The sequence below is a fragment of the Atlanticothrix silvestris CENA357 genome (genome assembly GCF_016056295.1).
GTDB classification, from domain to species: Bacteria; Cyanobacteriota; Cyanobacteriia; order Cyanobacteriales; family Nostocaceae; genus Atlanticothrix; species Atlanticothrix silvestris.
Genome location: NZ_JAECZB010000001.1, coordinates 175092 through 232762, shown reverse-complemented (window position 1 = coordinate 232762; position 57671 = coordinate 175092). Strand labels below are relative to the sequence as shown.

General features: G+C 42.2%; 52 protein-coding genes, 1 tRNA gene and 1 pseudogene (2 of these 54 cut by a window edge). 30 read left to right on the top strand and 24 right to left on the bottom strand.

Annotation, left to right across the window (positions count from 1 at the left end; genetic code table 11):
- From I8751_RS01085 to ftsH, 3 genes are all read right to left on the bottom strand, one after another.
- Nucleotides 1-528: the 5' portion of a hypothetical protein gene (locus I8751_RS01085; protein WP_214437315.1), read on the bottom strand. The gene continues 60 nt to the left of window position 1, outside the view; the window shows 528 of its 588 coding nt (coding positions 1-528); its start codon is at nt 526-528; its stop codon lies off the left edge, out of view.
- A 143-nt stretch (nt 529-671) separates the two neighbouring features.
- A complete protein-coding gene (locus I8751_RS01080) occupies nt 672-1058 on the bottom strand; it encodes a hypothetical protein (RefSeq protein ID WP_214437314.1) in 387 nt (128 codons plus the stop codon).
- A gap of 364 nt (nt 1059-1422) precedes the next feature.
- On the bottom strand, nt 1423-3327 hold the full coding sequence (gene ftsH / locus I8751_RS01075; RefSeq protein ID WP_214437313.1) for an ATP-dependent zinc metalloprotease FtsH: 1905 nt from the start codon (nt 3325-3327) through the stop codon (nt 1423-1425).
- Nucleotides 3328-3720: 393 nt separating this feature from the next.
- Between ftsH and I8751_RS01070 the strand changes: the two genes are divergently transcribed.
- On the top strand, nt 3721-4266 hold the full coding sequence (locus I8751_RS01070) for an NADPH-dependent FMN reductase (RefSeq protein ID WP_214437312.1): 546 nt from the start codon (nt 3721-3723) through the stop codon (nt 4264-4266).
- Nucleotides 4267-4478: 212 nt separating this feature from the next.
- Here I8751_RS01070 and I8751_RS01065 read toward each other — a convergent pair whose 3' ends face one another.
- Nucleotides 4479-5597 (bottom strand): ferrochelatase, encoded by a 1119-nt coding sequence (locus I8751_RS01065; protein ID WP_214437359.1) that lies wholly within the window; start codon nt 5595-5597, stop codon nt 4479-4481.
- A 347-nt stretch (nt 5598-5944) separates the two neighbouring features.
- On the opposite strand from I8751_RS01065, the gene I8751_RS01060 reads away from it, so the two are divergent.
- The 4 genes from I8751_RS01060 (at nt 5945) to I8751_RS01045 (ending at nt 10959) form a co-directional block, all read left to right on the top strand.
- On the top strand, nt 5945-6544 hold the full coding sequence (locus tag I8751_RS01060) for a hypothetical protein (protein WP_214437311.1): 600 nt from the start codon (nt 5945-5947) through the stop codon (nt 6542-6544).
- A gap of 167 nt (nt 6545-6711) precedes the next feature.
- Nucleotides 6712-7971: an MFS transporter gene (locus I8751_RS01055; RefSeq protein WP_214437310.1), complete on the top strand. Its 1260-nt coding sequence runs from the start codon at nt 6712-6714 to the stop codon at nt 7969-7971.
- 139 nt (nt 7972-8110) lie between these two features.
- The gene (gene ilvB, locus I8751_RS01050) at nt 8111-10012 is read left to right on the top strand and encodes a biosynthetic-type acetolactate synthase large subunit (RefSeq protein ID WP_214437309.1); all 1902 of its coding nucleotides are present in this window, start codon (nt 8111-8113) and stop codon (nt 10010-10012) included.
- A 434-nt stretch (nt 10013-10446) separates the two neighbouring features.
- Nucleotides 10447-10959, top strand: coding sequence for a fatty acid hydroxylase (locus I8751_RS01045; RefSeq protein ID WP_214437308.1), 513 nt, complete (start codon nt 10447-10449; stop codon nt 10957-10959).
- Here I8751_RS01045 and I8751_RS01040 read toward each other — a convergent pair.
- From I8751_RS01040 to I8751_RS01030, 3 genes are all read right to left on the bottom strand, one after another.
- Nucleotides 10956-11978 carry a zinc-dependent alcohol dehydrogenase gene (locus tag I8751_RS01040; protein ID WP_214437307.1) on the bottom strand — a complete coding sequence of 341 codons (1023 nt, stop codon included), beginning with the start codon at nt 11976-11978 and terminating at the stop codon, nt 10956-10958. The genes I8751_RS01045 and I8751_RS01040 overlap by 4 nt on opposite strands.
- Nucleotides 11979-12086: 108 nt before the next feature.
- On the bottom strand, nt 12087-12275 hold the full coding sequence (locus I8751_RS01035; protein WP_214437306.1) for a hypothetical protein: 189 nt from the start codon (nt 12273-12275) through the stop codon (nt 12087-12089).
- 54 nt (nt 12276-12329) lie between these two features.
- A complete protein-coding gene (locus I8751_RS01030; protein WP_214437305.1) occupies nt 12330-13397 on the bottom strand; it encodes a glycosyltransferase family 4 protein in 1068 nt (355 codons plus the stop codon).
- 454 nt (nt 13398-13851) lie between these two features.
- Between I8751_RS01030 and xth the strand changes: the two genes are divergently transcribed.
- From xth to I8751_RS01010, 4 genes are all read left to right on the top strand, one after another.
- Nucleotides 13852-14640, top strand: a complete 789-nt coding sequence (gene xth / locus I8751_RS01025; RefSeq protein WP_214437304.1) for an exodeoxyribonuclease III — start codon at nt 13852-13854, stop codon at nt 14638-14640.
- A gap of 314 nt (nt 14641-14954) precedes the next feature.
- Nucleotides 14955-15719 (top strand): SDR family NAD(P)-dependent oxidoreductase, encoded by a 765-nt coding sequence (locus I8751_RS01020; protein ID WP_214437303.1) that lies wholly within the window; start codon nt 14955-14957, stop codon nt 15717-15719.
- Between the two features lie 117 nt (nt 15720-15836).
- Nucleotides 15837-16862, top strand: a complete 1026-nt coding sequence (locus I8751_RS01015) for an alpha/beta hydrolase (RefSeq protein ID WP_214437302.1) — start codon at nt 15837-15839, stop codon at nt 16860-16862.
- Nucleotides 16829-18025, top strand: a complete 1197-nt coding sequence (locus I8751_RS01010; protein ID WP_214437301.1) for a DUF4336 domain-containing protein — start codon at nt 16829-16831, stop codon at nt 18023-18025. The genes I8751_RS01015 and I8751_RS01010 overlap by 34 nt, the downstream gene beginning before the upstream one ends.
- Before the next feature lie 283 nt (nt 18026-18308).
- Here the strand turns inward: I8751_RS01010 and I8751_RS01005 are convergent, their stop codons facing one another.
- From I8751_RS01005 to I8751_RS00985, 5 genes are all read right to left on the bottom strand, one after another.
- Nucleotides 18309-18737: an ASCH domain-containing protein gene (locus tag I8751_RS01005; RefSeq protein ID WP_214437300.1), complete on the bottom strand. Its 429-nt coding sequence runs from the start codon at nt 18735-18737 to the stop codon at nt 18309-18311.
- A 117-nt stretch (nt 18738-18854) separates the two neighbouring features.
- The gene (gene ccsB / locus I8751_RS01000; RefSeq protein ID WP_214437299.1) at nt 18855-19940 is read right to left on the bottom strand and encodes a c-type cytochrome biogenesis protein CcsB; all 1086 of its coding nucleotides are present in this window, start codon (nt 19938-19940) and stop codon (nt 18855-18857) included.
- Nucleotides 19941-20165: 225 nt separating this feature from the next.
- Entirely contained in the window at nt 20166-21899 is a 1734-nt protein-coding gene (locus I8751_RS00995) for a DUF3352 domain-containing protein (protein ID WP_214437298.1), read from the bottom strand.
- A 335-nt stretch (nt 21900-22234) separates the two neighbouring features.
- Nucleotides 22235-22864: a chorismate lyase gene (locus I8751_RS00990; RefSeq protein ID WP_214437297.1), complete on the bottom strand. Its 630-nt coding sequence runs from the start codon at nt 22862-22864 to the stop codon at nt 22235-22237.
- Nucleotides 22865-22990: 126 nt separating this feature from the next.
- A tRNA-Leu gene (locus I8751_RS00985) sits at nt 22991-23071 on the bottom strand.
- Between the two features lie 493 nt (nt 23072-23564).
- Here I8751_RS00985 and accC point away from each other — a divergent pair.
- Nucleotides 23565-24908, top strand: coding sequence for an acetyl-CoA carboxylase biotin carboxylase subunit (gene accC, locus I8751_RS00980; RefSeq protein WP_214437296.1), 1344 nt, complete (start codon nt 23565-23567; stop codon nt 24906-24908).
- Nucleotides 24909-25057: 149 nt separating this feature from the next.
- Here accC and I8751_RS00975 read toward each other — a convergent pair whose 3' ends face one another.
- On the bottom strand, nt 25058-25351 hold the full coding sequence (locus tag I8751_RS00975; RefSeq protein ID WP_214437295.1) for a YggT family protein: 294 nt from the start codon (nt 25349-25351) through the stop codon (nt 25058-25060).
- Between the two features lie 370 nt (nt 25352-25721).
- Between I8751_RS00975 and psbX the strand changes: the two genes are divergently transcribed.
- The 4 genes from psbX (at nt 25722) to I8751_RS00955 (ending at nt 28248) form a co-directional block, all read left to right on the top strand.
- Nucleotides 25722-25841, top strand: a complete 120-nt coding sequence (gene psbX, locus I8751_RS00970) for a photosystem II reaction center X protein (RefSeq protein ID WP_214437294.1) — start codon at nt 25722-25724, stop codon at nt 25839-25841.
- 235 nt (nt 25842-26076) lie between these two features.
- Nucleotides 26077-26982, top strand: a complete 906-nt coding sequence (locus tag I8751_RS00965) for a Ycf66 family protein (protein WP_214437293.1) — start codon at nt 26077-26079, stop codon at nt 26980-26982.
- Between the two features lie 54 nt (nt 26983-27036).
- Nucleotides 27037-27606 (top strand): PD40 domain-containing protein, encoded by a 570-nt coding sequence (locus I8751_RS00960; protein ID WP_214437292.1) that lies wholly within the window; start codon nt 27037-27039, stop codon nt 27604-27606.
- A gap of 114 nt (nt 27607-27720) precedes the next feature.
- Nucleotides 27721-28248, top strand: coding sequence for a TolB family protein (locus tag I8751_RS00955; RefSeq protein WP_214437358.1), 528 nt, complete (start codon nt 27721-27723; stop codon nt 28246-28248).
- Between the two features lie 44 nt (nt 28249-28292).
- Here I8751_RS00955 and I8751_RS00950 read toward each other — a convergent pair whose 3' ends face one another.
- On the bottom strand, nt 28293-29306 hold the full coding sequence (locus tag I8751_RS00950; RefSeq protein WP_214437291.1) for a succinate dehydrogenase/fumarate reductase iron-sulfur subunit: 1014 nt from the start codon (nt 29304-29306) through the stop codon (nt 28293-28295).
- A 1532-nt stretch (nt 29307-30838) separates the two neighbouring features.
- On the opposite strand from I8751_RS00950, the gene I8751_RS00945 reads away from it, so the two are divergent.
- The 3 genes from I8751_RS00945 (at nt 30839) to I8751_RS00935 (ending at nt 32594) form a co-directional block, all read left to right on the top strand.
- A complete protein-coding gene (locus tag I8751_RS00945) occupies nt 30839-31276 on the top strand; it encodes an AbrB family transcriptional regulator (RefSeq protein WP_214437290.1) in 438 nt (145 codons plus the stop codon).
- Nucleotides 31277-31463: 187 nt separating this feature from the next.
- Nucleotides 31464-32333 (top strand): CPBP family intramembrane glutamic endopeptidase, encoded by an 870-nt coding sequence (locus tag I8751_RS00940; protein WP_404800411.1) that lies wholly within the window; start codon nt 31464-31466, stop codon nt 32331-32333.
- A gap of 51 nt (nt 32334-32384) precedes the next feature.
- Nucleotides 32385-32594 (top strand): hypothetical protein, encoded by a 210-nt coding sequence (locus tag I8751_RS00935; protein ID WP_214437289.1) that lies wholly within the window; start codon nt 32385-32387, stop codon nt 32592-32594.
- A 101-nt stretch (nt 32595-32695) separates the two neighbouring features.
- On the opposite strand, the gene I8751_RS00930 is transcribed toward I8751_RS00935, so the two are convergent.
- From I8751_RS00930 to I8751_RS00915, 4 genes are all read right to left on the bottom strand, one after another.
- The gene (locus I8751_RS00930) at nt 32696-32914 is read right to left on the bottom strand and encodes a type II toxin-antitoxin system HicA family toxin (protein WP_214437288.1); all 219 of its coding nucleotides are present in this window, start codon (nt 32912-32914) and stop codon (nt 32696-32698) included.
- Complete coding sequence (locus I8751_RS00925; RefSeq protein ID WP_214437287.1) at nt 32914-33156, bottom strand: type II toxin-antitoxin system HicB family antitoxin; 243 nt, start codon at nt 33154-33156, stop codon at nt 32914-32916. Before I8751_RS00925 ends, I8751_RS00930 begins: the two co-directional genes overlap by 1 nt.
- 169 nt (nt 33157-33325) lie before the next feature.
- Nucleotides 33326-34270: a heme o synthase gene (locus I8751_RS00920; protein WP_214437286.1), complete on the bottom strand. Its 945-nt coding sequence runs from the start codon at nt 34268-34270 to the stop codon at nt 33326-33328.
- Between the two features lie 361 nt (nt 34271-34631).
- Nucleotides 34632-35615: a COX15/CtaA family protein gene (locus I8751_RS00915; RefSeq protein WP_214437285.1), complete on the bottom strand. Its 984-nt coding sequence runs from the start codon at nt 35613-35615 to the stop codon at nt 34632-34634.
- 383 nt (nt 35616-35998) lie between these two features.
- Between I8751_RS00915 and I8751_RS00910 the strand changes: the two genes are divergently transcribed.
- The 3 genes from I8751_RS00910 (at nt 35999) to I8751_RS00900 (ending at nt 39762) form a co-directional block, all read left to right on the top strand.
- Nucleotides 35999-37093 carry a cytochrome c oxidase subunit II gene (locus tag I8751_RS00910; protein WP_214437284.1) on the top strand — a complete coding sequence of 365 codons (1095 nt, stop codon included), beginning with the start codon at nt 35999-36001 and terminating at the stop codon, nt 37091-37093.
- 96 nt (nt 37094-37189) lie between these two features.
- Nucleotides 37190-38926 carry a cytochrome c oxidase subunit I gene (gene ctaD / locus I8751_RS00905; protein ID WP_214437283.1) on the top strand — a complete coding sequence of 579 codons (1737 nt, stop codon included), beginning with the start codon at nt 37190-37192 and terminating at the stop codon, nt 38924-38926.
- A gap of 209 nt (nt 38927-39135) precedes the next feature.
- The gene (locus I8751_RS00900; protein WP_214437282.1) at nt 39136-39762 is read left to right on the top strand and encodes a cytochrome c oxidase subunit 3; all 627 of its coding nucleotides are present in this window, start codon (nt 39136-39138) and stop codon (nt 39760-39762) included.
- A 151-nt stretch (nt 39763-39913) separates the two neighbouring features.
- Here the strand turns inward: I8751_RS00900 and I8751_RS00895 are convergent, their stop codons facing one another.
- A complete protein-coding gene (locus tag I8751_RS00895) occupies nt 39914-41062 on the bottom strand; it encodes an AI-2E family transporter (protein ID WP_214437281.1) in 1149 nt (382 codons plus the stop codon).
- A 182-nt stretch (nt 41063-41244) separates the two neighbouring features.
- Between I8751_RS00895 and I8751_RS00890 the strand changes: the two genes are divergently transcribed.
- From I8751_RS00890 to I8751_RS00875, 4 genes are all read left to right on the top strand, one after another.
- Nucleotides 41245-41763 carry a tetratricopeptide repeat protein gene (locus tag I8751_RS00890; RefSeq protein WP_214437280.1) on the top strand — a complete coding sequence of 173 codons (519 nt, stop codon included), beginning with the start codon at nt 41245-41247 and terminating at the stop codon, nt 41761-41763.
- Nucleotides 41764-41888: 125 nt separating this feature from the next.
- Nucleotides 41889-42803 carry a DUF3153 domain-containing protein gene (locus I8751_RS00885; RefSeq protein ID WP_214437279.1) on the top strand — a complete coding sequence of 305 codons (915 nt, stop codon included), beginning with the start codon at nt 41889-41891 and terminating at the stop codon, nt 42801-42803.
- Between the two features lie 297 nt (nt 42804-43100).
- A complete protein-coding gene (locus tag I8751_RS00880) occupies nt 43101-43250 on the top strand; it encodes a hypothetical protein (RefSeq protein ID WP_225893878.1) in 150 nt (49 codons plus the stop codon).
- Nucleotides 43247-43576, top strand: coding sequence for a toxin-antitoxin system HicB family antitoxin (locus tag I8751_RS00875; RefSeq protein WP_214437278.1), 330 nt, complete (start codon nt 43247-43249; stop codon nt 43574-43576). Before I8751_RS00880 ends, I8751_RS00875 begins: the two co-directional genes overlap by 4 nt.
- 14 nt (nt 43577-43590) lie before the next feature.
- Here I8751_RS00875 and pdxH read toward each other — a convergent pair whose 3' ends face one another.
- Nucleotides 43591-44235, bottom strand: coding sequence for a pyridoxamine 5'-phosphate oxidase (gene pdxH / locus I8751_RS00870; RefSeq protein WP_214437277.1), 645 nt, complete (start codon nt 44233-44235; stop codon nt 43591-43593).
- A gap of 127 nt (nt 44236-44362) precedes the next feature.
- On the opposite strand from pdxH, the pseudogene I8751_RS30315 reads away from it, so the two are divergent.
- From I8751_RS30315 to I8751_RS00860, 3 genes and pseudogenes are all read left to right on the top strand, one after another.
- Nucleotides 44363-44515: pseudogene (locus I8751_RS30315) on the top strand (AI-2E family transporter); the annotation flags it as partial.
- Between the two features lie 341 nt (nt 44516-44856).
- Nucleotides 44857-45684: a segregation/condensation protein A gene (locus tag I8751_RS00865; RefSeq protein ID WP_214437276.1), complete on the top strand. Its 828-nt coding sequence runs from the start codon at nt 44857-44859 to the stop codon at nt 45682-45684.
- A gap of 236 nt (nt 45685-45920) precedes the next feature.
- Complete coding sequence (locus tag I8751_RS00860) at nt 45921-47090, top strand: sugar phosphate nucleotidyltransferase (RefSeq protein WP_214437275.1); 1170 nt, start codon at nt 45921-45923, stop codon at nt 47088-47090.
- Nucleotides 47091-47156: 66 nt separating this feature from the next.
- Here I8751_RS00860 and speA read toward each other — a convergent pair whose 3' ends face one another.
- Nucleotides 47157-49175 (bottom strand): biosynthetic arginine decarboxylase, encoded by a 2019-nt coding sequence (gene speA / locus I8751_RS00855; protein ID WP_214437274.1) that lies wholly within the window; start codon nt 49173-49175, stop codon nt 47157-47159.
- Nucleotides 49176-49613: 438 nt separating this feature from the next.
- Here speA and ndk point away from each other — a divergent pair, with 438 nt between their 5' ends.
- Entirely contained in the window at nt 49614-50063 is a 450-nt protein-coding gene (gene ndk / locus I8751_RS00850; protein WP_214437273.1) for a nucleoside-diphosphate kinase, read from the top strand.
- A 143-nt stretch (nt 50064-50206) separates the two neighbouring features.
- Here the strand turns inward: ndk and I8751_RS00845 are convergent, their stop codons facing one another.
- Nucleotides 50207-50935 carry a TerC family protein gene (locus I8751_RS00845; RefSeq protein ID WP_214437272.1) on the bottom strand — a complete coding sequence of 243 codons (729 nt, stop codon included), beginning with the start codon at nt 50933-50935 and terminating at the stop codon, nt 50207-50209.
- A gap of 279 nt (nt 50936-51214) precedes the next feature.
- Entirely contained in the window at nt 51215-51415 is a 201-nt protein-coding gene (locus I8751_RS00840; RefSeq protein ID WP_214437271.1) for a hypothetical protein, read from the bottom strand.
- 327 nt (nt 51416-51742) lie between these two features.
- Between I8751_RS00840 and I8751_RS00835 the strand changes: the two genes are divergently transcribed.
- A complete protein-coding gene (locus I8751_RS00835) occupies nt 51743-53449 on the top strand; it encodes an alpha/beta hydrolase (RefSeq protein WP_214437270.1) in 1707 nt (568 codons plus the stop codon).
- Nucleotides 53450-53503: 54 nt separating this feature from the next.
- On the opposite strand, the gene I8751_RS00830 is transcribed toward I8751_RS00835, so the two are convergent.
- Nucleotides 53504-55693, bottom strand: a complete 2190-nt coding sequence (locus I8751_RS00830; RefSeq protein ID WP_214437269.1) for a transglycosylase SLT domain-containing protein — start codon at nt 55691-55693, stop codon at nt 53504-53506.
- 452 nt (nt 55694-56145) lie between these two features.
- On the opposite strand from I8751_RS00830, the gene I8751_RS00825 reads away from it, so the two are divergent.
- On the top strand, nt 56146-57671 hold the 5' portion of the coding sequence (locus I8751_RS00825; RefSeq protein WP_214437268.1) for a bifunctional serine/threonine-protein kinase/formylglycine-generating enzyme family protein. The gene runs 286 nt beyond the window's last position; only the first 1526 of its 1812 coding nucleotides appear in the window; its start codon is at nt 56146-56148; the stop codon falls past the right edge of the window.

The window sequence follows — 57671 nt, the reverse complement described above, 5'->3', positions numbered from 1 at the left end:
GTATTTGCCTGTCAGTCCGGTTGCTGAAAAAATAGGGGTACCAGCCTGGAGGTCAAAAATATAAGCAGTGTATTTTGTTGAACGAGGAGGATTGGAAGTTTGAAAGCCAGGAAACCCAGAACCAGAACCGCTAATGTCAAAATTTCCTTTGACTACTACTAATATCATTGGCGGTTCTTTACCCCCAAAGTCAAATTCACCAAATCCAGTGGCAGGAATTTCAGCAACTTTGATTGGACGGGCAAATATTGCTTCAGGTATACCACTGAGAATCTTGAATTGGCAAGATTTTGCAAGGGTATAGTTTACGGCAGCTTGCCTAATTTCTTTTTCCGAAGCTGAAGTTAGTGGACGCTTTTGAAATATAGTCAATCGATTGTTTTCTTCAGGAAATATTTTTTTGAGTATTTCAGGGGGAATATTGCTAGAGTGATTCTGAATTAAACAACGATCTGATAAAGCAGCTACAGATGATATCGCCCAAATACCAGTTGAAACTAATCCCAAGCTGACTAAAGCTTTTTTCATAATTGTATTTTTAATAACTTGTATTGCTCCATATTTTAATAAAATAACTTATATAAATGTATTTTCCAGCTTTATGGGCGTTTTACTCAGTCACGGGAGAAATGAGGAGGTAAGGAGTTTTTCCCTCGTCCCCTTCATCTGTCTTAATCTGAAGATTGTCCATCCCGGCGACCGAGTTCATAAATACCGGAACCAATACAGGCAAGTATACCTGTACTAATTGCCCAACTTTGACCTAAACTGATTTCCAACCCCCAGTTACATAAAGCGCCAATAACTAGAAACGGAATGATGCTAAACAGTGAGGCGTAAAAGGCGTTTTGGGATTCTCTGGCTTTACGAGTCTTTTCAAATTCTGACTGACTGGTGTAAAGCGATCGCTCGGCAAAGTTAAACCAGCGGTTTAGCTGCTCGATTACCCATTCACTAAGTCCCGAAAAGGCGAGATACAGCGCCAATGACCACAAACTCGCTCCAGCGATCGCGATCGTGTCCAATTCAAAACGGAAAGGAAAAATTTCAGTCAGCATGGCTTGGATGAGTCCTGCAAATGGTCAACTTGATTTCTCAGCGATGATCAATTGACCCTTTAAGCAATTTTAAGCATAAAGACTAACAGGATTTCTACTGCTGTGCCAATCTCCCGATTTTTTTCGGAGAATCAACAGCTAATTATGGGCGCTCGCAATACAGCAAAACAGTAGGGTGGCCATCAATACTTCTCACTTTGTGCATTTTTAATTCGGAATCGGGTTTTGGGAAAAGGTTAAAGGGGAAGGGTTAAAGGTTTTTTCTTTCCCTTTCCCCCTTCCCCTTTTCCCTTTAACCGAGAAGTATTGGGGTGGCCATTACATGCCCACCCTATAAGTATCACTATTTACTATTGGCTAACTTCTAATGAGATACAGGTAATTTTTCATCAGTCATCTGAGCATCTAACTGAAGATGTTCGGTGACTATTTGGCGGAATAATTCGCCGTCTATTGTTTCTTGATCTATTAATAAATCGACTAGATGCTCCAATGCTATGCGATGTTCTTGTAACAATTCTTTTGCCTTGATGTAGCAATTGTTAACGATTTCACGCACTTGGGAATCAATCTTGGCAGCAATTTCCTCAGAATATTCTGATTTATTCATCCAATCGCGTCCCAAAAAGACCTCTGTACTCTGACTTTCTAGAGACAATGGGCCTAATTCTGACATACCGAATTTTGTCACCATTTGTCGTGCCATCCCTGTTACTTGTTGCAAGTCATTGCCTGCACCTGTAGTTACTTCAGGCTTGCCAAAAACAATTTCTTCAGCGGCGCGACCACCCAAAGTAGCAGTAATTCTGGCTTTGAGTTGAGAACGAGAAACTAAGCCTTGTTCTTCATTCGGGGTAAACCAAGTTAATCCTAGCGCTTGTCCCCGTGGGATAAGTGTAACTTTTTGCACAGGGTCATGGTCTTTAAGCAATGTACCTATTAAAGCGTGTCCGACTTCATGGTAGCCAATCAATCGCTTGCTTTTACTATCTACTAAGGCTGTACCTTCCATGCCGGCTACTACCCGATCTACGGCATCATCAATTTCGAGGATGGTGATTGCTTCTTTGCGTCTTCTAGCGGTAAGAATTGCTGCCTCGTTGAGTAAGTTAGCTAAATCTGCACCAGTAAAACCAGGAGTCCGGCGAGCGATCGCATCTAAAGACACGCTAGCATCAATTTTCTTATTGCGAGAATGCACTTTTAAAATTTCTTGTCGCCCTTTGAGATCTGGTGCATCGACAATCACTTGTCGATCAAAGCGTCCAGGGCGCAACAAGGCTGTATCCAGCACATCTGGACGGTTGGTTGCAGCAATAATAATTATGCCGCTGTTACCTTCAAAGCCGTCCATTTCGGTGAGTAATTGGTTGAGGGTTTGCTCTCTTTCATCGTTACCACCACCAATACCAGCACCTCGTTGCCGTCCGACAGCATCGATTTCATCAATAAATATCAAGCAAGGAGCATTTTCTTTGGCTTTCTTAAATAAATCGCGGACGCGGGATGCACCCACACCAACAAACATTTCCACAAATTCCGAACCGGAAATGCTAAAGAATGGTACGCTTGCTTCCCCTGCGATCGCTTTTGCTAATAAAGTTTTACCAGTTCCGGGAGGCCCAACTAACAACACTCCTTTAGGAATACGCGCACCTATAGCAGTAAATCTTTCTGGCTGCTTCAAGAAGGTAACAACTTCTTGTAGTTCTTCTTTTGCTTCTTCGATACCTGCTACATCATCAAACTTTACTCCGGTTTTGGCCTCCATTTGGAAGCGGGCTTTAGATTTGCCGAAGTTCATTGCTTGGCTAGAAGCATTAGTAGAACGACGAAGGAACAAAAGCATTAAAGCCACCAAGGGCAGAATCCACATCAGGTTAATCAAAAGCCCAACAGCAGCTCTACTGTTGGCAGACGAAATTTCACCAAAATCAACGTTTTTTGCTTTTAATTTATTAATTAATTCTGTATTTTGATTCAAAAGCCTCACCTGTATCGGTGGAGTATCTGGCTTTTGTCCCTTGAGATATACTTTTGCTATTTGTTCGGTTTCGTCTAACTCTACTCTTTTAACTTCTCCTTTATCAGTTTTTTGGATCAGTTCACCATAAGTTAAAGAATCGCGCTCTGCTTTTTGCTGCGCCAAGGCGGGAGTACCACCAAAAATACCCGGCAACATGATCAAACTTGCTGCTAATGCTCCAGCCCAAGCAACACGCTTTGGTGAGTGCTGTTTTATCAATGCCTTTTTCCCGAAATTTTTCATAATAATTACCCTTTGTCTGGTGGCATCAGCCAAGCGCTGGTTTTATGCCTATTCTTCTAGCAAAAATCGCAATAACTGGAAATCACTATTGTCTAATCTAGTCTAACTTCTACGCAAAAACATTCTTCATGCTACTCAAGGAATGCATACTTTCATTGAGGCTAATTTTCATCTTTGGTTAGATGATTACAAATTAAAACTTGTTAGGTTAGAAATTATAACGTTTATGACTGGGAAGTCATAAATCAGAATTGGGGAACAAGCTCAATGGAATTGTAATTTGACTATGAAAAGATAAATCGCTACTATAAACATAGTCATAATGACTACGCATTTTAAAAATTCTGGTTATGGTAGCCAATTTAGTTAATATTGCTGGGTGAATTGTGAATTATGGTTAAAATTACTGGACTTGGTGGTAGCTTAAGACCCGAATCTTATACCCAGTTAGCTTTGCAAGTCGCAGCGCAACGGGTAGAAGCTTTAGGTGCAGAGGTAGAAATATTAGATCTACGGCAGCTAAATTTACCATTTTGTGATGGTGGAAAAGAGTATCCACAATACCCAGACGTTCAGCGGTTACGTGATGCTGTTCGTAACGCCGATGGATTAATTTTGGCAACACCTGAATATCACGGTGGCGTTAGTGGTGTTCTCAAAAACGCTCTTGACTTGATGAGCTTTGATGAGCTGTCTGCGAAAGTCACAGGATTAATTAGTGTATTGGGTGGTCAATCTAATAGCAACGCCCTAAATGACCTTAGGCTAATTATGAGATGGGTACACGGATGGGTAATTCCAGAGCAAATTGCAATTGGGCAGGCTTGGGGTGCTTTTAATCCTGAAGGCAAACTGCTGGATGAAAAACTTTCCCAACGATTTGATCAGTTTGCTCAAAGTTTAGTTGATAACACTCGTAAGCTACGAGGTGTTGCTTAAAGTTTTGTCAGTTGTCAGTGGTCAGTTGTCAGTTAGCAACTGGCATTAAGTGGCGTTGATGTATTAAATCAGATCAAAAGCAACTGACCCTTAAGGGTGAATCCTGCGGATACGCTACGCGAGGATTAGTTACTCGCTGGGAAGCCACTGCGTTCGAGAGAAGACCGTAATAGCTCACAACTGACAACTGACCAGCGTAGCGTCAATATTTTTTAGTGATGATGGTGATGATGATGAGTGGCTGCTAACTGCGGGTTAACCGTTGCAGCTTGCTCGTTCTTCAACTCAGCAATATGAGCATTCGCCCACTCAGCGGCCATTGCCAAAAACTCTGGGTGGTCGTTGACACACGCCATCTGCACGTAGTCTACACCAGAATGCTTTTTCTCTAAAGCATGGATGATATGGTGGACATCCAGTAAAGTTTCGTGATTTTCTGTAGCAAAGCCAATTGGCATAAAGATTATTACTTTTGCCCCCAATTGAATGAGGTTATTAGCTGCTTGCTCTGCATTTGGCAGCGTCCATTCAATTAAAGGTGTATCATGATTTAGCCAACCCACAGAAATTAAAGGATAGCGGTTAATCAATTTGTCACGAACCAAATCGTACAGTGCTTGACTTTCGGTAATCCCAGAGGTGAAACCTTTGGCTTTGTGAGGACAACCGTGGTTCATTAATACAATACCGATTTGAGAAGGTAGATAAGCTGTTGCTAAGTCAGCGTTAATTTTCTCCTCAACCAAATGAGCCATCAAGTCTATATAGGCTGGTTCGTTGAAAAACGAAGGGATGTAACGTAGTGCTTTCACCCAATGCTGTTCACCATCAGCCATATCGGCTAAAGCATTGTTCACTTGCTCGATCGCAATTCCACTGGTGAAAATAGAATCAACAACCAATAGTGGGTAAATTAGAAGTTTATCGAAGCCAAGGCTTTGAATTTCTGCCAGAACTTGATTTGGTAAAAAAGGAGCGCAGAAGTTAAAGGCTTTGAAAACTTGGACGCTATCACCCCACTTGGCTTGTAATTGCTTTTCGATACCAGCGCGTTGCTGTTCAAAAATAGCATTATGTGGGGAAATAAAATCATGGTGTGTATGTCCCCACTCATGGCGATCAAATAATGCCAGTAGTTTGGCTAAGGGAGGATAAACCCAAGTTGGTACTGGTGCAAATTTTGCTGTTAGTAGATTTAAAGCCTGTTCATTATAATTAGCGAAATCTTCGTAGCTTTCGACTTCGCCGTAGCCCATGAGTAATACGGCTACTCGATCCTGATTTGATAGATGCTCGTGGGTGGCGTGCAGTTTTTCCGGCGTGGCAACCACAATTAATTCCTCACTCAATATAACCAGAGTGGAGAGCATATTTAGCTAGAACATAGCATTATTTTTGCTCTGACTCGTGAACTGCTATCCTATCCGGGGGGATAGGATGACTATAAGAATGATAACAATATCTCGAAAGACATACGTGGGGTTATTACTACATACTGAGTATTGGAAAATAAAATTTTTCATATCCTGTATCTATTAACTGATTTAAACAAAAATGAAATTTTTATATAATTAAGTGGCAAGTTTGAATCCATGAGCTAATTTTTTCTGCACTATATCTACCAAAAAACACTTATAAACTTAGTAAAATTGAATGCCAATAAATTAATTGTAGAATTGTGAAATCTTTAAATACGAAATCACAAACAAGCATAATCATTTGTCCTGGAATCCATGATGCAGAACTAACCCAAAGCTTTATATCAGGATGGTTAGATTCAGATGCTGATGACTCAATCTGTGAGAATCAAGTAAATATAGTGGTTCTTCCAGGACAAGGTTTGTTGGCTTTATCATCACTGCACATTTTGCAGTTTTTGCGCGATCGCTTAGGGGATAAGCTAGAATCGCCAATTATATTCATTAGCTTTAGTGCTGGTGTGGTTGGAGCGATCGCTGCGGCTTGGAAGTGGCAACTTTTAGGCGGTCATGTCAAAGCATTTATTGCTATAGATGGATGGGGAGTACCACTATGGGGTAATTTTCCGATTCATCGCTTGAGTCATGATTATTTCACACACTGGAGTTCTGCACTGCTGGGTAGTGGGCAAAATAATTTTTACGCACAACCACCAGTAGACCATTTATCTTTGTGGCGATCGCCACAAACAGTCACAGGCTGGTGCATAGATTCATCTGTTAATATTCCTCCCATACAAGTTCGCCTGAGTGCAGCCGAATTTTTACATTTACTGATAAAACACTATGAAGAAAAATAGTCCGGAAAACAGAATGAGCCAACAGGAGTGAGAAATAAAAGGGATTTTACGGTGGAGTGTTCAGGCGATCAAGTGATAGGGTGAAATTTTTCCACTGCTATACTTTCCCACCTACCGCTTGACTTTAGTTCCCCATCTACCTTAGTCACTAATTCCTAAGTACCTAAATGTTTCCAACTGAACCGGCTGCTGTTAATAATGGGTTTGGCACCGTCCTCAAAAATCGTTCTTTTATGCTCCTGTGGATTGGACAATTAGTGTCCCAGTTAGGAGATAAAATCTTTTTCGTTTTAATGGTTGCTTTGCTGGAAAATTATCCGCACCCTCCTGGGACGGAAAACTCCATGTACTCAACTTTAATGGTGGCGTTTACAATACCAGCGATCTTATTTGGTTCTATTGGTGGTGTTTTTGTTGACCGCTTCCCGAAAAAACTCATTATGGTCGGCTCTGATGTAGTGCGGGGATTAATGATATTAGGGATTCCTCTTTTTCCCAAAGAGTTCGTAGTTCTGCTGATATTTGTTTTTATCATCTCCTCCTTGACGCAATTTTTTGCGCCAGCGGAACAAGCCGCCATCCCACTTTTGGTACGAAAAGAGAATTTATTAGCAGCTAATGCCCTTTTTAGCAGCACTATGATGGGAGCCTTAATTATCGGCTTTGCGATCGGTGAGCCAATATTAAGTGCAGCTAAAAATTGGTTAGGGCCGAACTATGGTCAAGAGCTTGTAGTCGGGGTGTTATATCTTTTATCCGCTGGGATTATGCAACCGATTAATTTTCGAGAAAACAAATCCGTTAGCGATAATCAGGCGGTAATCCATCCTTGGACAGACTTTAAACAGGGTTTGCGCTATCTGCGGAAAAATCGTTTAGTATTAAACGCCATGTTGCAACTAACAACTCTGTATTGCGTATTTGCAGCATTAACAGTACTAACGATTAGATTAGCAGAAGAGTTTGGCTTAAAAGAAAAACAATTTGGCTTTTTCTTGGCAGCGGCTGGGGTAGGTATGGTATTGGGTGCAGCTATTTTAGGGCACTGGGGTGAAAAATTTCATCACAAACCTTTACCCCTACTAGGATTTTTAATGATGGCACTGGTTTTAGGATTATTCACTTTTACCCACAACCTGTTAATAGCCTTAGGACTTTGTGCTTTTTTGGGTTTAGGAGCTTCCTTAATTGGCGTACCTATGCAAACCTTAATTCAACAGCAAACACCGCCTAATATGCACGGTAAAGTATTCGGCTTTCAAAATCATGCTGTTAATATTGCCCTATCAGCACCCTTAGCGATTACAGGGCCATTAACTGATGCTTTAGGCTTGCGAACTGTATTGGTGGGGATGAGTGTTGTGGTGGTAGTTGTGGGTGTTTGGGCTTGGCAAAATACCCGTAGAGTCTTACAAGATGTACTTTAACCAAATAATATTAAAATAATAGTCCGTTCTCATATTTAAAATAGAAAGTTACATCAACATTTGATTTAACTTTTCAATTAAAATGAAATCTTAACTACAGAATTTAAGCGTTAACTTAGCTATCGTCTGAGGTTTGACCGTGACAGTGCGCCTGCCTTCCCTAACTAGTCCCTCACAGACCGAGAATCAAGTCCAGTCTGCTGTTTCCAAAGCATCAGATGTGACAACACCCAAACGGGCATCTGGTGGCTTTGCTCTACTTGACAGCCTCCTGCGCCACGACGTTGAATATATTTTTGGTTATCCAGGTGGGGCAATCCTACCGATTTACGATGACCTGTACAAGGTAGAAGCGACTGGCGCGATTAAACATATCCTAGTGAGGCACGAACAAGGTGCAGCCCACGCCGCTGATGGCTATGCCCGCGCCACTGGCAAAGTTGGAGTCTGCTTTGGTACGTCAGGCCCCGGTGCAACTAACTTGGTGACAGGTATTGCCACAGCCTATATGGACTCAATCCCGATGATTGTGGTTACAGGACAAGTCCCACGGGCATCGATTGGTACGGATGCGTTTCAAGAAACCGATATTTATGGGATTACCCTACCTGTAGTCAAACACTCTTATGTAGTGCGTGACCCCAAAGATATGGCACAGATTGTTGCCGAAGCCTTTCACATCGCCAGTACTGGAAGACCGGGGCCAGTTTTAATTGATGTGCCTAAAGATGTGGCATTAGAAGAATTTGACTATGTACCTGTAGAACCAGGCTCAGTCAAGTTGCGGGGGTATCGTCCGACATTGAAGGGAAATCCTCGCCAAATAAATGGTGCAATTCAGTTGATTCGTGAAAGTCGCCGTCCATTATTGTATGTGGGTGGGGGTGCGATCGCTGCTAATGCTCACGCAGAAGTTAAAGAACTAGCTGAGTTATTCCAAATTCCTGTTACTACAACTTTGATGGGTATTGGTGCTTTCGATGAGCATCATCCCTTGGCGTTGGGCATGTTGGGAATGCATGGCACAGCCTACGCCAACTTCGCTGTTACCGATTGTGATTTGCTAATCTGCGTCGGAGCCAGATTTGATGACCGAGTGACTGGTAAATTAGATGAATTTGCTTCTCACGCTAAAGTCATTCACATCGATATTGACCCCGCAGAAGTTGGCAAAAATCGGGTTCCAGAAGTTCCTATCGTCGGTGATGTGCGCCATGTATTGGTTGAATTGTTGCGTCGGTGCAAACAATTAGGAATCAAAAATAGACCCAATCAAACCGAAGAGTGGTTAAACCTAGTTAACCGCTGGCGGCAAGATTATCCTTTAGAAGTACCGCAGCACTCTGACAGTATCTCACCCCAAGAAGTCATTGTAGAAGTTGGTAGCCAAGCGCCCCACGCTTTCTACACCACAGATGTCGGTCAACATCAAATGTGGGCAGCACAATTCCTTAAAAATGGCCCAAGACGCTGGATTTCTAGTGCCGGCTTGGGAACAATGGGTTTCGGCGTACCTGCGGCAATGGGTGCTAAAGTTGCCTTCCCTGATGAAGAAGTTATTTGTATTAGCGGCGATGCTAGTTTCCAAATGTGTTTGCAGGAACTTGGTACACTTGCACAATATGGTATTAATGTCAAGACCGTGATTATGAATAACGGCTGGCAGGGAATGGTACGTCAGTGGCAACAAGCCTTTTACGGCGAGCGTTATTCCTGCTCAAATATGGAAGTAGGGATGCCAGATATAGAATTGTTGGCTAAAGCTTATGGGATCAAGGGGATGGTAATTAGCGATCGCGCTCAGTTAAAAGATGCGATCGCCGAAATGCTAGCACACCAAGGCCCAGTAATCGTAGATGTGCGAGTTACCAGAGACGAAAACTGCTATCCAATGGTAGCACCAGGTAAGAGCAATGCCCAGATGATTGGCTTGCCTAAACAACTACCAAAAGCCGCAGTAGAACCAGTTTATTGCAGCCATTGCGGTACAACAAATCAGCCCAACCATAACTTCTGCTCTGAGTGCGGTAATAAGTTGTAGAAGATAGGCCATTGGACATAGGGAATTGGGCATAGGTAGGGAAAATTCTTCCCTAACCTCTAATCCCTAGCCCCTAGCCCCTAGCCGTTAACCTAAATTTGTACTATTTTTAACTCAATCTTTGCTTATACCGTATGTCTTCGTAAGAACATTATGATGTGAAGACAACAAAGTACGGTATACCTATCAGTAATTAGATGTATCAATTTCATAAATCTAAAGCCAAAAGCCAGATCACAAACTCCCACAAGTTGTTGTTTCCTAAATTGAGGATTATAGATTCTTGAAACTGCAACTGCCTAAGTTACTTAGTACTCTGAGCCGAACTAGCTGCACAGCTGCTTAGAGAGTCTAAAAATTATAGGTGTCGATGCACCCAGCATTATATCTGCATCTTTTTTGTGGAGTTTTCTTACTGAATGTGAGGATTGTAAATGCTTGAGGCTATAGCTGTTGCTTGGCTGTTATTGTTTTTTGGCGATTTTCTATCGACCTTCTGCTACCACGTACCTGAGCATGTTTTTGGTAGCCTCCACCTCAGAACACACCACTCCTGGAAAAAAGATTTCCGCCACTACGCGATTTTGACATTTAATTCTCAGGTTCTTTTAGATGGGATACTGGGAGCATTGCCTTATTTAATCATGGCTGTACTTCTGTGGTCTTTCTCTCCCATCGGTGTAATTGCTGGATTATTACTTGGTCAGTTTCACGTTTGGTGGAGACATATAAGTGTCTTAGGTTGGCAAACTCCAAAATTGGTGAATATCTTATGCCAGCTTTTATTTATTACTACTCCTGAGAGGCACTGGTTACACCATCACAAAACTAGCTTGGGTTACGGTGATATTTTTACTTTCTTTGAGCAGCCGGCACAAACTTGGTTACGCTGGTTAAGGCTGATGAGGCTTAATTTCTGGAAGACTGGGGAGCCTGCAAAACACTAAGGAATCATTGCTACCTTAATTACCTTTCGTGCCTTCATGTCACAAAACACCTGCTCTAAGTCTTTTAACTTACGCTGTTCACTGATGAGTAATTCAAAAGGTATTTTACGACTCGCAATTAGTGACAGCGCCGCCCGCACATATTTGGGAGTGTTGTGAAATACTCCTTTAAGAGTAAGTTCGCTGTAGTGCAGCTGTTCTGTATTAACTGTAATAGTGCTATCTCGTGGGCAGCCACCGAATAAATTGACAGTAGCACCAGGACGGGCACAAGCGATCGCAGTTTCCCAAACGCTGGGTACACCAGTGGCTTCAATCACCACATCTGCACCCCAGCCTTGGGTGAATTGTTTTACCACACCGGCAATATCTGAAATTTGATGATAGTTAAAGGTTTTAGCTGCACCGAATTTTTGACCAATTTCTAATCTATGGTCATTTCCTCCCCAAAGCAACACTTCAGTAATTTCAGCTAAAGCTGCCACAAACATCAGCCCAATGGCTCCATCTCCCAACACAACTACTCTGTCTTGGGGTTTAATGTTAGAACGGGCTACACCGTGCAGTACACAAGCTAAAGGTTCCGTCATGGCTGCCAATTCCCACGGCAACTCATCGGGAACTCGCAATAAATTATGCTGTACTATGGTTGCGGGAATTTTTAAGTACTCCGCAAAAGTCCCGTTATTCCATGTCAAATTCGGACATAACGAATATTCTTGATGTTGACAAAAAAAGCATTTCATGCAGGGGGCTGAATTATTAGCTACGACGCGATCGCCTATTTGCCAACCATTAACGCCTGCTCCCAATGCTACAATTTGCCCTGCTGCCTCATGACCAAATAATGTCGGCGGCTTCAGCATCTTGGCATGACCACCGCGCCGCCAGACTTTTAAATCTGTACCACAAGTAGTGGCTGTCCTTACTTGAATCACTATTTCCCCATCTGCTGGAGTGGGGTCAGTAACCTGTTCTAAACGTAAATCTTCTTGACCGTACAGTAATGCTGCTAACAAGCTTTTGACCTATCAATTAGCTCCACCTGATTTTACCAAGTAGAGCTAACAGATTAGAAAATTCGCCTTATTTTAACAAACTTAGTGCCCAAATTTTTTCCTACTTGATCAACTCACATTAGTAGTAGTTTGAGGAATTACTCCCGTATTGCGAGTATCTATATTAGGCAAGCGATTGACAGTTAAAAGTGGTACTTCTTGTCGGCAAGATATACAAAACCAGTACAGTTCGCTATGACGAACATGACGCAGGAGGGAACCACCGCAGCACGGACAGATATTGGCTCTCATACTCATTCCAATGTCCTCCTAAAGAAAAGTTGTTGTTTAAAACAGACAAAAAAATTTTAATTAAAACCGGATTTTAGCGGCGTGTATGTAACCATTTAAATCAATGCGGCTTTTGATAAGACGTTCATAGACCGCTTCATAATCGCTAACCATTTGGTTCACGCTAAATTTGTTTTCTACATATTCACGACAGGTTTGACGATTGAGTTCTAACGCCGCAGGAATCATTGCTGCCATTTCTGCATAACTTTGGCAGATCAAGCCTGTTTTGCCATGAGCAATCACTTCCTCTACCGAACCTAAATTAATGGCAATTACTGGTGTACCGCTTGCCATAGATTCAATCATTACTAAACCAAAAGGTTCTTGCCAGGTTATAGGGAAAAGAGTTATTGCAGCATTGCCCAGAAGTTCAGCTTTTTCGGCGTGGTTAATTTCGCCTAAATATTCAATTTTCTGGCCATCAATGTGGGGGGCAATTTCTTGTTCAAAAAACTTTGAATCTACTACATCAACCTTTCCTGCCATCTTCAAGCGCCAACCACTTTGCTTAGCAATAGCGATCGCATGTTGGGGCCCTTTCTCTGGAGAAAAGCGTCCTAAAAATGCTAAATAGGGCGATTCTTGAGGTTGAGCCACAAATGGATAATCGGCTAATTCAATCCCGTTATAAACTGTGCCAACATAGTTTAATTTGATTTGACGCTGGGCGTTACTAATACTGACGTATGATTGGTGTTGGTGTTGACTAAATATGTGACGATTGTCCTTGGTAAAACTGCCGTGCAGAGTGTGTACTGTGGGAGTTGATACCAAATTCGCTAAAGGTAGTGCCCTGATCCCTACATGAGAATGAATAATATCGAATTCCGCAGCTTGCTGGTAAACTTGGCTCAGTTCTAGCGTTTCATACACTGCATACTCTTGGACATTGTGGTCTAAGCGCAATGCACGCGGGTAAACTGCTTCTAAATAAGCCAAAGTTTGAGAATCGCCAGAGGCAAACAAAGTTACCTCATGACCGCGACGAACTAGTTCATCGGTCAAGCGACTTACTACCAGTTCAATTCCTCCATAATTAAGAGGTGGAACTCGTTCCCATAAGGGGGCAACTTGAGCGATTTTCATAAATTTGTTGGGGTTCAGCCGTTAAATTGGTTCTCAAAGTAAAGACTGAACATTATTTTATGAGGACAAGCATTTGTACTTACTTTTTTGACATTTAAATTAACCTAATTGACTTTTAAAAGCGCAATATTTGTTAACTGTACTGTCAAACACTACTGATATATTTAAGACCAACAGCCGTAGCAACCTAGCGACCATACCTTATAAAATATAACTTACCTTTTACGAGTTTCATCTATCGCGGGGATCAGAATTAGTTAGAATTTTTTGTAGCGAAACTTACAAAATGGTAGATTTTGTAGCTGTAAATACTAAAATATAGGACGGGATCAATTTATTGCAAAGTCAAATAAGGGAAAATCAGGGTAAAAGGAGAAAGATTACAAATATTAAAGAATCATGAACAAGTAATCATTGAAAATTCATTATTTATATGGATATTGCTAACTAACTAATGAAAATCGCTACTTGGAATGTCAACTCAGTTCGTACTCGTTTAGAACAGGTTATCGATTGGCTCAAACAAAATCCTGTTGATGTCCTTTGCTTACAAGAAACAAAAGTTATAGATGCCGATTTTCCGCGATCGCCTTTTGAAGAGTTGGGTTATCACGTTTATTTATCAGGACAAAAAGCTTATAACGGTGTAGCCCTAATTAGTGGTAAACCCCTTGTAGATGTAACAACTGGTTTCACAGCGATTTTGAGCGATCAACAGCTGGAATGGGATGAGCAAAAGCGCGTGATTACAGGTGTAATTGATGGTATTCGGATTGTAAATCTGTATGTTCCCAATGGCGCAGCAGTAGGAACTGAAAAATATGCATACAAACTGCGTTGGTTGAAAATACTACGAGAGTATTTGCGATGTCTGTTGCTGTTACAAGCTGATATTTGTGTATGCGGCGACTTCAATATTGCCTTAGAAGCCAAAGATATTCACGATCAAGTGAGTCCAGACAATCATATTATGGCTTCCGAACTAGAGCGCCAAGCCTTACGCGATATTCTGGCAATGGGATTTGCCGATGCCTTTCGCAAATTTACTACAGAAGGTGGACACTACAGCTGGTGGGATTATCGCGCCGCCGCCTTTCGTCGCAACTTAGGTTGGCGGATTGACCATCACTATTTGACACCAGTGCTATACGAACGTGCAAAAAGTTGCATTATCGATGCAACACCCAGAAAACTGACCCAACCCAGTGACCATGCACCGGTAATTGTGGAATTGGCGATATGAGTAAGATTGAGGATTGGGAAAATGTTTTCTGAAGTAGCAAGTGTATTAAAAGTCAAGCGATCGCAAAGGCTACTTCCAAGTAGAAAAACTTAAGCGTCATACCACTTCATGGGGTGAGTGTTCCCTCGACATGGAGCGCGATATCCACCTCAACAACTCAATCCTTGGAATCTCGCTTAATCCTGTTGCCTACAATGGCTCGATTTCCTATGATTCTCCTAGCGTCACTTTCAAAACTGACCTCAAAAAATCGCAAACAAGCTGTATCAGGCATTTAAGGGCATCTGCGGCTGGATAGAAGGCAAAATAAATTAATGCTCAACTTCAATTTTCTAGGAAAAAATGTACTGGTTACAGGTGCTTCGCGGGGTATAGGAAAGGCCGTAGTCACTGCTTTTGCCCAAGCAGGTGCGCGTGTAGCAGTTCATTACCATCAGCAAACAAAAGCTGCCCAGCAGGTTCACCAATCCTTGGTAGGTACAGGGCACATTTTGGTACAAGCTGATCTGGCGAATCCTGTTGCTATCGAGCAAATGGTCAATCAAGCGATCGCAGAGTTGGGACATATTGACGTTTTAGTTAATAATGCTGGTATCTATCAAGAACATCCCCTTCAGCCAACCAGTTATGAAGATTGGCAAGTTGCTTGGCAACAAACAATTAATGTTAATTTATTAGGTGCAGTCAATGTATCTTACTGTGTTGCTCAACACATGATTGAACGCCACAACGGCCGAATTATTAATGTGACTTCTCGTGGTGCATTTCGAGGGGAACCTAGAGCTACAGCTTATGCAGCTAGTAAAGCGGGTCTTAATGCCTTTAGCCAATCTCTCGCCTTACATCTAGCCCCTCATAATATTTTTGTGAATGCTGTGGCTCCTGGTTGGGTAGAAACTGATATGTCTCAAGCAACACTAAAAAGTCCTGCGGGTGAAGCGATTCGACAGCAAAGCCCTTTAAATCGTGTAGCAAATCCAGAGGAAGTTGCCCATACTATTCTCTTCCTCGCTTCTGAAGGTGCTGAAATGCTCACGGGCGCTATTTTAGATGTGAATGGAGCTAGTTATTTACGGTAATTATTTGCTAAATTCAGTGATCACAGAGAAAATCAACAATATACCATTTGCTAGATTCGGTAGGCTCACTGAGTTAAGAAAATAACGAATAGATGCAGAAGTACGACAAATCATAAAATGGAAGTTGGTATTCTCAAGACAGCACAGATAATTGAGCAAGTGCATCAATCAGAGTTGGCGCTGGGGCTGAAAAATGAAGCCTGTCGGTCAAAATTCTTCCTTTATCCCAACTCCACACCAAAAGTTTGTCTATTCTTGCATGGTTTTACAGCAGGCCCTTACCAGTTTGAGCCAATTGGCGAAGCTTTTTTTAAAGCGGGATACAACGTTCTGGTTCCCCTACAACCGGGTCATGGACGCTCAGGTAAATGGAATCATCAAAATCCTCCACCATTGCCAACAGACATTAAAATTTATCAACAATTTGTACTGGAGTGGTTACAGATTGCCAAAACACTAGGTCAACAAGTCGTAGTCGGGGGATTATCAACGGGTGGAACCCTAGCTGCATGGTTAGCTTTAGAGCATCCCCAGGAGATTGGCCGCGCCTTATTGTTCACACCTTTTTTAGGTAGTCGTTATTTATTATTTGATTGGCTAATCAAAACTCTACCAATTTACTTTGAATGGTTCAACAAAGATGCACCTGGCAATTTTGGCTATAAAGGTTTTTGTTTAAAGGCGTTACGAATATTTCTAGAATTGGGAGAGCAGCTTTCAAAACAGGCACAAACGTGCGTTCTTGCCCCGATATTAATGGTATGCAGCGAGGCAGATAAAGCTGTTAGTCGCTCGAAACAGCAGGACTTTTTTACAAAAGTACTCAGTCAGCAACCAAAATCTTGGTATTACTGCTTTGACGATTCGCTTCACATTGAACACCGAATGATGACAAAATTAGAAGACAATGATTATGAGGAACTGGTAATTACCCTTGCCAAAGCGTTTGTTGAGAGTAATTTAACTTGGGCACAATTTCAGCAAATAGCGAAGCGAATAACTCAAGGAGAGGTTTATGAATCTATCAAGCAAGAGTTAAATCTTGATGGTCAAGCTTCCCAGCAATTATCTGCAATGATGACTCAACGTTTTGGTTGTGATCATCTCGAATGTATCAATCCATCGGAGAAAAAATTCATTTGAGAGACTTTTCTTGGTCTTTCTGGTTCACGTTGCCACTTTATCCCTATGGCAAGCGGCGGACAATCTGTAAAGAAGTAGTTAAAGACACAATTTGGACTTTTGATCAACTCCAGGGTATCTTCTACGTTGTTGTGCCTATTCGCATGACCGTAGTTAAGTTAGACACTGGAGGTCTGCTGGTTTATGCCCCGGTAGCGCCAACTCCAGAGTGCCTCAGGTTGGTCAATGAAATCGTGGCAGAACATGATGATGTTAAATATATTATTTTGCCTACTGTCTCTGGGCTAGAACATAAGGTGTTTGTTGGCCCCTTTGCTAGGCGCTTTCCTAATGCACAGGTGTTTGTAGCTCCCAAACAATGGAGTTTTCCATTAAACCTACCCCTAAGTTGGCTGGGTTTACCTCCCAAACGTACCCAGGTTCTTCCTGAAGACAGCAGCCAATCACCCTTTGCTGATGAATTTGACTACGCAATTCTTGGCCCTATAGAACTAGGGCCTGGTAGGTTTGCAGAAGTAGCATTCTTCCACAAGCGATCGCATACACTTTTAGTCACAGACTCAATAATTTCTATACCCGAAGATCCACCTGCGATCGTTCAATTAGATTCATATCCTCTACTATTTCATGCCAAGGATCAAGCCTCTGATCTAGTCGCCGATAATCAAGCTAACCGTCGCAAAGGATGGCAGCGCATCTCGCTATTTGCTTTATATTTTCAGCCTAGCATGTTAGAGATTGTCGAATGGGGTAAAGTCTTTCGCAATGCCATTCAAGCACCAGAACGCTCTAAAAAAGCTTATTTCGGGTTATTTCCCTTCAAATGGCAGTCAGAGTGGCAGCAATCATTTGATGCACTGCGGGGGAAAGGTCGTTTTTTTGTAGCACCAATTTTACAGACGCTCATTCTCAACCGCGCGCCTCAAGAAACTATTGACTGGGCTGATAAAGTAGCAAGTTGGGACTTCCATTCGATTATTCCCTGCCATTTTGACTCACCAATTCCAGCAGAGCCGCATCAGTTTCGCCAAGCATTTTCTTTTTTAGAAAAGCATAGTAGTAGCAGTTTTCCCTTGCCGGAGGAAGACTTTCAACTACTTAAAGCCATCGATACGGGCTTAAATCAAATTGGAATTGTACCGCTAGCAAAGGAGAAAGTTTAGTTGAGATATTCAAAATACGGCGTTGCTGAATTATGATATAAAATTCAAAAATTCAGTCTTCTCAACTCTTATTCTCTGCGGCTCTGTCTTGAAAAGTTTGTTACAGAGGGAAACCAACGCCACTTGCTACAAGTCGGCGGCACTTCCTTCAAGTCGGCATAGCCGCCCAACGGAGTGCCTTGGAAACCCGCCCAAAGCAGTGGCTCCTCCTGACAACTTTTCGCTGCGACTCTGCGTGAGATCAATTCATATTTTTAAACGCAAAGTGACGCAGAGTTAGTAATTAATGAAATGTTGTATTAAGTAAATACTCTCGTATTTGTTCCGATGCTAAAGTAAAAGCTACTTTTTCTGCATCTGTCTTTGCTCTCCAGAATATAGCTTGCTTTCCCTTCACTCCTTCTACAGGACGGTTAAACTTTATAGGATTTACCAGATGGTAAACATAATTTCCTGGAGAACCAACACAACTAGTAATTTTTACTGCACCAACTATTGCACCGCGTTTGACTGTTGTCGGGTCGATGCCATAATCAGCAAAATAATCATCATTTTGTTTTGACTGAGATGGGTGTATTAGCACCCATCCTCTACGATGCGTTGATTGTGAACGATATTCCGCTTTTTTCTCACCCATACAGATGGCATAAGCGAATGGAGCATGGATACTAATGGCTTTTAGCTTTGGTGGATAGTTTATTTCGATATTCATCAAATTGTAAAAATCATCAAAAATAATTCGCTATCAATATAGGCGCGTTTTTAATGAAATTTATCAGATAAAATATACACCCTAGCCTCTAACCCCTAGTTCCTAGCCCCCTTTTAACTAAAAGAACCAGCCGTAAGAATGCAAACCTTTACCTAAAAGATTCACACCCAAATAGCAAGTCCAAACAACGACAAAGCCACTGGCTGCTAAAATTGCGGGACGACGACCTTGCCAACCACGAGTAATTCGAGCATGGAGATAAGCAGCGAAAACTAACCAAGTGATTAATGCCCAGGTTTCTTTAGGATCCCAACTCCAGTAAGAACCCCAAGCTTCATTAGCCCAAACAGCGCCAGCAATAATGCCAATTGTCAATAGGGGAAATCCTAACCCAATGACGCGATAGCTAATGTTATCGAGAGTTTCAGCTAGGCTAAGGCGCTGGGGTGAAAAAGGTTCAGAATTTTGGATGAGAGATTGTTGACTTGAAATTGGAGTTGTGATTACTGCTCCCAAAACAGCAGTATTACTGTTACCGTTACCGTTACCGTTGCCGTTGTTATTACTTTCAAAGCGAACAAAACCATTGTTTTCTACAGGAGGTGTTGGGGGTGGAGAAACTAGCTCCCCTGCTTTGTGTAAGCGATAACCGTTACTACGGTAGCCACCAGCGCCAACAGAACTGCCTTGTAATTGAATGTTTTGTCCGCGAGTCACAATCAAAAAAGCGATCGCTAACAATGAACCCACCATCAAAGCAGCATAACTTAACATCATGACGCTGACGTGCATCATCAGCCAATTTGATTTCAATGCAGGTACTAATGGTTCTGCAACTTGCATTGTGGATGGCAATGTCAGGGTAGCAAAAGCAGTGATTCCCATAGCCACAGGGGCTGTAACCACTCCTACCAAGCGGCTACGGCTGGTATTTTCGGCAATCAGATGAATGGTAGTAATTCCCCAGGTCAAGAAAAACAGAGATTCATACAGATTACTGAGAGGAAAATAGCCAGCTTCTATCCATCTTGCCCCTAATAGGGTTGCTATACACAAATTGGCGATCGCCATCCCGGCTGTCCCTAACGCAGCAGTTGCTGGTAGCTTCGGAAAAGCTGCTCCTACCCAATACACCAACATAGTCAGGAATAAGACAGCAAAGGAGGCATTGTCCAGCCAGTTCTGGAGTCCAACCAAATTCATAAAGCACTCTCCCCAGTAGATTTCTTAAAATATTGATTTCTGACTGTTCTGATCCTATCTGCTTACAGGCTAACGGGCTAAAAAGAGTTAGGAGTTATATAGCAGGGTACAGGGAACAGCTTTGAAAGTCTCCTGCTATCCAGGTTTTCTGATTAGTTGATGTACTAACCTACCTGTCCATTGCCATAAATCCTAACTCCCTACTCCCAACTTTTCCCATAAACATCATGGAGATGGCGTAATAGCAGGTGTAGGTACACCTGAGTTCCTGACTTTTTTGAGTGCTAAAAAGATATCATAGCGGGTACTACGATTGTCACTGACAGCAGCTGTCACCCCAATTGAACGTGTTGCAGCTAGTAAAGTACGTTGATTAGAAATCAGATTTGGTAAAGGGAAATTTTTTACGGTGCGTTCTACATCCATAAAAAATTGACCATTTGTAGGATTGGGTTCTGTCGGCACTGTTTGCTGGAAGGGAACAGTATTAGCTAGGGTATTGTTGGGTTTGGGAACAATTTTATCTGTGATGGGAGCGCCAATTACCAAAAAAGCAATATCTTTATCTAACCAGCCGTGAGTGGCGGTTAAAGTCCCAAAAGGTGAAACCCAGTTAACAACAGGTTGACCTGCTACTGTTCCTGGTTGTATCTGGAACTGATATTGATTTTTCATCACATCATCCAGTTGTTTTAAGGATGTTTCAGCTAATTGGCGATCGCTTGCCTGTACCATGAACACTAAACCTGCTCGAAAATCCTCTGGGGTATCATCTTTTGGTTTATTAGGAATTACTGACACAGAAAACTCGCCTTTCATCCAACTGAGAAAATCTCGATCTAAATCAAGATTAGTCAGAGATTTTACGCCAGATCGTAACTGCTCTGGTGTTATAGGCGATAAGGGATTTCCTTGGGATGTTAAAACATAGTCTCCCCATAACCGTTTTAAGTTTCCGCCAGACAGCATCATTAAGGTTTCAGCTGGTACGCGGTTTTGCATTTTTCCAGCTTTATTTTCTACCGCTAGCACGCGCTGACTATTAGGGTTAAGCCACGAAACACCTTTTAAACGTATACCTCCAGGTTCTAAGGCAATTGTGCCTGCTAAACCTTGATTATTTTGCAGTTGAGCTAAAACTTGTGCTGGTAAAGGACGGTTGGGAGAGATAGTAGCTATTTTGGCAGCTGTTGGCACATTAACGTAAAATTGTGCAAAAGGTTGGTCACTAAAAATTTTAGGAAAATTTTCGGTAAATCCTGCTGTATTAGCTAAAGATGCTTTATTTTTATAGGCATCTATTGCTCGCTCTGTGGCTTTGAGACTATCAGTAATAACTAAGAAACGTTCGTCTATTAATGTTGCAGAGAGATTTTCTCCGGCTTGTCCGTTTGTTTGTTTGATGGCAAACCCCTGATATGTGCGGTCAATCCATTGGCCTTGTTTGGGATTTTTCGCTTTTGCCCAAATGCTTTTGGCTGTTTGAGGATTTTTTACAGGCAATACCATAACCATCGATTGCTGAGCGCTAACAGCATCTCCATTCACAGCCACAGGTTTAACGGCAGGTTTATTTCCTTGAGGAGCCAGAATTGCCAGGGTGATTTCATCGCCTACCCAAGGTTGAACATCTTTCTCGAAGTTGTAACCATTTTGAGTCAAAAAGCGATCGCGCAGCTGGAATATACTTTTATCAAGTGCGGCTTGGGTTTCTTTTGTCCCAAATTCGTGCATTTGCTGCCATTGTTGAGGATCTGTAGTGAGAGAAACTGCAAACAGCGCATCTTGAGGAATAATATTTGCACCAACTGGCAAATCTCTAGAAAGTTGTTGTCCCTGGTTGAACAATCGGTACGCTACACTTCCCCCAGCAATCAATAACCCAGTAGCCGAGAGCGTCAGCACCAGAGATGGTTTCTTCTTTTTCTTCATTGGAACAGACACAACAGGCAGTGCCATTAAAACCTCTACCTCATACTTGCGAACTCATTATTTACTTGATTGGTTATGTAAACCAACAGGTTTGTCTTTATCTAGGGCAGTCAATTACTTAATTTTTACACCCTCAATTCTGAATGATACTTAGGTAATAATACTTTCCTAATATCCCTAAGATTCATTCCAAAGCAGTGTGTTTATAGCTAGTTAACCTTTTTAACATGCTTTGTTGAATTTTACAGGACATTTTTTAGCATGGCTCTCTTTAAATAGCAATTTCCTGGCAAATGAATATTATTCCCAACACTCTGAGAATAAAACTACTACAAGTTTTAAATTATTGCTTGGAGATGATCTTATGTTTTACCATTGGTGGAATCTACCTGCATGTTACCTAAATATTTAGTTAAATAAGGCGAAAAAACCTCATAAATTAGAGTTAATGGTTGTCCATGATGCCAAAATAAATAGTGGCGACCCCAGAACGGCCCAGTCTCATTAAAGCCTGACTGGAGCGCAGCTGAGTAACCATAGTAAATTCCTCGTACATCCCGATACAACTCTGTGCGGAGACGAGCTAAACTTGCCCAAATCGGTAATGAACGGTTTTGTAAATATTCATCCACATGACTAGCTTCCCACCAAGAAGTAGCATAGGCTAAGCGCTGACCTGAAGCAGTACGTAACCATACCTGTCTTCTGAGTCGTGGCCCTGGTACGGCTTGAATTAAATCTGGCGCATAATCTAAATCCGTACCAATTAAAGACATGTCAATTACATCTACTTCTGTTGGTTCACCTGTAAGCAATTCTAAGTGCCTAGTTGGTGAGCCATCGCCTAAAAGTAGCATTTGCCAAGTTGGTGCCAACTGAGAATGAGGCAAACCTTGTTGAATAACTTCCTCCCCACCTTGCCAAATCGGAGTGAGGCGATGCCACGCTGCTGGCAGTGTTGAGTTGTTTGATGGAGTAAAAGTTGCAGTCAATGTTCTTTACAAAAGTTCACCTATTTCTATAAAAGCACAAAAGACCAGTACTAAGTCTATAACCATAGTCAAAAGTCAACAGCTTCAGGTTTTTAACCATTGACCGTTGACTATATAGTTATAAAATGCGGATGGCGAGACTCGAACTCGCAAGGCAAAGCCACACGCCCCTCAAACGTGCGCGTATACCAATTCCGCCACATCCGCATGAGTTGTCTAAAAAGAGATTATAACACAAAAAAATAAATATATTTTAAGGCAATACCGAATTTGTCAAAATTTACCAAAAATTTAAGTTTAAGCGTTCATACATTTCCCGAAGGTGGATATCAGACAGACAGAAATATAGTAACTCTACAAGCGATATTAAATAAGGGTATGGCTAGTGTGAAATTTATTAGCAGGCTGCGGGCAGGAAAGCTGTCGTTACTACGGTAACGCTGTTTGAGCCACAAACCAGCTCGTGGATCGCCTAAAGCCTAGTTCGGCAAACTAACTAAAGAACAGCAACTGCCTGCAATGTTGTTAGTCTAGTTAAGACCCGTAGAGGCAAAAAATCAAATCCTACAGAGAGCATCTCAACTCGCCTGGGGATGAGGTTAAGGAACCTCCTGTCATAATTTGAGATAAAGCGAAAGCGTTGTTGTCAATCGGATGGGAGACAATGTCAATCTACTGGTACTAATATCGAAGCTAAAAAATGAAGTTTGACAAAATATTAATTGCCAACCGAGGCGAAATCGCCCTTCGCATTCTCCGCGCCTGTGAAGAAATGGGAATCGCCACGGTTGCGGTTCACTCCACCGTTGACCGTAATGCTCTTCATGTTCAACTTGCTGATGAAGCAGTTTGCATTGGTGAACCTGCGAGCATTAAAAGTTATTTGAATATTCCCAATATTATCGCTGCCGCTTTGACCCGCAATGCTAGTGCCATTCATCCTGGTTATGGATTTTTGTCAGAAAATGCCCGATTTGCGGAAATCTGTGCTGACCATCACATAGCTTTTATTGGCCCAACTCCTGAGGCTATAAGGCTAATGGGGGATAAATCCACCGCCAAAGAAACTATGCAAAAAGCTGGTGTACCAACGGTACCAGGTAGTGATGGACTAGTAGAGTCTGAGCAAGAAGGATTAGCATTTGCTAAAGATATTGGTTATCCCGTAATGATTAAAGCCACAGCTGGCGGTGGCGGACGGGGTATGCGTTTGGTGCATTCTGAAAACGAATTTGTCAAACTCTTCTTAGCTGCTCAAGGGGAAGCAGGAGCTGCCTTTGGTAATTCTGGCGTTTATATAGAAAAATTTATTGAACGTCCGCGCCACATTGAATTTCAAATTTTGGCTGATAACTACGGCAATGTCATTCATTTAGGCGAACGAGACTGTTCAATTCAACGTCGTAATCAAAAGTTATTAGAAGAAGCTCCTAGCCCTGCCCTTGACCCAGAACTACGTGAAAAAATGGGGTACGCTGCTGTCAAAGCTGCCCAATTCATCAACTTTACTGGAGCAGGCACTATCGAGTTTCTTTTGGATAGAAGTGGCAAGTTTTACTTTATGGAGATGAACACCCGCATTCAAGTTGAACATCCTGTAACAGAGATGATTACCGGAGTAGACTTGGTTGCTGAACAAATCAGAATTGCCCAAGGAGAAAGACTTAAGTTGACTCAAGATCAAGTAGTTTTACGGGGTCATGCTATAGAATGCCGTATCAACGCTGAAGATCCTGACCATGATTTTCGTCCTGCACCAGGGCGTATCACCGGCTATCTACCTCCTGGTGGCCCTGGAGTCAGAATTGATTCCCACGTTTACACTGATTACCAGATTCCTCCTTACTATGACTCCCTAATTGGTAAATTAATTGTTTGGGCCCCCGATCGCTCGACCGCTATTAACCGCATGAAGCGCGCACTGCGGGAGTGTGCCATCACAGGACTGCCTACCACAATTGGGTTTCATCAAAGAATTATGGAAAACCCACAATTTTTGCAGGGTAATGTCTACACCAATTTTGTACAGGAGATGAATATTTGAGGAACTAGGGAGCAGGGGAGCAACAAGAGGGGGTTAAAGTGTAAAGGGTAAAGGATGAAGAAACAAGCCCTTTAACCCTGCTCCTTATCCCCAAAGGGGGCCCCATCTTCCCCTTTACCCCTTGCCCCTTCTTACCCATGCCCCATGTGCTAACTCATACGAGATAACATAGTGAGCAATCCTTGCTGACCTAAAAGAATTTCTCGCAGCAGGCTGAAAATACCAACCCAAATAATAGGGGTAATATCCACTCCACCTATAGGTTGCACTAGTTTTCGCAATGGCACTAAAAAAGGTTCAGTAGGCCAAGCTATAAGATTAAAGGGCAAACGATTCAAATCCACTTGCGGATACCAAGTGAGAATGATGCGGAAAATAAACAAAAAAGTCATCAGTCCCAAAACAGGGCCTAAAATCCAAATAGTCAAATTAACACCAGTCATCGGCTTGAACTACCATCTGTGAGTAAAGAAAACGTTTGGGCAAAAGCCAGAAACTTTGAAGCTTTGTAAAGCAATCTCTCTATATATTTTATTTCAATCCCTGATATGGATTAACACAGAACTGTTTTTGTCCTGGAATGCTAGAACCTTAAGATGTGTTTCGGTAATTATGTACTGCTGACTTAGGTGCATTGTATTTTATTCACGTATCAGCCGTTATCACCACAAGCAAGCAAATTACCTGAAATAGTTAAGCTAATGTTTTGTCAGGACAATTACTCAGTGTGGTACCTCATAGCTAAAGGCTTATCAAGGAAGTGATACACCATACTAGAATTAGGATGAAGTGTGTAAAAAAAGGTTGAGAACTATGACGCCTTCTTTAGCAAATTTTCTTTGGAGTCTGGCTTGGGGTGCTGCAATTGTCGTTATCCCTGCTACTGTTGGTTTGATTTTCATTAGCCAGAAAGATAAAATCCAACGTTCATAATTTTGGGAGGGGGAGTCAGTTCGACTCTCACAACCCATTGTCTGTCAGCGATCTACCAATCCTCCCACCTAGGACAAGGTATACTTAACTGACAGACACAGACTTTTTTAGTTTTAGGTGAACAGCTTCAGAGCTTCTTTACCAGATGCTTTGAAGCTTCAATATATTGTGACTGATTAGAGTAGTGATTTTAATTGTGGCTCGCTAACATAGATTTGATATTGGGAAAAGAGCAATGGTAAATTTTGGGCTGAACTCAGCCAGTGTTCTGGCTCAGGTCAATTTTGGGGCAAACTCAGCCAGTATTCTGGGAATTTTCCTGGCTGTGGCTGGGGCAGCACTGTATTTTCTTCGCACTGTACGTCCAGAGTTGTCACGAGATCAAGATATTTTTTTTGCAGCAGTTGGCTTACTCTGCGGCTTCATTCTTATTTTCCAAGGTTGGCGCTTAGATCCGATTTTGCAATTTGGTCAACTGCTTTTAGTTGGTACAACTGTGTTTTTTGCCGTTGAAAGTATTCGTCTACGAGGTATTGCTACGCAACAAGCTAAGCGTAACACGCCGATTGTGGACGAAGACCGACCTGTAAGCGATCGCTATAGCTACACAGATCGCAGAAAATATCAGGCGGAGATGGAAGCAGACTTAGAACCATTACCTTATGAAGAAGAAGAGCGCCCTGTGCGTCCCCGGATTCGAGGTACTAGGGATGAGCGTTCTTCTCGTGATGATTATTACGAAGATCAACCCCCCCGTCGTTCTGAACGCCGCAACAATCGGGAAAAACCAGAAGCAGCAGACAAAAAACGTCGCCCTAGTTCTGGACGTTCAATAAGTCGTACTCCTGAAAGGTATGAAGAAGAGGATTGGGGTTCTGCTTCTAAAGAAGTTGATGATTGGGAAAATTTAGGTGGAGAAGTGAGAAAACCTTCTCGCCGTACTAATAATAACCCTATGCGTCCAGAAAGTCGTGATCAGGATGTTCCTCCTAGACAAAAAAGGCGGCGACCTCCTGCTGACTCAGCTCCTCGAAGAGGACGCGAAGATGATGAGGCAATACCAACTGACTATGTACCATACAACCCAATTGAAAAGTCAGATGAGGAACCGGACAATTCTACAAATTTTGACGATGTTTAAACCACCTCGGATGGATGTAAGCTTAGAGGCGACAAAAAATAATCAATAGTTGAGGTGAAAAAATTTACGCCTAGATTTTGGCTCCAAAGACCTATTCATTGGAGCCTGGTTTTTAGTCTGACAAGTTTGCTGATATCTTGCGGTTCTAACGATATCCCTATTGGGCCTACTTCTCTCAACAGTCGCTACACTGAGGAGCAACCAGGATTGAGTGGAAACGGGCGCTTCTTAGCTTTTATTTCCAATCGCAATGGTAGTCACCAACTTTTAGTATATGACTTAAGCGAGCAACGCTTTGTTCGTACCCCAGGTTTAAATCGACCGGAGACAATTGCTGAAAGCCCTAGTTTGAGCTACACCGGGCGTTATATTGCTTATATTACTAGTGACCAAGGTAGACCTGTGGTGGCACTTTACGATCGCGCTACGCAACAGTCACAAATCCTCACCCCAACTTATCGTGGCTGGGTCAGAAATCCTGGTATTAGCCCAGATGGGCGTTATGTTGTATTTGAAACCGCCAGTCGGGGTCAATGGGATATTGAAGTATTAGATCGAGGCCCCAATCTTGAGTTAGATATTCCCAATGGTGCCACCGTAGATAGCCCCCCAACATCGCCATAGTGGAGAAGCAGGGGAAGCAGGGGGAGTAAACAGAGGAACAAAAAAGAGGGATAATTACCAATGCCCCCTATACCCAATGCCCAATACTTCGACTACGCTCAGTACAAGTGTCCAATGCTTAATCGCATTATTTTTATACCTATATTTGCTTGCTTAGGGTTATTAACTGGCTGTTTTGGCTATCCCCGCTTAGTAAGTTATCCCTTTGATCCAGGGGGACGCAGTATTAATAGTTTAGCGTCGGAATTAAACCCACAAATTTCTGGAAGATACATTGTTTTTACTAGCGACAGGCGGGGTAGTCAAGATGTTTATATGTTTGACACACTGACCCGTAGTTTGATTGAGCTACCGGGTTTAAATTCTTTAGATACGATCGCCTCTCATCCTAGCGTTTCAGAAAATGGCCGTTACACTGTGTTTGCAGCTAGTCGTCAGGGGCGATCGGCTATTTTTCTCTATGACCGCGAAACTCGCCAATCAAGAAGTTTAACGACTAATTTGCAAGCAGAAGTCCGCAACCCTACTATTAGCGCTGATGGTAGTAGGATTGCTTTTGAGTCTAGTAACAATGGACACTGGGATATTTTAGTTTATAACCGTTCTGGGCAGCCTTTGAATATACCTCAAGATCCACGTTAAAAGGGGCTAGGGGCTAAAATAAAATATTTCCTAGTCCCTAATCTCTAATCCCTAATCCCTAGTCCCTTTTCTTTTTCTACAGATTCAATGAGCGATCGCATTTGTGACGTTCCTTGAGAAGATTCAAAAGATAAGGGGAATTTGCCTCGACATAACATCCGTAAACCTAAAGGTGCAAGAGCGATCAATCCTTTGAGATCTTTAAAATAGTTTCCGACAACTTGCAACCCAAATTGTCGTTCGTCAATCCAACCACCTTCTTTTACCAAATCTATTAACACTTTCCGGTGACGAATTGAGCGACTGTCGTTGGCTTGTTTGTGTGCGAGAATTTCTTGCTTAATTTTAGTAATTTGCTCTAATGGTGCTACATCCATTGGACAAACTGAATCGCAATAAAGACAACGGGTACAACCCCAAACGCCTTTAGTGCCTTCGTTATAGCTTTCTAAACGATTTTCTGTATCACTATCGCGGGAATCTGCAACCATGCGGTAGGCTTTGGCTAAGGCATGGGGGCCAACAAAACTTGGATCAACTTCACGAGCATTGCACTCGGAGTAGCAAGCGCCGCACATAATACAGTTACCAGTTTGATCGAGACGCGATCGCTCTTGTGGTGTTTGCAAAAATTCTCGCTCTGGTATTTGTCGTGCGGCTGTACTTACATAAGGTGCGATCGCTTCTAAATTATTCCAGAAACTACTCATATCCACGACTAAATCTTTAATCACGGGCATATTACCTAAAGGAGCCACCGTGATTTCTGGAATCGTATTTACTTTACCTTCTGGGGAAGGAATATTTTGTAATCTAGCAAGTTCACTGCCAACATTTTCTTTGCAAGCTAGAGCAGAACGTCCATTAATTCGCATAGCGCAGCTACCACAAATGGTATTGCGACAGTTTTTGCGAAATGCTAATGTTCCATCTTGCTCCCATTTAATACGATTGAGACAGTCCAGGATTGTATTGCTAGATTCCGCCGCTACAACGTAAGTTTGTACAACAGGAGAGGAATTTTCTGGTTGTCGAATGATCTTAAAAATAACTTCCATTATCACCAACTAGAATCTTAAAATTGTTTCACCAGTCTCAGAAATCATGAATTTAGGCAGGTGGTTGCAAAAAGTGAGCTACACTTACACTCTTATTGCCCTTAATTCAAACCTAGGGGTTAATAGGCTGATAATTAAAGAGGGACTGATCCTAATTTAAGGATAACCATTAAAATTTTAGTTTTATTAGCATCACAAGCAAGATTTTTACCAAGTTCTCAGTCTGATCGCTAACAAGGTAATCGCAGCTTCATATTTAATTAACCTGTTGGTAAGTGCAAAAGCAGGTATTGCCTAGAAAGTAAATTATATTCATCCTCTATATAGGGAAAATATCCAAATTTAAGGAAGTTTAGCTTCTTAATATATCTTGATGCCAACAGTACTCATAGCTATTTCTCGGCAAAATTCCACCAATATTTACAAGAAAGAGAACTTTCGGGTTATATAACAGTGTTAAAACAGATCATAAGCATCTAGTAGTGGTAATAAAAGACTTGGCAGATTGCCTAAGATTTATTCTTACCACAGACAGACGTACAGAATAGCTGACTACTTTTTGTCTTGTCACAAGAAAAGGGTAGAGAAAATCGTCACTGCTTTTTGTCTAGTCTCAATCAAGTCAATCTTTAGATGTAACTCACTCATCAAAATTGAATCATCTAAATTTAGATTAATTTTTATAAAAGACGTATGATGGTACTCACTATGGTAATAAAGTGGGAGAAAAATCATCACTGCTTTTTGCTTCTCATAGCTCAAAAATTTAGATAAAACTTTACCAGCCATTTAAACTAAAAATTAAACAACTATTTTGCTATTATTAGTCCATGCTAGTATTTAATATAAAATTACGAAGTAAGAAAATCAGAATCAATAGCCGTATAAGCGCGGCTACTACTGGTTTGTTACTTTGTAATGTAGAGACATGAAATTTCTTGACTCTACAGGTAGGACAAAAGGGTGTATGTCCATAAGACCATATTCAAATATGATGCTGTCCTCAGCTTGAGAGAGTGGTTAAAACCCTATAACTCAAAGGCAATAAAGGTAAGCGTTGAACATGGCAAACCTGCAATTGATTGGGTCTGCAACTTATTTGTAGTAGAACTAAACGGCAATAAATCGGAAGGAGAATTCACCCCGTTGTCTGGGAAAATAGCTTAGGAGGAAACCGCATCAAAGGTGCCGCTTCGCTAATACAACGCTTTTTCCGCTTTTTGCCTCCCCAATTTGTAAAGGTGTCTTAAAGTTACACCGCTACAGTAGCGCCAAAAGAGAAAATAATTTTATTTCCGATGGCGAATACTGGGTAAAAGTGCCGTAAAATCACCGAAATTAATATCTGTGACACCACGACTTCTAATCTATTCTGGGCAACCATAATAGAGGCACTTGAATTTTCTAGAAGCAGGAATTCATTCCTCACCCTAGAGCCACCAGTAGCTCTATAGCAGATGCTAAAAAGTCAAATACTGGCATGAAATGACATTGTTTATCAATTTGGAGAGAGTAAGGAAAAATTGAGCGTAATGACTGAAACTGCAACCGCGCCATTAACTGGAAAAGCACTGCTGGCTAAAGTAAAAGAACTTTCCACTTTGCCACGCCGAGAAAGAGCCAAGCAATGTGGCTATTACACAGTTACTAAGAATAATCAAGTTCGTGTTAATCTCACCGATTTTTATGATGCCTTGCTATCGGCTAGAGGAATTCCTCTTAGTCCAGAAGCACCAAAAGATGGCCGTGGTCGTGAACCGACATATCGAGTAAGCGTTCATCAAAACGGTCAAATTGTGATTGGTGCTACTTACACTAAAGCAATGGGCTTAAAGTCGGGAGATGAGTTTGAAATTAGGCTTGGTTACAAGCATATTCATCTCATTCAACTTGGTGATACTGATAAAAAATCAACTCTGGAAGATATAGATCCCGATGAATCAGAGGAAGATTTAGAAGACGAGGAGTAAATTTGCTAGTGGTAGAGAGAAGTTGAAGATGAATACTTCATAACTTGTTTCTACCCCTACAGCAATTACAGCTCTATTGAAATAGCTTTTTAACACTACAAAATACGATTAGACACGTTGCAAAAGTCACAAACTTTAGTAGAGTCTTGATAAGTAAACAAGAAATCTATTGGGCAAGAAGTCTATCGTGTTTTTTTTGTTGGTTGAGAAAACCTTTTTTGGTACAGCCGTCTATACCCTTATGGAATTTATGAAAAATGCGCCAGTAATAGTTGTAGTGATGGCATTTTTCATGAGTTGGATAGGGTGTTGGTTGCCAGTAGCAGCAGTATGGGCGATCGCGCTCGATTGGCAACCTAATAAACCTTTGCAGCCAGAGCAGAAGTTGCCCTTATTAGTGTCACTCTACCTATTAGCTCCCCTGGTTCTTTGGGGAGTTATTTGGTTGAGTAATAGATCTTTTTTAGATTATGGCTTAGTAGTGAATATTTCTCTACTCAGTTCTTTAGTAGTAGGCTTTGGGCTGGGGGTGCTAAGTCTAGCTATAATGTTTACCTGTCAATTCTGGCTGGGCTGGTGCTATTTTGAAAAATCAAATATAAAGTTAATACCATCTATATTGCTGCCCATTTTATTGATAGGATTATTTGTGGGGGGCATAGAAGAGTTAGTTTTTCGTGGATTTCTGTTAACTGAATTAGAACAAAATTACCCAATTTGGTTAGCAGCCGCAACTTCCAGCTTAATTTTTGCCGTTCTGCATTTAGTTTGGGAGCAACATGAAACCTTACCTCAAGTCCCTGGATTGTGGTTGATGGGAATGATGTTGGTATTAGCAAGAGTAGCAGATGGTGATAGTTTGGGCATGGCTTGGGGGCTGCACGCCGCATTAGTATGGGCGATCGCTACCGTAGATACAGCACAGTTAATCACCTACACAGGTAACGCCTCTGAGTGGTTCACAGGTAAAAACAAAAAACCCCTAGCTGGGGTAGCAGGGATTACATGTGTATTAGGAACCAGCTTGATACTCTGGGTATTTTCTAGTTATTCTTAGGCAGATAAAGAATTTCACCCAAAAAACCAAATGCTCGGTTTTTGCAGGTGATTGCAAAGTATACCTAAAACAGAAGGACTCATTATCATCTGGATACTGTTAAGTTTTAGTAGCTACGAAGGAACAGAAATTGACAAGTATCAATCAGCACACCCTCTTCATCAACCCTTAGATAGCTTGAATGAATCAGAACTAAATCGAGTGCTGGTGGACATTTGTAAAAAAATTAAAGAAGCAGTAAATCCTCAACAGAATATGTAAAAGCGTTATTTTAGAAATCGTTTCTGGAGTAATTTACAGAAATGCGATCGCGCCTTATTCTCAAAGTGATCGCATTTTTATCCATGTCCTAAACATCTGATTTATATTGCTTCCCATTCATCTCTACTGATATTAGCTTGACGTAATATTCTATTTAGTAGGCTTGAACTGATGTCTCCCTGATGCGGATTGGGAATTGTCAGTTTTAATTCACCTTTTATCATATATTGATGTTTACCACCTGCATAAGGCCCATCAAAACCTACATCTTTTAGGTAACGAATCAGATCCCGCCGATTAATTGATCCAAAGGGTGGCATTAGGCAACCTCTTGGCTGAGATTCAAGTCAATGCCATCCAGTATCGGTAGAGTGTGATCCAAACGCAGTCCTAGTATAAGCCATCCTTCAAGAGTATCTTGCAAATCTTCTCGACAAGCTTCTAGCGTCATAGCATTTGCCCACACTCCTTGGCATTCTGGAATTTCACCATAGAAAGTTCCATCCTCAAGCAACTCGTAAGTTGCTTTATGCATAGCTGTATGGATGTAATTAGTTAACATTTCTATTTTCTTAGAAGTTCATTTAGCTTTTTGCTCGATTTCCCTATGAATGAAATTTTATTTTTAATTGCGAATCTACAAAACTGAATTTTGTTTAATAAATAATTTTTGATTTATGAAAACGCGATCGCGCCATCAAAGCCAACGCGATCGCATTTTGATCCAAACCCTAAGCAATTAGATTGATCGCTGCACTAATTAAATGATGGGTAATCGGCAGGCTATCCACAACCATGCCCAAGCACAACAGCATCATGTAGGAGATGGAATAGAGAAACAAATCTCTAGCTACAGTGCGATCCTCTGGATTTCGCAATAAGCGCCAAGATTTGTGGATAAATAATATTCCCAAACTCACAGCGACTGCTGCATAGACAACTCCACTGGCGTGCAAGGGATAAACCAACAACAGAGTTGCAGCTACCGTAATTAGTGTGTAGTACCAAATCTGCTTCACTGTCACCGTAGTACCTTCAATTACAGGTAACATTGGTATCCCAACTTTTGCGTAGTCATCTTTAATCATCAGCGCTAGCGCCCAGAAATGGGGCGGTGTCCACAAAAAGACGATCGCGAAAATCAACCATGCTGCCCAGCTTAAAGTCCCGGTAACAGCTGCCCAACCCACTAAAGCCGGAATTGCTCCAGCTGCACCGCCAATCACAATATTTTGGGTACTGTGGCGTTTTAACCAGTGGGTGTAAACCAAAATATAAAAAACGATGCCAGAAAATGCTAGCGAAGCAGCTAGTAAATTTGCGAATACTGCTAGTAGCGTGAAAGACATCACAGCTAAAGCGATCGCAAAAATTAGAGCATCACGGGGCTGCACCTTCCCAGAAGGCATGGGACGATGGCGCGTCCTATCCATGTCATAATCAATATCTCTGTCATAGATGCAGTTAATTGTCTGGGCGCTAGCAGCAGCCAAGGTGCCGCCAGTAAGAGTTACTAGCAACAGTAATGGGTCTACTTCTCCCTTAGCAGCAATCCACATACTGCCAGCAGTAGTAATTAAAAGCAACGGAATAATCCGAGGTTTTGTTAGCTGGTAGTAGCTTTGAATTACTTGTAGAAATGTTTGGTGGTGGCGGGAGACATTAGTCTCAATCATGTTGGCTCTAGTTCCTTATTTTTCTTCAACAACTTAATATGCAGCCCCTGCTCAATCTGGCTTTTAACGAGCAAAAACACAGACTTCTTACACCTGCTTGGGTCGCAATCTTCGCCGTTGGGGCTTCCATGAAAGAGTGCTACTCACAACTTGATTTGTAGAGTCAATGACTTGTAGTCTTTTAGAGTGCAGGTGAAGGTGAGGGTTTAGATGATTCCACCACTTCTAGTTGCTAGGGGTTCGTGCTAGATGTGATGTCAAGTTCGTTTCACTGCTAAACAACCAATGGCTAATAGCTAATAGCTATTAGTCATCAGTAACCGTAAGGGTAACAGCAATATTCCAACGAACTTGAGCTACGTTATGGATTCAAGCCATTTGCTTTTGTACTTGTAGCAGGTGATGTTAGACCAACAGAGTAAGCGTTGATCTCACGGCTACCAATCCAGTCACGCATTGCCAGAACTGTGAAAGCAGCTAAAGTACCCAATAAAGTAGCTCCCACAGCTTGGTGAGAAACGGTAAGAGGCTCGACTTGCAGGTGTAATCGGTAAGTAGCAACTCCCAAAAGGATTTGTAGAACCAACAATCCACCAGCCATGTTTGCCAGTCGCCGTAAAGCTGGATGCAGTGCAGGTGTTCGCCAGGAAATTAATACCACTCCTAAGGTGGCAACAGTTGGCGGCACTAAGCCTAAAATATGGCTGTACATCACGCCGCAAAGCTGAGAACCACCAAAGCACTGGTGTAGTGCCCAGCGTGACCCGACCAAAGCACCTAATAGACTTTGCAGGTAAACCAAAATAGTGGCAGTTAAACCTACCCAAGGCAACTTACCAACGTTTCCAGTTCCCTGATAGGGGGTGAGTGCCGTGCCGATAATTAATAGGGTACTGAAGAACAACAGTGCCGTTCCCAAGTGGGCGGTCACGATATCAAAGCGCAACAGTTCAGTGACAGTCAGTCCTCCCAAAACGCCTTGAAAGACAATTAAAAACAAGGAGAATGTCGATGCCCAAGGCAGCCAGGTGGGTAAGAAACGACGATGCCACCAAGATAAACCAAAAAGGGCGATCGCGCTGACACCAATCAAACTCGCATCTAACCTGTGAAACCACTCCAAAAATACTTGGAAATTCATTTGCTTGGCTGGCACCAGTTCCCCGTAGCATAATGGCCAGTCTGGGCAAGCGAGTCCAGCATTCATGACGCGGGTGGCACTGCCTATTGCCATCAAAATTAATGTGGCTATGCACATCCTCCAAACCAAGCGACGAATCACTTCTTTTGGCTTTTGCTGCTCTGCTGCCGCTTGATTTTGTTGTTCTAGGACAAATTCGTTCATGAACAATACCTTGTTGCCCGCTTTTGGTAGTAGCTATCTAAATTAGTACTGACCCATCTTTACCCTAGCGTATAGCCTAGGATTTTATAGATTGGCTTTCACTTATACATTGAATCACTCCAGCCAGTTTTAGCCAGAAGCTTTAGGTATTTTTCAAGTTGTTAGCATTTGAGAAATGACAATCAATTTGACTATTCTGAATTTTTTCATTGATTTACATCTATTTTTGGCAGTATTTGATAAATCTCTTTTACTCAAGATTAGTAATGTAGCCAAAAAAATTAATAAAAATTTCAGACCATTAGTCTCTATGTCTTGCAGCCTAGACTACCTTAGTAAGTGAGCCGCTTTAAAATAACGTAGTAATTTCAATTAAGTAAGCCGTGAAGATTCCAAGTTCAATCTGGACATTACTCATTGGCATCGTGCTAACACTAGTCAGCTTTTGGTACGGTCAAAATCACGGTCTGTTGCCAACAGCAGCCTCGGATGAAGCCGTCTTAGTTGATGGTCTTTTTAACACGATGATGATCGTTTCTACAGGTATATTCCTGTTAGTCGAAGGTGTTTTAATTTACTCTGCATTTAAATATCGTCGACGTGCAGGTGACAATGAAGACGGCCCACCAGTTGAAGGCAATGTGCCTTTAGAAATCCTTTGGACGGCGATCCCAGCAATTATAGTTCTCGGTATTTCTGTTTACAGCTTTGATGTATACAATGAAATCGGTGGTTTCGATCCCCATGCCGTCCATGAAGCCCCAATTACTCAGCAATCGATGACCATGCCTGGGGCAGCGATTGCAGCAACTTTAAACGATAGCCCTTTCAGCACAGAACCAAACCTCAATCAAGAAAAATCTGATGAGGCAATGCAAGATCCTGCTACAGCGGCAGTCCGCAATGCTGATCAAATTCCCCAAAAACGGAATGCTCCTGGTGTAGGTAGTGTTGCTCCTACTATTGGGGGCAGTCGTGATAAAGCAGGACAACCACCAGAATTACTGGTCAATATTACAGGTCTCCAGTACGCCTGGATTTTCACCTATCCAGAAACTGGGATCACCACGGGCGAGTTGCACGTTCCCGTTGGGCGTGAGGTGAAAGTTAACATGACAGCCAACGATGTCATCCACGCCTTTTGGGTTCCAGAATTTCGCCTGAAACAGGATGTCATTCCTGGTAGACAGAGCGAAATTCGCTTCACGCCCAAAATAGCAGGTACTTATGATCTCATTTGCGCTGAACTTTGTGGCCCCTACCACGGGGCAATGAGATCACAAATAGTGGTCGAAACCCAACAGGCTTTTGATCAATGGATGCAAGAGCAGCAAGTTGCCAGCAAAGAAACGCTAAACCAAGCTGTTGCTCTCAACCCTGCTGATCAATCCCCGGATGAATTTCTTGCTCCTTACACTAAGGACATGGGAATTAAATCAGAAATGCTTACTCAAGTTCACCCTGCTCATCACCATTAGTCTTTTGTCAGTGGTCAGTAGTCAGTAGTCAGTGGCAAATAAAAATTAACAACTGACAACTAACAACTAACAACTGACAACTAACAACTAACTCTTATGACACAAGCTCAGTTACAAGAAACCGCCAACATCCCTGCCCGTATTGAGGAGCCAGGGATCAGAAAATGGCAAGACTACTTTGGTTTTAATACCGACCATAAGGTGATTGGGATTCAATACCTAGTCACTACGTTCATTTTCTACTGTATTGGTGGCGTATTAGCTGACTTAGTTCGCACGGAACTACGAACACCAGAAGTAGATTTTGTTACGCCTGAAGTTTACAACAGCTTATTTACGCTGCACGCCACAATCATGATTTTCTTGTGGATTGTGCCAGCTGGTGCGGGTTTTGCTAACTATCTGATCCCTTTGATGATTGGGGCAAAGGATATGGCATTCCCACGCTTGAACGCTGTTGCCTTTTGGATGATTCCCCCTGCTGGGTTGTTGTTGATTGCTAGTTTATTAGTAGGCGATGCACCGGATGCAGGTTGGACTTCCTACCCTCCTTTGAGCTTGGTAACAGGCCAAGTGGGTGAGGGAATTTGGATTATGAGCGTCCTCTTGCTAGGGACATCATCTATTTTGGGATCAATCAATTTCCTGGTGACACTGCTGAAAATGCGTACCCCAGGACTAGGTTTCTTTCAGTTGCCCTTATTTTGTTGGGCAATGTTTGCTACCTCAGCTTTGAGTCTGGTATCAACACCAGTTTTGGCAGCAGGTTTAATTCTGCTAGCTTTTGATTTGATTGCCGGCACAACATTTTTTAACCCAACCGGTGGTGGAGATCCGGTAGTTTACCAGCACATGTTCTGGTTCTACTCCCACCCAGCCGTTTACATTATGATTTTGCCTTTCTTTGGGGCAATTTCGGAAGTGATCCCTGTGCATTCTCGCAAGCCGATTTTTGGCTATAAAGCGATCGCTTATTCATCTCTAGCAATTAGTTTTTTGGGGCTCATTGTTTGGGCACACCACATGTTTACCAGCGGTATTCCTGGTTGGTTGCGGATGTTTTTTATGATCACCACCATGATTATTGCCGTACCTACAGGAATTAAGATTTTCAGCTGGTTGGCAACTATGTGGGGTGGAAAAATCCAACTCAACAGTGCCATGCTTTTTGCTATGGGCTTTGTGGGTACCTTTGTGATTGGCGGGATCAGTGGCGTGATGTTGGCAGCAGTGCCTTTTGATATTCACGTTCATGACACTTATTTTGTGGTAGCACACTTGCACTACGTCCTATTTGGTGGTAGTGTCCTCGGCATTTATGCAGCGATTTACCATTGGTTCCCCAAAATGACGGGACGGATGATCAACGAATTTTGGGGTAAGGTTCACTTTACCTTGACAATTGTTGGTCTAAATATGGCCTTCTTACCTATGCACAAGCTAGGAATGATGGGTATGAATCGCCGTGTTGCCCAGTATGACCCCAAATTTACGTTTCTCAACGAAATCTGCACTATAGGTGCTTATATACTGGCAGTTTCGACATTTCCCTTTATTATCAATGCCATTTGGAGTTGGTTATACGGTGAAAAAGCTGGTAATAATCCCTGGAGGGCACTTACCTTAGAGTGGATGACTACCTCACCACCAGCGATCGAAAATTTTGACAAACCCCCAGTACTAGCTACAGGCCCTTATGACTACGGCTTGGAAAAGGCTAATGAAGGTGTACCTTTATCTGATCCCAATCCAGTCTTGTCCGGCGGCCCCAACTCAGTGTTAAGAGCAGAACCCGATCCAGCGGTTGCTGCCAATCCCGAAGACCGTAAATAGATAGGGACTAGAGGCTAGGTGTTAGGGATTAGGGACTAGGGGATAGGGCATGGGGCATCGATAACAAGGGCAAAGGAGAATGGGTTTATTTCTTCATCCTTTACCCTTTACCCTTTAACCTTTTCCCAAGATTGTTGCTCCCCTGCTCCCCTGCTCCCTGCCTCCTCCTGCCCCCTGCTCCCCACTTGTCCTCTAGGCATTAAAGATTCATGCAAAGTCAAACAATTGATCCAGCTCAAACTGAACTGAATCATCACCACGCAGCGGAAGCAGCGGCTGGTCATCACGAAGAACATCCAGACCATCGTTTGTTTGGGTTAGTTGTCTTCTTGATTGCTGAAGGGATGATTTTTCTGGGGTTGTTCGGAGCCTATCTGGCTTTCCGTGCTACCTTGCCTGCATGGCCCCCAGCAGGTACACCAGAGTTAGAACTTTTGCTACCTGGAGTTAACACTATCAATCTAATTTCCAGTAGTTTTGTCATGCACAATGCCGATACTGCTATTAAAAAGAACGATGCGCGGGGTGCGCGAATCTGGTTAGCAATTACTGCGGCGATGGGTGCTATTTTCTTGGTAGGTCAGGTGTATGAATATACCCACTTAGAATTTGGTCTGACTACCAATTTGTTTGCTAGTGCATTTTATGTGTTGACTGGATTCCACGGACTGCACGTTACCATCGGCGTTTTCGCAATTCTTGCTGTGTTGTGGCGATCGCGCGTGCAAGATCATTACAGTAGCGAAAAGCACTTTGGCATCGAAGCTGCTGAAATCTACTGGCACTTTGTGGACGTGATTTGGATTATTCTGTTCGGATTGTTATATCTACTTTGAGTATTAATTGATAGTTATTCACTCCACGCGAATAACTAAAACAAGCCCCCTTATGGGGGTTTTTTTGATCAATACCGTTACGTTAAGCCAAAAAGCCTCATGTAGAGACGCGATAAATCGCGTCTGATCAGATTACACCAATAACCCTTAATTAATCTTTTTGATCCCAAGCATCATTATTTAATTGCTCTTGATTATTCCCCGTAGTTTCTGCTTTCCAATCCTCATCTAATGGTGGAGATTCAGGCACTATAACCAACTCAGTCTCGTTTGCATGATGATTTACCCACTGATCTAAAACATCGTGAATCAGCACTTCTTGTAACCAAATCTTGGCGACAACGGTTAAAGGTAGGGCGAGAAATAATCCTAGAAAGCCAAAGAAAGTAACGAAAAATAGTTGGGAAATTAACGTTACTGCTGGCAGTAATGAAACCTGATGCGCCATGACAACTGGCGTGATGAAATTGCTCTCAGCTTGCTGAATAATAAAGTATAAAATCAAAACAGCAAGACATTTCCAGGGAGCATCCAACAGAGCGATCGCCATTGCTGGAACTACACTGAGTGTTGGCCCTAAATTGGGAATTAAGTTCAAAAATCCCGCCAAAACCCCTAAAGCTAGTGCCGCCTTAACACCCAAAATGGATAAGCCAGTAACACTCATTAGCCCCACTACACACATGGCAATGAAAGCCCCTGTTATCCATCCCCCCAAAGAAACTTCACATTTATCCAAAATCCCATCTACCCGCCGCCGATAAAATGAGGGAAACAACCGTACAAATACTTTGCGGTAAGCTAACGGGTTAACTAACAACATTCCCGTCAAAACTAATACCAGTAAAAGTTTTAGTACAACTTCTAGGGAGCCGGATACAAAGGCGAAAGAACTTCCCAGTACCCGATTGACTAAGGGCTGTGCTTGTTGAATGAGGCTGTTGAGATCAGGTACATAGGGAACCAACTGAGTAGGAACTAGAGTTTTTAGTTGATCTAGCCAACTATTGAAGCGTTCTATCCCTTGGGGAACTCGATAGGTTAATTCATGAAACTGCTGCACAAAAGACGGCACAATCAGCCAGAAAAAACCTACAACGCCTGCAAAAAAAATTGCCACTGATAATAGAACGCCCAATCCACGCTTCATTCCTGAACGTTGAAATCGTTGGGCAAGACGATTTAAGGTAGTAGCTAGAACAACTGCGGCAAACATCAATAAAAGTACTTCTTTGATTTGCCACAAAATGTATAAAGACAGAACTAAGGCGATTAAGCCGATCCATTGACCGAGGTTCACAGGCTGGCTCCGAGTAGTTGGCGAGATGCAATTTCTGTTCAATGCAGCTAGGTTAGCTGATTTTAGTAACTTCCGCCTAGTAGTTACAGTGAGATATTCTTACACTGACTGTAACCAGCGAATTAGCTCAAAAGATTACTGATATTGGCAAAATTAAAGTAGTGCTGATTTGTGTATAAAACGTGAGTGCAGAAAGTTTAGAAAAAGCCACAGCTAGATACCAAACTGGAAGACTTGCCTTTGAAAGTGGGCAATACAGAGAAGCTGTGGAAAATTTAGAAAAAGCAAGCGCCCTGTTGGCTCGTAATTCTCGCCTTGGGGGTGAAGTAGAAATTTGGCTGGTAACAGCTTATGAAGCAGCTGGGCGCACAGAAGAGGCGATCGCCCTTTGCCAACAACTTAAACACCATCCCTTTGCAGAAACTAGTAAACAGGCAAAGCGGTTGCTTTACATTTTACAAGCACCAAAGCTTCAAAGACCGAGCGAATGGATGACCGAAATTCCGGATTTGGGTACGCTGCCTGACAATGAATCCAAAATTCGCGTAACTGTCAATCCCCGGAAATCTTCTGGTCAAAAGACGGCTGAACCAGAATTTGTTGACCTAAGTCAGGTCAATACCAGAGATAATCGCTTTATCTGGGTAGCGCTAGTTGCTATGGGTTTAACCATTTCATACTTGGTTTGGTCAAGTTTTTGAAATACATCTAGTTACAGGAGACAGGAGTTAGGAAATATGCTTATTCTGGCTTCTGCCTCCCTAACCACGAATGTCTTAGAGATCATCAAAATCTCTATATTTGACTTTTTGGGAGATATATAGTAATGAATTCTTTTACTTTCGGAAAGATTTTAATGTGGCTCATCAGACCATTGAGTTTGATGGGGACAAAAATTGCATTGATCATGCCACAGACTAGTCGAAATTCGCTCTCCCAGATGCAACTAAAAAAAAGGAAAGCCAAAATCCCAAAATCTATTTTGTGGCTGGTGCTGTTAACATCGCTGTTTCTGTCTGGTTGTGTTCAATACGATGTGGGAGTGAATTTTGACAACTCAAATAGCGGTGAAATGGTACAGCATATTAAATTGGGAGAACGGCTTACCAGTTTTAGTGGCGACTATGTATATGCTTGGTTAAACAGCATAGAAAGCCGTGCCCGCAGCCTAGAAGGTAAAGTGCGGCGGATTTCTAAAGAAGAACTGATTGTGACAATTCCCTTTACTAATGGTCAGGAGTTACAAACAAAGTTCAATAAATTTTTTAACTCCCATGCCAATCAAAAGGCTGAGCCTGTGCAAAGTGAATCTGATTCTGAACTGCCAAAAATAGAATCTAACTTACTTTTGGAGCAGAAAAACTTTTTGCTTTTAGTGAAGAATCGATTGATTTATGATTTAGACTTGCGATCGCTCTCAATAATCGCCAGCAAAGGTAATGTTCTATCTGATACTGGTTCCATTCTCGATTTAGACTTTAGCTTAAAGACCCCTTGGGGAGCTAAGAACATTCCCATAGCTGAAAATGCGATTGAGCCAGAAAAGAAAGGCAAGGGGTTGGTGTGGCAGTTAAAAACTGGTGAACTCAACCATATAGAAGTAGTTTTCTGGCTTCCTAGCCCTCTTGGTATTGGTAGTCTGTTAATTCTTCTGTTTGTTTGGGGAGGATTTTATCTCAGATATACTTTCATGCCAGATCCCAGGATTCAGTTTGCTCCCAAAGCAGCAGTTACAGAGTAGGAAAAGCAGGGGGGCAGGGGAGTAGGGGAGAATAACCAATAAATCTCCCATGCTTTACTCATTCATTTTTAATTTTTAATGTTTAATTTTGAATCCCCAAAGGGATGCCCTCAAGGTACGGAACCCACCACCATCTCGAATGTATATCAGGCACGTGTCCAGTTCCATGCACCCAGCGACATCTCATGGATAGTACTTTCAGACTTCCCCGGATTCGGTGGCTTCAGATGGGAAGTCGATACGGACAAGATCCCTTTCCAATCGTGGAGACCTACTTCACCAGATGCAGGTGATGATTTGGTTGTCGACTGTGCTATGAATGCCGGAGCAACAGTCATTACGTCCAATCTTCGTGACTTTCAAAGTGCTGAAACATCTTTAGGCTTACAAGTAATGAACCCAGTTGAGTTAGTCATCAAACTGGCAAAAAATGGAGGTCAAGCATGAGTAGATTAACTGTTCGATTATCGGAAACATTACACCAGCAACTAGCTAATTTGGCAGAAATTGAAGGCGTTTCCCTAAATCAATACATTGTCTATGCTCTGACGCGGCAGGTAACACTTGCTTATTCTGTTGGTTCAGTTTCTGAAGAAGAAGTTCAGCAACAAAAACTGTCATTCAATTCGTTGTTGCAAGCACTAGGACAAGCCTCTTCAACTGAAGTAGCAGAAGCATTAGCTGAACGCGAGCTAGTTCCACCTGAGCAAGAGTTAGACGCTAACACCATCACCCTTTTTCAACAACAGATACAAGATGCTTCCAGAGCATAGTCAACACCCTACCCTTATGGCGACAATCGCTCAATTTTCCAACTACCTTCTTCTAAGTGAGTATAGAGCAGGCGATCGTGTAGTCGGCTAGAGCGTCCTTGCCAAAACTCGATTTCTGAAGGAATTACTCGCAAGCCTCCCCAGTTAGGTGGTCGGGGAATTTCTTGATTTTCATACTTGCGCTGAAATTCTTGCATTCTTTGCTCTAGGAATTCTCGGTTAGCAATTACCTCGCTTTGATTAGATACCCACGCACCCAAGCGGCTTTTGGCAGGACGAGTCTCAAAATACTTATCTGATTCAGTTTCGGAAATTTTCTCCACATGTCCAGAAATTCGGACTTGACGTTCTAGTTCTGCCCACCAAAAAACCAGAGAAGCTTGGGGATTTTCTGCCAGTTCTTGCCCTTTGCGACTATTGTAGTTGGAGAAAAACACAAAACCCCGTTCATCAAAATCTTTAAGCAACACCATTCTTGCCGAGGGTTTACCATCTGGTGTAGCAGTGGCAAGAGTCATAGCATTGGGTTCAATAAGTTGGGCAGATAGTGCCTGAGAAAACCATTTTTGAAATTGAATAAATGGATTAGGGTCAATTTCAGTTTCGCTCAAACCTTCTAAAGTGTAATCTTTTCGGAGGTCAGCTATAGTTTTTTCCATCGTGATTTTCTTCCTTTTGATCAGATACGCTTATACACGTTTTTGATAAAAATATCTATGATGATGAGCAACACTAACACCAGTTGTAAAAATTTTATCTAGAAGGCTTGAAAATCGATTGCCTCAGATGCGCCGTTCGGCCTCCCTTCAAAGTCTATTAATTTATGGTCTGAGCGGCCCGATTATTGCTCTCAACGTCTGGCTGCGGTCGGTGCTTTTTCGATATTTCCAGCATCCTATTACTATTTTGAGTGTTGCAGCGATTCTCGCTTTTTTACTAATCTCGGAGTTCCTTTGACTGTATCCTTGCAGCTAAATTTCCAGAACTTTTTTCTTAGTCAGCTGCTGTTGCGATTGTTCATGATTGTAACCCTCACCCCAATTTTTTTATTGGAGCAGGGAGTAAGGATAAGAATATTATCCTAATAACTCTTGTTGAAATCTCATTTCTATGATTTTCTATAGAGGTTCAGTCATAGCAAAAGCATTTTGATTAAGAATTTATACTTAACATGTCGTATAAAAATATGATGTTATATTAACGTTTTGGATTCACAACTGATATAGGATGTGTAATTTTTCCAATACCTCCAACTCAAACTTGCAAAACCGCAAATCAGGATGGATGCTTCCGAGCTATTAAAAACAATAACACTCCTCATTGACCAAGCAGAACGGGGAGAAATAGATCCTTGGGATGTCCAAGTAATTGAAGTAATTGACCGTTATTTAGAACTAATGGCACCAGAGGCAACAATTAGAGGCTATGAAGCTGATTTGTCTCAATCTGGACAGGCTTTTTTATCCGCATCCATGCTAGTGTTATTCAAAGCTAACACCTTGATGCAATTATCAACAGTAGAAAGTTTAGAAAGTGTAGCAGATGATGCACTGCTAGAAAGTGAAGACGGAGCATTACATCAAGCCCAGCGTTTACAATTAGAGCGACACTTGCGTCGCCGTCCAGCAGCAATGCCACCGTCCAAGCGCCGCGTTACCCTGCAAGAGTTGGTCAAACAATTGCAAATTATGGCGAACCAGCTGAAACTTGTACAAAAAGTCAGCAAACCTGTTCGCTCCAAACGTCAGCCTAGTGCCCAAAGTATGCGGGAGGCACTAGAGTTAGCTCACCAGGAAAATCTAACGGAAGTAGCTAAAGAGCTAGAGCAAGTACTGCATATTTCGGCAAGAGAACTACTTCTAGAACAAAATTGTTTAAATTTAGAACAACTTGTACAATTGTGGACTCAGACAAAGCAACCACAGCTTAATGGTTCTGCCCACGCCTCAGAACACAGCCACCTAATTAGTGTTTTTTGGGCACTATTACTACTTTCGGCTCAATCTAAAGTAGAGCTATTTCAAGAAGAATTTTACCAGGAGATTAAAATTCGTTTACTCACAGATTCAGCTAGTACCCATAAACCTCTAGAGCAGCCCCAGAACTAGAGCAGTCTAAATCATCACTATGGATAGTTTACAAGCGATCGCTTTAGCAAAATCCCGAATCCGAGTAAATTGAAAATATGACTACTCGCTTATCATCTGGCAATACTGTTGGTTGCAATAAATAGCAAATTCCTGTTATCCCTGTTGTTAAGGGTTACTTAGAGCATAAATAGAAACTGATGGTTAAGTATCACTCAATGAAAGTAAACTGGCTTGTGGTTGAGGAATAAAATTTTATGAAAGCGATGATTCTCGCAGCTGGTAAGGGTACTCGCGTTCGTCCGATTACCTATACAATTCCCAAACCAATGATTCCCATCCTGCAAAAGCCAGTGATGGAATTTCTCCTAGAACTTTTACGCCAACATGGATTTGACCAAATTATGGTCAACGTTAGTCATTTGGCTGAGGAAATAGAAAACTATTTCCGTGATGGTCAGCGGTTTGGTGTACAGATTGCCTATTCTTTTGAAGGAAAAATTGATGACGACGGTAAATTAGTAGGGGAAGCAATTGGCTCTGCTGGAGGTATGCGCCGTATCCAAGACTTCTCGCCATTTTTTGACGATACCTTTGTGGTATTGTGTGGTGATGCTTTAATTGACCTGGATTTATCCGCCGCAGTTAAATGGCACAAATCTAAAGGTTCAATTGCTACCATCATTACAAAATCTGTTCCACGGGAAGAAGTTTCTAGTTACGGTGTAGTTGTCACCGACGAAGATGGCCGCATCAAAGCTTTTCAAGAAAAACCCTCAACAGAAGAAGCACTAAGTACCAACATCAACACAGGTATTTACATTTTTGAACCAGAGGTATTTGAATACATACCTTCTGGAGTTGAATATGACATTGGTAGTCAGCTATTTCCCAAACTTGTAGAAATTGGTGCCCCCTTCCACGCTATTGCGATGGATTTTGAATGGGTGGATATCGGTAAAGTACCAGACTACTGGCGGGCAATTCATGGTGTGCTAGAAGGCGAAATCAAAAACGTGCAAATTCCAGGTTATGAAGTCGCCCCTGGTATCTACACTGGCTTAAATGTGGCGGTGAATTGGGACAAAGTAGATATTACAGGCCCAGTTTACATTGGTGGCATGACCAGAATAGAAGATGGAGCCAAAATCGTCGGCCCGGCAATGATTGGCCCCAATTGCTGGATATGTAGTGGAGCCACAGTCGAGAAAAGCGTCATTTTTGAATGGTCGCGATTGGGGCCGGGAATACGGTTGGTTGATAAGTTGGTATTTGGACGTTACTGCGTAGATAAAACAGGTGCAGCTATAGATGTCCAAGCTGCTGCTTTAGACTGGCTGATTACTGATGCTCGTCAGACACCACCAGAACATACGCCTCTTGAGCGACAAGCGATTGAGGAATTATTAGGGACAAACGCAATTTAATCAGTTGTCAGTTGTCGGTGGTCAGTGGTCAGTTGTTAGTTGCTACTAACCACTGACCACTAACTTCTAACTATTTAAGTACGTGTATCTTCTTAGACTCTGCTCAAAAGTTTGCAGCAGTCGTTGAGACTCTGCTAGGGTGATATGCTTTTCTTCCAAAGCTTTCTCACAACGCTGGCGGATGTTTTCCACCATGTCTTCAGAGTCATACTGTACGTAACTCACTACTTCGCTCATAGTGTCGCCTTTGACGACATGTTGAATTTGGTAGCCTTTAGGGGTCAACTGGATGTGAACTGCATTGGTATCACCAAATAAGTTATGCAAGTTGCCCATGATTTCCTGGTAAGCTCCATTGAGGAACATGCCCAGATAGTAAGGTTCCCCAGGCTTGAAGGGATGCATCTCTAAAACTGACTTGACATCTCTTAAATCAATAAAGCGATCAATTTTACCATCACTATCGCAGGTAAGATCCGCCAAGATGCCTCGCTGCGTTGGTTCTTCATCCAAGCGGTGTATGGGCATAATGGGGAATAGCTGATCGATCGCCCAACAATCTGGTGCTGATTGAAACACTGAAAGATTGATGTAGTAAATGGAAGCCATAATTTTTTCTAGGTCTTCCAATTCGTCGGGTACGTATTCTTGTTGTCTAGTAATGTTAAGAATTTTTTGACAACAAGCCCAGTAGAGCCGTTCTGCCTTAGCTCGCTCTCTGAGGCGTAAAATTCCCAAGTTGAAGCGGCTAATAGCTTCTTCTTTAAATTGAGCAGCGTCGTGGTAGAACTCTTGGTAATTCTCTTGGTTGATTGATTGGTATGTTTCCCAAAGATAATTAATAATTGGGGATTCTCCCTCTTGAGGAGGTTCTGGTGGATCAAGAGGGACATCACTAGTGCTGAGAACATCAAAAATTAGCACCGATTGATGGGAGGCGATCGCTCTTCCACTTTCACTAATTAGCGTTGGTACAGGCATTTGCCTCTCTGTACAAGTATCTTTTAACTCTGCCACGATATCGTTGGCATAATTCTGCATGTTGTAGTTTTTCGAGGCGTAGAAGTTGGTTTGGGAGCCGTCATAATCTACACCTAAGCCGCCGCCAACATCAAGATATTTCATATCTGCTCCCAGCATGGCTAATTCTACATAGATGCGGCTAGCTTCTTGAATGGCATCTTTAATGATGTTAATTGCGGAGATTTGGGAACCAATATGAAAGTGCAATAATTGTAACGAATCTAGCAAGTCAGCTTCTCGCAACTTGTCAACGGCCTGAATAATTTCTGGCATTGTCAGACCAAATTTAGCGCGATCGCCGCTAGAAGTTCCCCAACGTCCCATCCCTTGGGTGCTTAATTTAGCCCGGACTCCCAAAATTGGTTTAATCCCCAACTGGCGATTAGCATCAATTACCAGATCTACCTCTTCAATCTGTTCTAGGACAATAATTGGCGTTTGCCCTAGCCGTTGGGCTAGCATCGCCGTTTCAATGTATTCTCGGTCTTTGTAGCCATTGCAAGTTAGTAAAGCTCCTGGTGTATCTAGGATAGCCAGAGCAATCATTAATTCTGGCTTAGAACCGGCTTCTAGACCAAATTGATGCGGTTTACCAAAACGTACCAAATCTTCAATTAAATGCCGTTGCTGGTTGCACTTGACAGGAAACACTCCCCGATAAACGCCAGGGTAGTTGTAACGGGCGATCGCTTTCGCGAAACAAGAGTTCAATCGCTCAATCCGGTCTTCCAAAATATCGGAAAAGCGAATCAAGATGGGAAGCCCCAAATTACGCTGCTTCAAAGAGTTGACCAGTTCAAACAAGTCTAGAGAACCCCCGCGATCGCCTTTGGGAGAAACAGTCACATGACCCGCAGCATTAATCGAAAAATAGGGTTGTCCCCATCCTTCAATGCGGTACAAAGCTTCGCTGTCCTCAATTTTCCAGGAGCGAGGTAAATCTCCTTTGGTAGTGCTAGGTGGTAACAGCTTTTTGTGCTTATGATTTTTCACTTCAGATTTATGTCCATTGGACGGTACTTTTACCACCTCTTCAGATGTAGCAGTTAACTCAACATCCATTGATTCCTGACCTCTGTGTTTCACCCACGAAAAACAATTTAACTCATTAATCTGGTAATCGATATGCACCTAGAGATAATTTCTGAGATAAACTCTGATTGGTCAGTGGTCAGTGGTCAGTGGTCAGTGGTCAGTGATGCACTGAGTGTGGTCAGTAGCAAAGCGAAAAGTGAATTGGTAATATCTACCAGTTACAATAGGCGGTGGTCAGTAATCAGTGTTCAGTAGCAAAGCGAAAAGTGCGGTCTTGGGTTCTACCCAAGAGGAGCAACTTTTTAAGACAGCGAAAAGTAGAGCCAGTCTCGTAGGTGATGAGTCTAGTGCTGCTAACAGAAGTGCCTTGCGCGGGTTCCCCGCAAGTCAACTAACAACTGACAACTGACAACTGACAACTGACACGCATAGCGTAAATAAAAAATTAAGCTTTGGGAGATAATTTTGGAACGCACATTCTTAGCAATTAAACCTGATGGTGTACAGCGCGGACTAGTAGGTGAAATTATCCGTCGTTTTGAAACTAAAGGTTTTACCCTAGTTGGTTTGAAGTTTCTTAAACCTAGTCAGGAATTGGCTGAACAACACTATGCTGTTCATCGGCAAAGACCATTTTTCGCTGGTTTAGTCGAATTTATCACTTCTGGGCCAGTGGTGGCGATGGTATGGGAAGGTGATGGTGTAATTGCTGCTGCGAGAAAAATGATTGGTGCAACAAACCCCTTAACAGCAGAACCAGGAACAATTCGTGGCGATTTAGGCATTAACATTGGTCGCAATATTATCCACGGTTCTGATGCTCCAGAAACTGCAAAAAGCGAAATAGGTCTGTGGTTTAAAGAAGAAGAATTAGTTAATTGGCAACCACACTTAACGCCTTGGTTGCACGAGTAAATTAAAAAATTGAGCATGGGGCATTGGGGCATGGATAAGAAGGGCAAAGGGGAATGGGTAAGGGGGAAAGGGTTTATTTCTTCATCCTTTACCCTTTAATCTTTTCCCAAGATTGTTGCTCCTCTGCCTCCCCTGCCTCTGTTCTACTCCCTAGTTCCTACTTCACTTTTTTCCAGTTCTACTTGGGGTAATTCAATTAAAGTACGCTTGGAAAATCCCCAGCCTAAAATCAAGAAAATGGCAGCAATCATGATCCATTCTGGTGGTACTAAATCATCGTTTACCACTTTTATTAATAGGCGCAAGCCCACTAACGCTACAGTTATATAACCTGCGTCTTCTAAGTTTTCAAATTCATCTAGCCAACGGATAAACAATCCCGCCATAAATCGTAGGGTAATAATCCCAATTGTTGCTCCCGTCAAGACTAGCCATTTTTCTTGAGAAACAGCGATCGCAGTTGTCACACTATCCAAAGAAAATGCTAAATCTGTGAATGCAATCACCGGGATCGCTTGCAATAAGGAGTTAAAACGCGGCCCGTGATGATGCTCGTCATTGCTTTCTTGTGAAGTAAAGTGTTGGAATACCAACCACAGTAGGTAAGCCGCACCTAATAGCTCAAACTGCCAGAATTTTTGCACCCAAGTAGCAGTCAAAATTAAACTAATTCGTAGTACATAAGCAACGACTAAACCAAAATTGAGGGCCCGACGCTCAAGTTCTTTGTCTTCTAATCCTTGGGCGATCGCAGCGAGAGCGATCGCATTATCAGCAGATAGCACTGCCTCTAAAAAAACCAGGATCAACAGGACTATGGGGGCTTCAACGTGAAAATTAAAGTGAAGATAATCAAAAATACGGTCTAGCATTCCAGGTTTCTCAAGCAGGGAAAATTAAAAATTAACAAAATCACTAATTTGATATAACAAAGTGCAATAGATTGCTACTTTTATCCAGCTTAACGCGTGGATAGTACATTCCCAAGAGTTTGGAATCTATGCGATCGCCGAATAATCAGTTAGATAAATATCTAATAAGGCTTCTTTTGAAGATTGCTACGGATGGCAAGCGAGAAAACTCACTATGAACTATATCTTCTATACTGCAACTTTTTATTGACGAAATATTACTAACTAACACTCGAAAAACTAAGCTTCGCTAGAAGATTCATTCACTGATAATTGTAATGGCTTTACGATTACCCGACCATTTTCAACTACAGTACAATTTTTTACCAAACTCTTGCTGTTGGCGACTGGTACAGCTTGACACTGATTTTGATGGGAAATATTTTGCTCATGTTGTTGGTTAAGAACAGCAACACAACAGGCACAAGAAGCAAGGGACATATCAGTTAATTTGAGCTTTATATCTATTATTGCACTGCTGATTTGACTAGCACAAAATTTTTACCAGTTTTCAATCAAGTTGAATACAGATCTTGGTAGGGGTGCAAAGCGTTCTTTACCGTGTAGTATATACAACCGAGAATCTTTAGGTTTCAGCATAAGTTATTGCGTATATGCAAGACTGTGAATGTAAGAACTTGCTTTAAACTTTGTCACAGCCTATTTTGATGCATCTAAATTAAGGAATAGAGGAAAGCGGTACAAATTCCGCCCTACTTTTCTTGATGCTCAAACAAGTTTGAAAATCGTAGACAGTGGGTTTTGTCAATGAAAAAATTGTTAAGATACCTGAGTTTTGGTCTGCTATCTACGTTGCTAACGGCTACTCCTGGAATAGCCGCCGATCGCATTAGCTTTTTCTATCCTCCTTTTGGGGAATTTTCCTTATCTGCTGATTCCTTGGAAACATTTGCTAAAGAAGGCAAAATCACTGATGAGTTAGCATTGTACGCTAGCCGCGCCACTCCCGAACAGCTGGCTCAACTGCGGGAATTACTTCAGCAGCGATTTAATATCACTCCTACCTTGGTATCTCAGTTTACCTACTCTCCTATAGGTGAACAGGTGGTGCGACGTTTAGGCGAATTGCTTTTAAATGACTCTCGCCAAAATGGTTTTTACGCTTTGCGGAGTGCTTTGATTATAGCTGCTGCCGATCCACAAGGCTTGACTGTTGTCAATGTACTGCGTAAGTTTCCCTCCTCCACTGTGCGACTTAATTTTTCTGAAGGGATACAGATAGTCAATAATTTCTCAGAATTGCTGAGAACTAGAGATGCGGTTGTAAGTTTTATTCAAAGAGAGGCGATCAAAGAAACGCTCATAAAAGCTACCACTGCCAACGTTAATTTCGCCTTCAAGCCAGATTTACGCCAGCCAGGGCCATTTGATTTGCAAAAAATCAGCTTTCCTCTCAATGATGTTAAACGCGATCGCCGTTTGCCAGTAGATCTCTATTTACCTGTGGCCAAATCACAAACCACACAAGACTTACCTTCAGCACCTTTCCCCTTAATTGTAATTTCTCATGGTCTAGCCTCAGACCGCACTGCTTTTACCTACTTGGCTGAACATCTCGTATCTTACGGTTTTGCTGTCACCGTGCTAGAACACCCTGGTAGTAATGCCGAACGTTTTGAACTATACTTTGCCGGCTTGGCAGGGCCACCAGAACCCTTAGAATTTATTAACAGACCTTTAGATGTCAAGTATGTACTTGATTCTCTCCAGCGTTTAGAACAGATTGATCCTGCTGTTCGGGGTAAATTAGATTTCCAAAAAGTCGGGGCAATTGGTCACTCATTTGGTGGTTATACTGCTTTGACTTTAGCCGGAGGACAGATTAACTTTGCTCAATTGAGCGAAGACTGTAATCCCAACAGATCCTTGAATCTATCTTTATTTCTACAGTGTCGTGCTGATGAGTTACCAGAAATAAATTATCCGCTACAAGACGATCGCATTAAAGCAGTTATTGCCATTAATCCTATTGACAGTTCTGTGTTGGGACAAGCTGGAATTAGTCAAATTAAAGTTCCTACCATGTTGGTGACAGGCAGTCAAGATATTTTCGCCCCAGCAGTACTAGAACAAATTCGCCCTTTTACTTGGCTTCCTAACCCCAATAAATACTTAGTCTTAATTGAAAATGCTACCCACTTTACCGCTATCGATGAGCTAGATGCTGAGAGCGATGTATTACCAGTGCCATCTACTTTACTTGGCCCAGACCGCACTCCAGCTTATGGCTATATTAAGGCGCTGAGTGTGGCTTTTTTAGAAAGCCATCTCCTCAACAAACCTGAATACCGTGCTTATTTACAGCCATCTTATGCTCAATACCTGAGCCAAGCTCCTCTCAATCTCAGTTTAATCCAGTCACTAACGGCAGAGCAGTTAACACCAATAATAAAGGGGTCAACTTTCCGTTCTGAAAAACTATCACAACCTCAATTAACTACAACATCGCCTTAATTTATATCAGGAGGCAGAGATCTGGGGGGAAAAATATTTTTGATTTAGTCATAATTACTGCTGTGGCAATTTTGGGTGTGTAGTTGAGTACTTTGCTACTATTCCAGAAATCTCTGGGTTGTAAAGTCTCAGATAATTCCAATAATTACCAAATACTTGCCGCACGTAATTTTTGGTTTCGTCAAAGGGGATTACTTCCACAAACTCATCTGGATCTTGCGTAGGTATTATTTGCAGCCATTTGGCGACATTACCCGGCCCAGCATTATAACTAGCGATCGCTAACAGGGAGTTATTATTATACTGCTGGTGAGTATGATCTAAATACCACGTACCGAACATGATGTTTTCGTTGGGATCTTCTAAATTAATGGTTTTGCTATTTGCTTTGATTTGCGGAGCTATCCACTCAGCTGTACTTGGTAATACCTGCATTAAGCCAGTAGCATTAGCCACAGATTTGATTTTAGGCTCAAACCGCGACTCTTGACGAATCAAGGCTGTTACTAATAGAGGATTAAGTTGACGTTCTGTAGACCACTTTTCAATTTTCTGGAGATAGGGGAAGGGATAACGAGCTTGCCAGTAGGTGATTTGTTTGCTCAAAGCTGCATATTGAGCTTTTCCTTCTGCGGTTTCTTGGTCTTCCACCTTAGAAATAATGTCAATTCCTGAGAGATTTTCTCCTTTGGCTAGTCGCATTAAACCTTCGGTAAATTGCTCTGCTACCGTAGGCTGCTGTTGATTCTGAAATTCTGTTTCCCATTGCAACCAAGCATCACGATCTTCCCCTAGCAGGTACAATTCTTTAAAGGTTTCCGAACCCGCGGTTGGTACTGGACGCTGACGTGGAATTATTTCTGGTGTCATTTGACGCACAGTATTAAAGTTCCCGACATTTAACCCTAGAGTTGCTGCCGATCGCCATGCGTAGTAAGAATAAGGAAACTGACTGATTACATACTCATAAGCAGCTTTCGCATCTTCTTGTTTCCCTAGGCTAGTAGCCCACTTGCCTACCCAAAAACCTGCTCTGGGAGCCAAAATGCTGTTAGGGTTATTGGTAGTAATTGGCCCTGCCCATTTCCACGCTGCGGCATAATCCTTGGCTTTCGCTTTTTCTTGGGCAATTTTCCAGCGATACTCTGCTGCTTCGTTAGAATTTTTATATTTAGTGATCAGTAGCTCCCAAGCTTTTTGAGCCGACTTTTGATCATTAAGGCCTTGGAGAATTTGGGCTTGTGCTACTAATGCTTGGCTAGCTTGTTCGGGAAATTTGGTAATTACCTGGTCAAGATAAGGTATGGCATCTTTACGGTTTTTTGCCATTTCTGCCAAACGCAACAAAGCAGTTCCAGTTTCATTAGCATCGGGAAACTTCTGCACCAATAGATTGTAAGTGGCGATCGCCTGTTCTCGGTTTTTGCCACCTACTTGCAAACCCCGTCCCGCACGGTAGAGGTTGCGGGGTGTTTGGGGTGCTTTGGCGTAAGCAGTCGCAGCTTTGGTAAATTGATTGTTCGCCCAATAAGCTATACCAACAATTTCCCAATCTTGGGGTTTCAGATTTGGCTGCTTGACTAGCTGATCTAATACACCGACTATTCCTGGTTGGCTATAGGCATATTTTGCCAAAATTAACTGCAATTGCGGCTGATTGGGATTTTCTTGCAATCGCTTGCGGATAATTTCCCAGGTGAGGGGATGGGAAGGAAATTGAGCGATCGCCATTTCGTGTTGCTGTGGTTGAGCGATCAGATACATCGCTTTCACAGCAGCTGGCTCTTTGGGATATTGTTTTAGCACCCTTTGCCGCAGATCTGAAGCTTTACCCGCCTCGCCTAGCATGTCTTGTGCTTGAGCCTGTTTTAGCAAAATGTAAGGCGCTAAGACAGGATAGTCTTTTTCGAGTCCTTCCAGTAGAACCAGCGCTTTTTTGCCTTGGGTTCTTTCAATGTAATCACTTGCTAACAAATAACTTGCCCTGGCTCGATCTAGGGAGCGAGAATTTTGGACTATCTGTGCTAGTTTCTCGGCCCGTTCTACTGGTGATTGCGATACTAAAGGAAAGACGGCTGATTGATCTTTAGCTGTCTCTGATAGTTGCTCAGGCTGATTTTTACCAAACCATTGTTCTAGGGATTTTCCGATTTCAGGCGCAGACACCATTGCTCCCGCTGAAAAGGCAAACAACGCTGCACCAGCAATCAAAGGAATTTGTTTGTTTTGTAATTTCTTCAGCATGAATACCCGCTGAAAAGTTGCAATGAATTTCCTGAAACTCTAGCATTCCTGGACATAAGTGTAATCAGTTTTTGAGTTGAAATTTTTCTTTTCTAAGGAACAGTGCCAGTACTTAATTTTTAGTCCTGCGGATTAATGTATTTTTAAGGCTTTGTAGCTTCTAACAAAGAGTGAACTGTTTCTTGTGAACATAACATACAGAAAATTAAAGATGCCAGTTTTACTTACGCTATGAGGGTCAGTTGTCAGTAGTTAGTTGTCAGTGGTTAGTAGTCAGTTGTTTCTTTACTACTGACTACTAACCACTGACAAAACTAAAATGCAACATTTACGACAACATAATTTTTGCTGTATCCTAATTTTTGTTTACAAAACGAGATAATAGATATTTAAGAAACTTAACTACTGAATCTACTTATGTATCATTCTTAGGCATGGAGGTTACTACAGAGATGACACTTGAGTATGGGCTTGATAGGAAAACTCTAGATGGACGCTATAAAATCCTGAAAAAACTAGCTGAAGGCAACTTTGGGGAGACCTACTTAGCGATAGATGAGAAACGTCCTAGTAAACCTATATGTGTAGTTAAGCGACTTAAGCCCAAGTATACCCATCCCAAAATACTAGAACTTTTTGAGCAAGAAGCAGTAATGCTAGAGAAATTGGGTGAACATCCTCAAATTCCGCGGCTACTGGCTCATTTTACTGTCGATAATGAACTGTACATTATCCAAGATTATGTAGAAGGACATACGCTCAGAAAAGAAATTATACGGGGAAAGCCACTGAGAGAGCGCGTTGTCACAAAGCTGTTGCAGGATATTTTAGAAGTACTGGTGTTTGTTCATCAACATAATGTAATTCACCGAGATATCAAACCAGAAAATGTGATGCGATGCAAATACAATGGCAAGCTTTTTCTGATTGACTTTGGCTGTGTGAAAGAAATTGGCAACTTCTGGATGAATCTTCAGAGGGTGCTTAATTCCACTATGTTTATTGGGACTCCAGGTTATGTACCCAAAGAGCAAGCCAGAGGTAAGGCTCGCTTATGCAGTGATATTTACGCTTTAGGCATGATGGGTATTGAAGCCTTGACAGGAATTCCCCCCTATCTTTTACAAGAAGATTCCCCAACTGGACAACCTCTGTGGCGTGATTATGTGCGGGCCAGCGATCGCTTTGCCGATATTCTAGACACAATGGTGTGTGATAATTATAACGCTCGCTATCCGTCAGCAGTTGAAGCATTGCAAGCACTCACTTCAACTTCAGTGTTATCGCTATCACTGCCGTTGCTAATTTCATCTTCATCATCTCTACCGTCAAACCCCAAATCAACAATCAAAGAGCAATCTGCTCTCAATTCGTCTGAGTTAACTCAAATTGAATTAGAGACGGTGATTTTACCTCTAGAGCAATTTGAGTTTGAGACTGCGACTGTAGAGCGATCATTTACTTCTACAGCTACTTATGACATCAACCGTAGTCGCCAAGCAACTCAAGGCTTTACCGAAAACTTAGGCAATGATATCACTTTGGCGATGGTATCTATTCCTGGTGGGCAGTTCCTGATGGGTTCACCAGACGATGAAGCAAAACGATTTGATGCTGAAAGTCCTCAGCACCTTGTAACAATTAAACCTTTTTTCATAGGTAAATTTCCAGTTACCCAGGCACAATGGCGGGCTGTTGCAGAACTTCCGTTAATTAACCGCAATCTTGATCCTGAACCGGCTAATTTTAAAGGAATAAACCGCCCGGTAGAGCAAGTTTCTTGGGACGATGCAGTAGAATTTTGTGCCAGGCTGTGTCAAAAAACAGAGCGAAACTATCGACTTCCTAGCGAAGCCGAGTGGGAATATGCTTGTCGTGCTAGAACTACTACCCCTTTTCATTTTGGTGAAACTCTCACTCCTAACTTGGCAAGTTATAACAACAACTCTACTTACAGCGCTGGAGTTCAAGGAACAAA

Excerpts from the sequence above, each read along its gene's own strand:
- I8751_RS00885 (WP_214437279.1), top strand. The coding sequence starts at position 41,889 with ATGAATTCTTTTACTTTCGGAAAGATTTTAATGTGGCTCATCAGACCA.
- I8751_RS00900 (WP_214437282.1), top strand. The coding sequence starts at position 39,136 with ATGCAAAGTCAAACAATTGATCCAGCTCAAACTGAACTGAATCATCAC.
- I8751_RS01030 (WP_214437305.1), bottom strand. The coding sequence starts at position 13,397 with ATGAAAATCGCTCAAGTTGCCCCCTTATGGGAACGAGTTCCACCTCTT.
- I8751_RS00920 (WP_214437286.1), bottom strand. The coding sequence starts at position 34,270 with ATGATTGAGACTAATGTCTCCCGCCACCACCAAACATTTCTACAAGTA.
- psbX (WP_214437294.1), top strand. The coding sequence starts at position 25,722 with ATGACGCCTTCTTTAGCAAATTTTCTTTGGAGTCTGGCTTGGGGTGCT.
- I8751_RS00995 (WP_214437298.1), bottom strand. The coding sequence starts at position 21,899 with ATGGCACTGCCTGTTGTGTCTGTTCCAATGAAGAAAAAGAAGAAACCA.
- accC (WP_214437296.1), top strand. The coding sequence starts at position 23,565 with ATGAAGTTTGACAAAATATTAATTGCCAACCGAGGCGAAATCGCCCTT.
- I8751_RS00965 (WP_214437293.1), top strand. The coding sequence starts at position 26,077 with ATGGTAAATTTTGGGCTGAACTCAGCCAGTGTTCTGGCTCAGGTCAAT.
- pdxH (WP_214437277.1), bottom strand. The coding sequence starts at position 44,235 with ATGGAAAAAACTATAGCTGACCTCCGAAAAGATTACACTTTAGAAGGT.
- ccsB (WP_214437299.1), bottom strand. The coding sequence starts at position 19,940 with ATGAATTTGGTTGGACTCCAGAACTGGCTGGACAATGCCTCCTTTGCT.
- I8751_RS01020 (WP_214437303.1), top strand. The coding sequence starts at position 14,955 with ATGCTCAACTTCAATTTTCTAGGAAAAAATGTACTGGTTACAGGTGCT.
- I8751_RS00925 (WP_214437287.1), bottom strand. The coding sequence starts at position 33,156 with ATGTTAACTAATTACATCCATACAGCTATGCATAAAGCAACTTACGAG.
- ctaD (WP_214437283.1), top strand. The coding sequence starts at position 37,190 with ATGACACAAGCTCAGTTACAAGAAACCGCCAACATCCCTGCCCGTATT.
- I8751_RS00875 (WP_214437278.1), top strand. The coding sequence starts at position 43,247 with ATGAGTAGATTAACTGTTCGATTATCGGAAACATTACACCAGCAACTA.
- I8751_RS01080 (WP_214437314.1), bottom strand. The coding sequence starts at position 1,058 with ATGCTGACTGAAATTTTTCCTTTCCGTTTTGAATTGGACACGATCGCG.
- I8751_RS00930 (WP_214437288.1), bottom strand. The coding sequence starts at position 32,914 with ATGCCACCCTTTGGATCAATTAATCGGCGGGATCTGATTCGTTACCTA.
- I8751_RS00975 (WP_214437295.1), bottom strand. The coding sequence starts at position 25,351 with ATGACTGGTGTTAATTTGACTATTTGGATTTTAGGCCCTGTTTTGGGA.
- I8751_RS00950 (WP_214437291.1), bottom strand. The coding sequence starts at position 29,306 with ATGGAAGTTATTTTTAAGATCATTCGACAACCAGAAAATTCCTCTCCT.
- xth (WP_214437304.1), top strand. The coding sequence starts at position 13,852 with ATGAAAATCGCTACTTGGAATGTCAACTCAGTTCGTACTCGTTTAGAA.
- I8751_RS01015 (WP_214437302.1), top strand. The coding sequence starts at position 15,837 with ATGGAAGTTGGTATTCTCAAGACAGCACAGATAATTGAGCAAGTGCAT.
- speA (WP_214437274.1), bottom strand. The coding sequence starts at position 49,175 with ATGGATGTTGAGTTAACTGCTACATCTGAAGAGGTGGTAAAAGTACCG.
- I8751_RS01045 (WP_214437308.1), top strand. The coding sequence starts at position 10,447 with ATGCTTGAGGCTATAGCTGTTGCTTGGCTGTTATTGTTTTTTGGCGAT.
- I8751_RS01010 (WP_214437301.1), top strand. The coding sequence starts at position 16,829 with ATGTATCAATCCATCGGAGAAAAAATTCATTTGAGAGACTTTTCTTGG.
- I8751_RS01035 (WP_214437306.1), bottom strand. The coding sequence starts at position 12,275 with ATGAGTATGAGAGCCAATATCTGTCCGTGCTGCGGTGGTTCCCTCCTG.
- I8751_RS00830 (WP_214437269.1), bottom strand. The coding sequence starts at position 55,693 with ATGCTGAAGAAATTACAAAACAAACAAATTCCTTTGATTGCTGGTGCA.
- I8751_RS00840 (WP_214437271.1), bottom strand. The coding sequence starts at position 51,415 with ATGTCCCTTGCTTCTTGTGCCTGTTGTGTTGCTGTTCTTAACCAACAA.
- I8751_RS00945 (WP_214437290.1), top strand. The coding sequence starts at position 30,839 with ATGACTGAAACTGCAACCGCGCCATTAACTGGAAAAGCACTGCTGGCT.
- I8751_RS00845 (WP_214437272.1), bottom strand. The coding sequence starts at position 50,935 with ATGCTAGACCGTATTTTTGATTATCTTCACTTTAATTTTCACGTTGAA.
- I8751_RS00955 (WP_214437358.1), top strand. The coding sequence starts at position 27,721 with ATGCTTAATCGCATTATTTTTATACCTATATTTGCTTGCTTAGGGTTA.
- I8751_RS01005 (WP_214437300.1), bottom strand. The coding sequence starts at position 18,737 with ATGAATATCGAAATAAACTATCCACCAAAGCTAAAAGCCATTAGTATC.
- I8751_RS00915 (WP_214437285.1), bottom strand. The coding sequence starts at position 35,615 with ATGAACGAATTTGTCCTAGAACAACAAAATCAAGCGGCAGCAGAGCAG.
- I8751_RS01070 (WP_214437312.1), top strand. The coding sequence starts at position 3,721 with ATGGTTAAAATTACTGGACTTGGTGGTAGCTTAAGACCCGAATCTTAT.
- I8751_RS00860 (WP_214437275.1), top strand. The coding sequence starts at position 45,921 with ATGAAAGCGATGATTCTCGCAGCTGGTAAGGGTACTCGCGTTCGTCCG.
- I8751_RS00835 (WP_214437270.1), top strand. The coding sequence starts at position 51,743 with ATGAAAAAATTGTTAAGATACCTGAGTTTTGGTCTGCTATCTACGTTG.
- ftsH (WP_214437313.1), bottom strand. The coding sequence starts at position 3,327 with ATGAAAAATTTCGGGAAAAAGGCATTGATAAAACAGCACTCACCAAAG.
- I8751_RS00865 (WP_214437276.1), top strand. The coding sequence starts at position 44,857 with ATGGATGCTTCCGAGCTATTAAAAACAATAACACTCCTCATTGACCAA.
- I8751_RS01055 (WP_214437310.1), top strand. The coding sequence starts at position 6,712 with ATGTTTCCAACTGAACCGGCTGCTGTTAATAATGGGTTTGGCACCGTC.